At 63.6% G+C, this 57671-nt stretch carries 49 protein-coding genes, 1 tRNA gene and 2 pseudogenes (2 of these 52 running past the window's edge); 25 read left to right on the top strand and 27 right to left on the bottom strand.

Translation table 11 applies throughout. The annotated features are described in order from the left end of the window. The 3 genes in view from KF941_RS03320 to mcrC are tightly spaced (at most 14 nt apart) and all read left to right on the top strand, a layout consistent with a single transcriptional unit that may run on beyond the window. A protein-coding gene (locus KF941_RS03320) for a DEAD/DEAH box helicase (protein ID WP_214272536.1) crosses the window boundary here: on the top strand, positions 1–1018 show its end. 2237 nt of this gene lie to the left of the window's left edge; 1018 of the gene's 3255 nt are visible here — the last part of the coding sequence; its start codon lies off the left edge, out of view; it ends in the stop codon at positions 1016–1018. A 14-nt stretch (positions 1019–1032) separates the two neighbouring features. Beyond that, on the top strand, positions 1033–3237 hold the full coding sequence (locus KF941_RS03315) for an AAA family ATPase (RefSeq protein WP_214272535.1): 2205 nt from the start codon (positions 1033–1035) through the stop codon (positions 3235–3237). After that, positions 3231–4379 carry a 5-methylcytosine-specific restriction endonuclease system specificity protein McrC gene (gene mcrC, locus KF941_RS03310; protein WP_214272534.1) on the top strand — a complete coding sequence of 383 codons (1149 nt, stop codon included), beginning with the start codon at positions 3231–3233 and terminating at the stop codon, positions 4377–4379. The genes KF941_RS03315 and mcrC overlap by 7 nt, the downstream gene beginning before the upstream one ends. A 102-nt stretch (positions 4380–4481) precedes the next feature. On the opposite strand, the gene KF941_RS03305 is transcribed toward mcrC, so the two are convergent. The 9 genes from KF941_RS03305 to phaC form a co-directional block, all read right to left on the bottom strand. Next, positions 4482–4733 (bottom strand): hypothetical protein, encoded by a 252-nt coding sequence (locus tag KF941_RS03305; protein ID WP_214272533.1) that lies wholly within the window; start codon positions 4731–4733, stop codon positions 4482–4484. Between the two features lie 16 nt (positions 4734–4749). Continuing rightward, positions 4750–5046, bottom strand: coding sequence for a hypothetical protein (locus KF941_RS03300; RefSeq protein ID WP_214272532.1), 297 nt, complete (start codon positions 5044–5046; stop codon positions 4750–4752). Continuing rightward, entirely contained in the window at positions 5046–6674 is a 1629-nt protein-coding gene (locus KF941_RS03295; protein ID WP_214273635.1) for an IS66 family transposase, read from the bottom strand. The genes KF941_RS03300 and KF941_RS03295 overlap by 1 nt, the downstream gene beginning before the upstream one ends. A 62-nt stretch (positions 6675–6736) precedes the next feature. Further along, on the bottom strand, positions 6737–7084 hold the full coding sequence (tnpB, locus tag KF941_RS03290; RefSeq protein ID WP_214272531.1) for an IS66 family insertion sequence element accessory protein TnpB: 348 nt from the start codon (positions 7082–7084) through the stop codon (positions 6737–6739). Further along, positions 7081–7509 (bottom strand): transposase, encoded by a 429-nt coding sequence (locus KF941_RS03285; RefSeq protein WP_214272530.1) that lies wholly within the window; start codon positions 7507–7509, stop codon positions 7081–7083. The genes tnpB and KF941_RS03285 overlap by 4 nt, the downstream gene beginning before the upstream one ends. Before the next feature lie 454 nt (positions 7510–7963). Next, a tRNA-Ser gene (locus KF941_RS03280) sits at positions 7964–8053 on the bottom strand. A gap of 50 nt (positions 8054–8103) precedes the next feature. Next, the gene (gene phaR / locus KF941_RS03275; protein WP_072461976.1) at positions 8104–8691 is read right to left on the bottom strand and encodes a polyhydroxyalkanoate synthesis repressor PhaR; all 588 of its coding nucleotides are present in this window, start codon (positions 8689–8691) and stop codon (positions 8104–8106) included. 202 nt (positions 8692–8893) lie between these two features. Further along, positions 8894–9367 (bottom strand): phasin, encoded by a 474-nt coding sequence (locus tag KF941_RS03270; protein ID WP_036751216.1) that lies wholly within the window; start codon positions 9365–9367, stop codon positions 8894–8896. Between the two features lie 113 nt (positions 9368–9480). Then, positions 9481–11811, bottom strand: coding sequence for a class I poly(R)-hydroxyalkanoic acid synthase (gene phaC, locus KF941_RS03265; protein ID WP_214272529.1), 2331 nt, complete (start codon positions 11809–11811; stop codon positions 9481–9483). Between the two features lie 130 nt (positions 11812–11941). Here phaC and phaZ point away from each other — a divergent pair, with 130 nt between their 5' ends. Beyond that, a complete protein-coding gene (gene phaZ, locus KF941_RS03260; RefSeq protein WP_052096230.1) occupies positions 11942–13267 on the top strand; it encodes a polyhydroxyalkanoate depolymerase in 1326 nt (441 codons plus the stop codon). Between the two features lie 42 nt (positions 13268–13309). Here phaZ and KF941_RS03255 read toward each other — a convergent pair whose 3' ends face one another. Beyond that, positions 13310–14056, bottom strand: coding sequence for an alpha/beta hydrolase (locus KF941_RS03255; RefSeq protein WP_214272528.1), 747 nt, complete (start codon positions 14054–14056; stop codon positions 13310–13312). Positions 14057–14220: 164 nt separating this feature from the next. On the opposite strand from KF941_RS03255, the gene thrS reads away from it, so the two are divergent. The 12 genes from thrS (at position 14221) to KF941_RS03195 (ending at position 26691) form a co-directional block, all read left to right on the top strand. Continuing rightward, on the top strand, positions 14221–16167 hold the full coding sequence (gene thrS / locus KF941_RS03250; RefSeq protein ID WP_214272527.1) for a threonine--tRNA ligase: 1947 nt from the start codon (positions 14221–14223) through the stop codon (positions 16165–16167). A 227-nt stretch (positions 16168–16394) separates the two neighbouring features. Then, a complete protein-coding gene (locus KF941_RS03245; RefSeq protein ID WP_011747293.1) occupies positions 16395–16601 on the top strand; it encodes a cold-shock protein in 207 nt (68 codons plus the stop codon). Between the two features lie 211 nt (positions 16602–16812). Further along, complete coding sequence (locus KF941_RS03240) at positions 16813–18417, top strand: class I adenylate-forming enzyme family protein (RefSeq protein ID WP_214272526.1); 1605 nt, start codon at positions 16813–16815, stop codon at positions 18415–18417. Further along, positions 18414–19061 (top strand): DsbA family oxidoreductase, encoded by a 648-nt coding sequence (locus tag KF941_RS03235; protein WP_214272525.1) that lies wholly within the window; start codon positions 18414–18416, stop codon positions 19059–19061. The genes KF941_RS03240 and KF941_RS03235 overlap by 4 nt, the downstream gene beginning before the upstream one ends. A gap of 155 nt (positions 19062–19216) precedes the next feature. Beyond that, complete coding sequence (locus KF941_RS03230; RefSeq protein ID WP_036759779.1) at positions 19217–21481, top strand: adenosylcobalamin-dependent ribonucleoside-diphosphate reductase; 2265 nt, start codon at positions 19217–19219, stop codon at positions 21479–21481. Positions 21482–22051: 570 nt separating this feature from the next. Beyond that, the gene (locus tag KF941_RS03225; protein ID WP_116222283.1) at positions 22052–23146 is read left to right on the top strand and encodes an AAA family ATPase; all 1095 of its coding nucleotides are present in this window, start codon (positions 22052–22054) and stop codon (positions 23144–23146) included. A 102-nt stretch (positions 23147–23248) separates the two neighbouring features. After that, positions 23249–23722 carry a DUF6634 family protein gene (locus KF941_RS03220; RefSeq protein WP_214272524.1) on the top strand — a complete coding sequence of 158 codons (474 nt, stop codon included), beginning with the start codon at positions 23249–23251 and terminating at the stop codon, positions 23720–23722. A 1-nt stretch (position 23723) separates the two neighbouring features. Beyond that, positions 23724–24542, top strand: coding sequence for a metallophosphoesterase (locus KF941_RS03215; RefSeq protein WP_116222281.1), 819 nt, complete (start codon positions 23724–23726; stop codon positions 24540–24542). A 1-nt stretch (position 24543) separates the two neighbouring features. Continuing rightward, complete coding sequence (locus KF941_RS03210; RefSeq protein WP_116222280.1) at positions 24544–24951, top strand: hypothetical protein; 408 nt, start codon at positions 24544–24546, stop codon at positions 24949–24951. Further along, a complete protein-coding gene (locus KF941_RS03205; protein ID WP_116222279.1) occupies positions 24944–25147 on the top strand; it encodes a hypothetical protein in 204 nt (67 codons plus the stop codon). Before KF941_RS03210 ends, KF941_RS03205 begins: the two co-directional genes overlap by 8 nt. Then, the gene (locus KF941_RS03200) at positions 25144–26061 is read left to right on the top strand and encodes a hypothetical protein (RefSeq protein ID WP_116222278.1); all 918 of its coding nucleotides are present in this window, start codon (positions 25144–25146) and stop codon (positions 26059–26061) included. Before KF941_RS03205 ends, KF941_RS03200 begins: the two co-directional genes overlap by 4 nt. 321 nt (positions 26062–26382) lie before the next feature. Continuing rightward, entirely contained in the window at positions 26383–26691 is a 309-nt protein-coding gene (locus KF941_RS03195; RefSeq protein ID WP_116222277.1) for a hypothetical protein, read from the top strand. 415 nt (positions 26692–27106) lie between these two features. Here the strand turns inward: KF941_RS03195 and KF941_RS03190 are convergent, their stop codons facing one another. Next, positions 27107–27661: a prepilin-type N-terminal cleavage/methylation domain-containing protein gene (locus KF941_RS03190; RefSeq protein ID WP_116222276.1), complete on the bottom strand. Its 555-nt coding sequence runs from the start codon at positions 27659–27661 to the stop codon at positions 27107–27109. 447 nt (positions 27662–28108) lie between these two features. On the opposite strand from KF941_RS03190, the gene KF941_RS03185 reads away from it, so the two are divergent. Beyond that, positions 28109–28510: an ATP-binding cassette domain-containing protein gene (locus tag KF941_RS03185; RefSeq protein WP_240540203.1), complete on the top strand. Its 402-nt coding sequence runs from the start codon at positions 28109–28111 to the stop codon at positions 28508–28510. Continuing rightward, positions 28507–28665: a hypothetical protein gene (locus KF941_RS03180; protein ID WP_166435546.1), complete on the top strand. Its 159-nt coding sequence runs from the start codon at positions 28507–28509 to the stop codon at positions 28663–28665. The genes KF941_RS03185 and KF941_RS03180 overlap by 4 nt, the downstream gene beginning before the upstream one ends. Before the next feature lie 67 nt (positions 28666–28732). On the opposite strand, the gene KF941_RS03175 is transcribed toward KF941_RS03180, so the two are convergent. Continuing rightward, a complete protein-coding gene (locus tag KF941_RS03175; RefSeq protein WP_116222274.1) occupies positions 28733–29476 on the bottom strand; it encodes an MBL fold metallo-hydrolase in 744 nt (247 codons plus the stop codon). A 155-nt stretch (positions 29477–29631) separates the two neighbouring features. Beyond that, complete coding sequence (locus KF941_RS03170; protein WP_116222460.1) at positions 29632–30174, bottom strand: cysteine hydrolase family protein; 543 nt, start codon at positions 30172–30174, stop codon at positions 29632–29634. Between the two features lie 94 nt (positions 30175–30268). Here KF941_RS03170 and KF941_RS03165 point away from each other — a divergent pair, with 94 nt between their 5' ends. Continuing rightward, a complete protein-coding gene (locus KF941_RS03165; protein WP_116222273.1) occupies positions 30269–31231 on the top strand; it encodes a GlxA family transcriptional regulator in 963 nt (320 codons plus the stop codon). Positions 31232–31250: 19 nt separating this feature from the next. After that, positions 31251–31649 carry an Ivy family c-type lysozyme inhibitor gene (locus tag KF941_RS03160; RefSeq protein ID WP_116222272.1) on the top strand — a complete coding sequence of 133 codons (399 nt, stop codon included), beginning with the start codon at positions 31251–31253 and terminating at the stop codon, positions 31647–31649. 454 nt (positions 31650–32103) lie between these two features. On the opposite strand, the gene gabD is transcribed toward KF941_RS03160, so the two are convergent. The 7 genes and pseudogenes from gabD to KF941_RS03125 form a co-directional block, all read right to left on the bottom strand. After that, the gene (gene gabD / locus KF941_RS03155; RefSeq protein ID WP_116222271.1) at positions 32104–33552 is read right to left on the bottom strand and encodes an NADP-dependent succinate-semialdehyde dehydrogenase; all 1449 of its coding nucleotides are present in this window, start codon (positions 33550–33552) and stop codon (positions 32104–32106) included. Positions 33553–33556: 4 nt separating this feature from the next. After that, the gene (locus KF941_RS03150; protein WP_116222270.1) at positions 33557–35098 is read right to left on the bottom strand and encodes a PucR family transcriptional regulator; all 1542 of its coding nucleotides are present in this window, start codon (positions 35096–35098) and stop codon (positions 33557–33559) included. 73 nt (positions 35099–35171) lie between these two features. Beyond that, complete coding sequence (locus KF941_RS03145; RefSeq protein ID WP_116222459.1) at positions 35172–35510, bottom strand: cupin domain-containing protein; 339 nt, start codon at positions 35508–35510, stop codon at positions 35172–35174. Positions 35511–35522: 12 nt separating this feature from the next. Next, positions 35523–36926: an FAD-binding oxidoreductase gene (locus tag KF941_RS03140; RefSeq protein WP_214272523.1), complete on the bottom strand. Its 1404-nt coding sequence runs from the start codon at positions 36924–36926 to the stop codon at positions 35523–35525. A 93-nt stretch (positions 36927–37019) separates the two neighbouring features. Next, positions 37020–38783, bottom strand: a complete 1764-nt coding sequence (locus KF941_RS03135; RefSeq protein WP_140848491.1) for a hydantoinase B/oxoprolinase family protein — start codon at positions 38781–38783, stop codon at positions 37020–37022. A 13-nt stretch (positions 38784–38796) separates the two neighbouring features. Then, positions 38797–40827 (bottom strand): hydantoinase/oxoprolinase family protein, encoded by a 2031-nt coding sequence (locus KF941_RS03130; RefSeq protein ID WP_214272522.1) that lies wholly within the window; start codon positions 40825–40827, stop codon positions 38797–38799. A gap of 432 nt (positions 40828–41259) precedes the next feature. Beyond that, positions 41260–41364: pseudogene (locus KF941_RS03125) on the bottom strand (transposase); the annotation flags it as partial. A gap of 37 nt (positions 41365–41401) precedes the next feature. On the opposite strand from KF941_RS03125, the gene KF941_RS03120 reads away from it, so the two are divergent. The 4 genes from KF941_RS03120 (at position 41402) to KF941_RS03105 (ending at position 45598) form a co-directional block, all read left to right on the top strand. Next, a complete protein-coding gene (locus KF941_RS03120) occupies positions 41402–41683 on the top strand; it encodes a hypothetical protein (RefSeq protein ID WP_140848494.1) in 282 nt (93 codons plus the stop codon). 255 nt (positions 41684–41938) lie between these two features. Continuing rightward, positions 41939–42814, top strand: coding sequence for a carbon-nitrogen hydrolase family protein (locus KF941_RS03115; protein ID WP_140848495.1), 876 nt, complete (start codon positions 41939–41941; stop codon positions 42812–42814). 44 nt (positions 42815–42858) lie between these two features. Then, on the top strand, positions 42859–43779 hold the full coding sequence (locus tag KF941_RS03110) for a polysaccharide deacetylase (protein ID WP_140848496.1): 921 nt from the start codon (positions 42859–42861) through the stop codon (positions 43777–43779). A gap of 103 nt (positions 43780–43882) precedes the next feature. Next, positions 43883–45598: an ABC transporter substrate-binding protein gene (locus KF941_RS03105; protein WP_181180899.1), complete on the top strand. Its 1716-nt coding sequence runs from the start codon at positions 43883–43885 to the stop codon at positions 45596–45598. 729 nt (positions 45599–46327) lie between these two features. On the opposite strand, the gene KF941_RS03100 is transcribed toward KF941_RS03105, so the two are convergent. The 7 genes and pseudogenes from KF941_RS03100 to KF941_RS03070 form a co-directional block, all read right to left on the bottom strand. Beyond that, positions 46328–46843, bottom strand: a complete 516-nt coding sequence (locus KF941_RS03100; protein ID WP_214272521.1) for a hypothetical protein — start codon at positions 46841–46843, stop codon at positions 46328–46330. Further along, a complete protein-coding gene (locus tag KF941_RS03095) occupies positions 46836–47216 on the bottom strand; it encodes a hypothetical protein (RefSeq protein WP_214272520.1) in 381 nt (126 codons plus the stop codon). The genes KF941_RS03100 and KF941_RS03095 overlap by 8 nt, the downstream gene beginning before the upstream one ends. Positions 47217–47484: 268 nt before the next feature. Then, a pseudogene (locus KF941_RS03090) lies at positions 47485–47892 on the bottom strand (hypothetical protein); the annotation flags it as partial. Between the two features lie 70 nt (positions 47893–47962). Further along, the gene (locus KF941_RS03085) at positions 47963–48913 is read right to left on the bottom strand and encodes a 5'-nucleotidase (protein WP_214272519.1); all 951 of its coding nucleotides are present in this window, start codon (positions 48911–48913) and stop codon (positions 47963–47965) included. A gap of 25 nt (positions 48914–48938) precedes the next feature. Continuing rightward, positions 48939–51722, bottom strand: a complete 2784-nt coding sequence (locus tag KF941_RS03080; protein WP_214272518.1) for a DEAD/DEAH box helicase family protein — start codon at positions 51720–51722, stop codon at positions 48939–48941. A 2-nt stretch (positions 51723–51724) separates the two neighbouring features. Continuing rightward, a complete protein-coding gene (locus KF941_RS03075; protein WP_240540201.1) occupies positions 51725–53383 on the bottom strand; it encodes a site-specific DNA-methyltransferase in 1659 nt (552 codons plus the stop codon). Further along, positions 53383–56388 (bottom strand): SNF2-related protein, encoded by a 3006-nt coding sequence (locus KF941_RS03070; RefSeq protein ID WP_214272516.1) that lies wholly within the window; start codon positions 56386–56388, stop codon positions 53383–53385. Before KF941_RS03070 ends, KF941_RS03075 begins: the two co-directional genes overlap by 1 nt. A 108-nt stretch (positions 56389–56496) precedes the next feature. Between KF941_RS03070 and KF941_RS03065 the strand changes: the two genes are divergently transcribed. Next, positions 56497–57671: the 5' portion of a DNA repair exonuclease gene (locus tag KF941_RS03065; protein WP_214272515.1), read on the top strand. 88 nt of this gene lie beyond the right edge of the window; 1175 of the gene's 1263 nt are visible here — the first part of the coding sequence; the start codon lies at positions 56497–56499; its stop codon lies off the right edge, out of view.

Genomic DNA, 57671 nt, shown 5'->3' with positions numbered 1-57671 from the left:
GGGCACCAGGCTTGGAAGCAAAGAAGAGACCGTCTTCGCTGAAGGCCATATGGCCTTTTTAGATTACGATGATCTGTTCTTCCGGCTTGAAAAGTTCAAGCGGGAACGCACCTGGCATAACCTCAACATCTCCAAGCCCATGATCAAAGTGCTCCTTGAGGATCGGACCTGGTACAAGGTCGTCGTGCCCTCGGGGAAGATGGAGTTCTCGGATTTCGGGAACGTAGCGCTGTGGCAAGAGATGGCGGCGGAGCTCCTGCAGAAATTTTCGGAGGAATTCTACAACTACTGCAAGGCCGCGTTCATCGAACCGCGGCTCGAGCTCCGGGAGATTGAAGCAGGCGATGGAAGCCTACCAGAAGCCGGCGAGTACCAACTGATCGTCGATGCCAGCGAAGCGGCTCTCATCAACGACATTCAAAGCCTCACCAAGCAGATCGCCGCCGGAAAGAGCGGAGTTCTCCGTGCCGGCGATTTGAAGGCCTGCCTGTTCGGGAGCCATCTTTACGAGCCAGTGCTTCACGTCATCAAGGGCAGCAAGATCCAGATTGCACCGGTATCGCTGAACGAGAGCGAATTCCAATTCCTCGATGACCTGCGCCTCTATATCGAACAAGATCAAGCCAGACTGGTATCAGAAGGGATTGAACTATTCTTGCTCCGCAACGAGAGCCGTGGGCGCGGGGTGGGCTTCTTCGAGGCGGGGAATTTTTATCCCGACTTCCTCCTTTGGCTCGTCAAGGACGGCAAGCAACACCTGGCCTTCGTGGAACCTCACGGTCTTCAGCATGAAGGCCCTGGTCACAAAAAGATCGAGTTCCACCTAGTCATCAAGGACATCCAGACGAGGCTCGCCAGTGACAATGTTGTCCTGAACAGTTTCATCGTCACACCGACACGGTTCGGTAAGCTGAATTGGGGCAAGACGATCCAGGAGTTGGAGGACATGCATGTGCTATTTATGGAGGATCAACGGGACACCTATGTCGCCTCTATCATTCAGCGAATGGCGGCATAAGCGGAGTTTGTTTGATGTCGGGAGTTTCAGGCGAGAGGCCTAGCTGGTTTGTCGGCGCTGCGTACAACCGCACCGAGGACCAGACGCCACGATTTCTAGCCGAGGGTATCTGGGAAAACGGCTACGAGGATGGGAAGTACGGAGATCTCGTGCGCTCGATGCGGCCGGGGGACAGGATCGCGATCAAATCGTCCTATACGCGCAAGCACGATCTTCCGTTCGACAATCGCGGTGCCACCGTCTCGGTGATGGCGATCAAGGCGGTTGGCACGATCACCGCGAATCTCGATGACGGCAAGCATGTGCGAGTCGACTGGTCGCCGGTTTCGTCGCCCCGCGAATGGTATTTCTACACCAATCGCGCGACTGTCTGGCGCGTCGCACCGGGCGGCTGGATGGAGGATGGACTGCTGGCCTTCGCCTTCGACGGTCAGACCCAGGACCTTGACCGTTTCCGCAACGAGCCGTTCTGGCGCGAACGATTCGGCGACGCGGGCGGCGAGCAGCGGTTTCGCTGGACCACGTTCTACAGCGCCGTTGCGGCGAAGCTTCTCGACTATCGGGCGGACCGGCGGCCGTTGATCGAAGGCATCCATGCCATCGCACAAGACATAGCTGGGCTCGGCTATCTCCAGGACCGCTATCCCGAAGGCGGAACCGGCCCACTGCGCGACATATGCCCCTTCACGACAATGGGCACGTTCAACCGCTCGATGACGGACGCCAATCGCCGTGCGATTGCAGGGGCGCTGGCAAGGCTGATCGGCGTGGAGGAGGAGCCACCGGCTTCCTTCGAGGGCATTCCAGTGCTGAACAACCAGCGGTCGTGGTTCTTCAGTTACGGCGACAAACGCGGCGAAAGCGACATCGACAAGCTGTGGGATGTGTTCGCTGCCGCGGCAGCGCTCGTGGAGGCCGATCAGCCAGAGCAGCGGGAGACGTTCATCACCGCCTACGACGCAGCGGTCGACGTCTGGGGTGCCTCATGGAATCTTTCGACCGGGCTCTACTGGTCGCATCCCTGGGAGTTCCCGACCCTAGACAGTAACTCGCGCGCGTTCCTGACGGGACGGCTCCAGATGCGGATCCCGACGATTGGACCGCAGAGACCCTGCAACGGCGCAACCTATCTCAAGCTTGTTGACGACCTGAATGCGCGATTCGGGGAGGACAGCTATCCGGTGCACAACTTCCCCGAGCTGTCGCTCGCTTCCTGGCGATACAAGGCGCCCGAGGGGTTGCAGACAGAGCGCGGCCCCGCCGACCCGGCCTCAACTGAGGATGAGGAGGAGTCCGCTGCCGCCGATCCTGTCCAGGCGCCTGCGCCTGCGGAACGTTACGATATCGACGACATCCTGCGCGACGGCTGCTTCCTTGAACGTGGCGAGATCGAGCGTCTGATAGAGCGCCTGCGCACCCGCAAGAACCTTATTCTTCAGGGGCCGCCGGGTACGGGAAAGACGTGGATCGCCAGGCGCCTCGCCTTCGCGCTGATGGGCGAGCGCGACGAGGCACGCGTCCGAGCCGTCCAGTTCCACCCGAACCTCTCGTACGAGGATTTCGTGCGCGGATGGCGGCCGAGCGGAGACGGAAAACTGACGCTCGCTGATGGCGTCTTCATGGAGGCAATCCGAGCGGCACTGAGCCAACCAGAGGCCCGTTTCGTCGTGATCATCGAGGAAATCAACCGCGGGAACCCGGCGCAGATCTTCGGCGAACTCCTGACTCTTCTTGAAGCGGGTAAGCGCACGCCGCGTGAGGCGCTGGAGCTCTGCTATCCCGATGCCGACGGCGTCCGCCGCCCGGTGCATGTGCCCGAGAACCTGTTTGTTATCGGCACCATGAACATCGCCGACCGCTCGCTCGCGCTTGTCGATCTCGCATTTCGCAGGCGCTTCGCTTTTGTCGGGCTCGAGCCGAGGCTTGGGCCAGCCTGGCGACGCTGGGTCACCGCAAACGGCGGCCTCGATCCCACCCTCGCCGAAGACATTGAGCGGCGCCTCCTCGCCCTGAACGCGCAGATCGCCGAGGCGTTCGGTCGCCAGTTTGAGATCGGACACAGCTACGTCACCCCGACGGCGAAGCTCGAACCGGGCGCCACGCGCGAATGGTTCTGCCAGGTGGCCGAGACGGAGATCGGCCCGCTGCTCGACGAATACTGGTTCGACGCGCCGAAATCGGCGCGCGAGGCCCTCGATCGACTGCTACAGGGATGGTGAGCGCCGACGCCGGGGTGAGCGAGACCGCCGCGGCGGGCTTCATCGGTCGCATCCCGGTGCGCAACATCTGGCTTCTGATGCTTTACGCCTCGGACCTGTTCCGGACGGCGGGCCGCACACTCGTCGACGTCGAGCACAACCCGGACGAGATTGCCGATCTCGTTGCCGAACTACTGGCGCAGGCGGTAGAGAAACGCCAGCGACGACAGATGAGCCTCGGCTACTGTCCGCGCAGCGCCGACCTGTCGCGGGTCCGGGGTCGGATCGACGTCCTGCGAACGGAGCGCCGACAGTTGCTCGCACGCGGCGCCGTGGCTTGCCGCTTCGTCGAGCTCAGCGTCGACACGCCGCGCAACCGCTTCGTCCGCGGCGCGCTCGAGGCAGTAGCGCGGCTGGTCGCGCGCCCTGAGCTTCGCCATCGTTGCCGCCGGTTGGCTGCGGATATGCAGGCCCTCGGTGTCGCCGGCGCCATGCCATCGCGAGCCGAGCTCAGCGCCGACCGTATTGGCCGTCACGACACGGCGGATCGCGAGATGCTCGCAGCGGCGATGCTTGCGATGGACCTCGTTCTGCCCACCGAGCGGGCTGGCCCGCGACCATTACCGATGCCGGATAGAGAGGAGCAGTGGGCCCGGCGGTTGTTCGAACGCGCCGTCGGCGGCTTCTACAAAATCTTCCTGCCACCGGAGCGCTGGCGCGTACGCACAGGCGGTGCGCTCGACTGGCCGATCGACTGGTGGACCGAGGGTGCGCGAGAGATATTGCCGGGGATGCAGACTGATGTCATGCTCGACGATGCGCTGGTGGACCGCCGTATCGTGATCGATACCAAGTTCACTGGCATGGTGACGGCGGGCTGGCGCCGCGAGGCAACGTTGCGTAGCGCGTACCTTTACCAAATCTACGCGTATATACGTTCACAGGCAGGACGTGGCGATCCACTGGCTGACAAGGCCGAGGGCTTGTTGCTGCACCCGGTCATCGGTGAAACCATCGACGAAGCCATCTCGGTGCACGGTCATCTCATTCGGTTCGCCACAGTAGATCTCGCGGCCGACAGCGGAACTATCCGTCGGCAACTTCTGAAGCTCAGCTTGCAGTTCAGAAACGAGACTTCTGCGGATGGACCTTCATACGCGTGATCGCTTGCGGTTGCCCACAGAAACAGGCTGCCTGTATTCACCCGACCTTCGCTCCCCAGAAGGACGTGTGATCGGCGGCGAAATACCGTAACCGCCCGATTGTTACCGCGGCGACAGTGCCTTGATGCGGGCGACGAGTTCCGCGTCATCGACAAAGTCGTCGAGGAACGCGTGCCAGGTTTCGGTGGTGATGCGCGCGTCCCTGAGCATGTCTTTCAGTTCATCGATACCGTCATCGGTCAGGGCGGTGACGGTGTCATCCGGGCCGGTATAGACGCTGATGATCGAGCCATAGGTCAGGTTGTCGTCGTTGTAGACGATGGCTTTGAGAAGCTCGGGGTCTTCGCCCAGCATCGTAACCGCCCGATTGTTACCGCGGCGACAGTGCCTTGATGCGGGCGACGAGTTCCGCGTCATCGACAAAGTCGTCGAGGAACGCGTGCCAGGTTTCGGTGGTGATGCGCGCGTCCCTGAGCATGTCTTTCAGTTCATCGATACCGTCATCGGTCAGGGCGGTGACGGTGTCATCCGGGCCGGTATAGACGCTGATGATCGAGCCATAGGTCAGGTTGTCGTCGTTGTAGACGATGGCTTTGAGAAGCTCGGGGTCTTCGCCCAGCATCTTTGCGACGTAGTCGAGGGTGCAGACGTGGGTGACGGTTGCCATCAGGCGGCCTCGTGCAGGGCGGAGGGCAGCGGCGACCAGTTCCAGGGCAACAGATCGTCGAGCCGATTGATCTTGTGATCGTGGATGCGGGCCAGGATGTCGGCCAGATAGGCTTGGGGATCCAGGCCGTTCATCTTGGCAGTTTCAATGAGCGTCATGGCGCGGGCCAGCGTTTCGGCTCCGGTATCCGCACCGGCGAAGAGCCAGTTGCGGCGCCCGACACCGATCGGGCGCAGCGCGCGCTCGGCAGGATTGTTGTCGATCGCCACCCGGCCGTCCTCAAAAAACAGGCTGAAGGCGTCCCGACGGCTCAGCCCATAGCGGAAGGCCTTGGCCAGATCCCCCTTGCCGCGGATCCGCGGGAGCTGCTGCTCCGACCAGGCGAAGAAGGCCTCGACCTTCGGGGCACTGTGTTTCCGGCGCGCGGCAAGGCGGATATCAGCGGGATGGCCGGTGATCTCTCGCTCGATGTCGTAGAGTGCGCCGATGCGGTCGAGCGCCTCGCGGGCGATCGCGGATTTGGTCTTGTCCCATTCGTCATGGAAGTCCCGCCGCAGGTGGGCCCAACATGCGGCCTCCCGCAGGCGCGGCGTCCCGTCTGGGTCCGGGTCGTAGAGCTTGGCATAGCCCTTGTAGCCATCGGCCTGGAGAATGCCGCGGGTCCGGGCCAGATGGCGATGAACGTGCTCTTCCTTCCAGTCGGGCGCGAAGGCATAGACCGCGCCGGGCGGTGAGGCGCCTGCCCAAGGGCGCTGATCGCGGACATAGGCCCAGATCCGGCCCTTCTTCACCCCCTTGCCCAACCCCTTGTCGCGGCCCGCGCGATCCAGCACCCGGATCGGTGTGTCATCGGCATGCAGCAGGTCGCTGGCCATCACATCCACCTCGATCCGTTCGATCAATGGGGCCAGCACCCTCATTGCCCGACCGCACCAGTCGACCAGTGTGCTGTCGGGGATGTCGGCGCCCATCCGGGTGAAGATCTCATGCTGGCGATAAAGCGGAAGGTGGTCGTCGAACTTGGAGACGAGGATATGCGCCAGCAGGCCCGGGCCTGCCATGCTGCCGGGGATCGGGCGGCTGGGGGCCGGAACCTGCACCATGCGCTCACAGCGGCGGCAGGATTTCTTGAGCCGGGCGATCTGCACGACCTGCAACTGCGCCGCGATCAGATCCAGCATCTCGCTGACATCCTCGCCCACCAGGCGCAGATCACCACCGCAATCGGGGCAGCAACTGCCGGGATCCAGCTCTTGCCGCTCGCGCGGCGTGCTGTCCGAGACTCGGGGGCGTCGGCGGGATGGGCGGTCACCGCCTTCATCGGTGGCTGACGTTTCCAGCACATCATCGCCCTGACTGTCATCCGGAACTGAGGTCTCACTTTCGGCCGTTGCGATCAGCAGATCCTCCAGCGCCAGTTCCAGTTGCTCGATCTCGCGTTCGATCTTTTCCGAGGACTGGCCGAAGACCTGCTTCTTCAGCTTGGCGATGCGCAGTCGCAGGGTCTGGATCAACTGGTCATGGGCGCGCAGCGTGGCCGAGATCTTCGCGTTTTCCGCCTGCAACGCCACGATCAGCGCCTTCAGAAGCGCCGGGTCATCGGGAAGGGTCTGGGCCGCATTCGACATGCGTCCGACTACCACAGGGCAGCGATCCTGACCATAAAAACGAGGTGTTTCAGCAGGATAAATCAGCCCACCCGGGCCGGCGGCGCGCCCCAATCCGGCCTACGCCAATCAATGCCCTCCCACAGCATCGCCAACTGCGCCGAGGTCAGGCGAACCGCACCATCACCACGTGTAGGCCAGGGAAAGCGGCCCTTTTCCAGCACCTTGTAATACAGGCAGAAGCCTTGCCCGTCCCAATGAAGCAATTTCAACCTGTCGCCGCGACGCCCACGGAATGCAAAGACCGCACCGCCGGTCGGCTTCTGGCGCAGAACATCCTGGGCAAGTGCAGCCAGCCCGGTGATCCCCTTCCTCATATCTGTCACGCCGCAGGCCAGATAGACACGAACGCCGGTTCCCGGCCCGATCATGCCCCTTCCACCGCACGGATCACATGTGTCAGCGTCACGGTATCCAGAGCCGGATCGAAGCGCAGGCAGCGACCATTCGCCAACTGCAACTCGATCTGGGCAGGCCGAGGCGTTCCTGCGCAGATGGCCGCTGACTGCATCACCAATTCCGTGGGCCGGTCCAGTTCAACCGGCAGAAACAGCGCCTCCGGAGACGCCGAAACCACGCCCTTCTTCTTCAGTTGGTGCCGCCAGGCATAGATTTGCTGCCGTGTTACATCGTGCCGCTGTGCAACCTGCGTCACTGTCGCCCCGTCCACGCCGACCGACAAAACGATCTCGAGCTTCTCCTCGTCGCTCCACCGCCGCCGCCGCTCCAGTCCAAGAATATCGCCCCGCATCCCCACACCCGCATAAGACACGTCATTAACGACGTCACTATGCATGTGCCTTAATCCATCAGCCCAAACTCAGGCAGGCGGTAACAATCGGGCCGTTACAAACGATCCGGGGCAGTCGTCGCTCTTTTGAAAAGCAGCGACCTTGTATTCTGGTGCAAGAACCGCTCAAGGATTGCGGGCTCCCTCGCACGAAAGTGCGGTCGCGTCCATTCGTACGAGCTGACTCGCACCTAAATTTAACGCTGGTCGCGCGTCCCCTGCATTCAGATTTCCCAACCGCCAGACTGACAATATGGGTAAAACTCCTGCAACATCAGAACGTTGCGGGACTATACCGTGAAGCATCCGGTTAACAGGTCCGGAGAATATTGGCCCCGAGAGAACGCTTTCAGGCTACCCGGCGCAGAGGCCGGGTGAATAGCCCGCGCCGCATAACCCTCGAAAACAACGGAAAAATTCGGCCGGAGCCGGACGCGGAGAACGCTTTCGCGAGGGCAAGTGGCGGACGGTGAGGGATTCGAACCCTCGAGACGGTTCCCCGCCTACACACTTTCCAGGCGTGCGCCTTCGACCACTCGGCCAACCGTCCGTGGCGGTTCGTCTAGCGCGACGGGCGGCGGGGTGCAAGTCGCAGTTCTCTCAAAGCTTCGAAATCCGCTTCTGCAATTCGGCAAGCTGGCGGCGGATCTCGGCCATGTCCTCGGGCGCGGAAGCCTTCTTGCCGCTGCGACGGGTCTCATCCGTCTCGGTCTCCTCCATCTCGGGGCCGCTGCTGCCCGCGCCCCAGCCCGCCGCCATCGCCTTCAGGAACAGCTGCTGCTGGCGCTGGAGCGCCTCGAAACCCGGCATCGAGGACATCGGGTTGGGGAAGGTCGACAGATTCTCCATCATCTTCGACTGACCCTCGCGCAGCATCTCGAAACTGGCGGCCAGGAATTGCGGCACCACCGATTGCGCCTGGGTCGTGTAGCTGCGCACCAGGTCGATCAGCACGTCGATGGGCAAGACGTTCTCGCCCCGGCCCTCGTGCTCGGCGATGATCTGCAACAGATATTGCCGGGTCAGGTCGTCGCCGGTCTTGAGATCGACGATGCGCACCTGCCGCCCGGCACGGATGAAGCCCGCAATATCCTCAAGCGTGACGTAATCGCTGGTCTCGGTGTTGTAGAGGCGGCGGCTCGCATAGCGCTTGATCAGAAGCGGGGTCGTGTTCTCGGGCTCAGCCATGGCTCCTCCGGCAGTGCATTTGCAGCATGATGGGAAATGGCCCGGAAAAATGCAAAGAAAATCGCCATGCTGCGCCGGAAGCAGGGGACGAGCCCCGGATCGGGCCCAGATCGGGGGCCCGGCCGGATACGAACCGGGCCCGGCCATGGAAAAAGGGGGCAGCGAACTGCCCCCCTTCGTCTGGAACCGCAAGGGCCTGCGATCAGGCCTTGGTCACGGTGCTGGCCGAGGTCGCGGCGGCAGCGGCTTTCTTGACCGCGGCCTGGGTTTCGCGGCTGGCCTTTTCGGCGGCCTTCTGCGCGTCGGCGGCCAGGTCCTTGCCGGCGGTCAGCATCAGGTCGACGGTGTCCATCTGGACCTTCTTCGCCACTTCGGCAAAGGCGGCCATGTGCTCGGCAGCCATTTCGGCGGCGGCGGTGGCGAAATCGCTCAGCGCCTTGGCGTATTCGGCCGGCTCTTCCTTGGACGAGGTCAGCTCACCCATGCGGGCGATGGTGTCCTTGGCCCACTGGGCCGAGATCTCGGTCGAACGCTCGGCAGCGGCCAGCGCGACGCGGGCCATCTTCTCGCCCAGCGCGGTCTGCGACTTGAAGGCGTCCTGGAACGACGAGGTGTCGACCGGGAATTTCGCCATCACTTCTTGCAGGGTCTTGGTGAAGTCAGGGGTCTTGGCCATTTGCTCTCTCCTAGATCGGCGCGAAGCTTCGGCACCGGTTGAACTGTTCTGACCAACATATACTTTCTGCACCGCAGCATTGCAAGGTTTTCTTGCTGCGGTGCAGAAAAATTTTACGCCCGCTCGTGGACGTAAAGGCCGGGCGCGGGGCCGAAACCCTCGCCCGGATCGCGGGCCTCGACCATGTCCCCCGCCCGCCGGGCCAGCCATTCGCCCCAGCGGCCCCACCAACTGCCCTCGTGGTGCTGCGCCTTGTCCAGCCAGTGCTGCTCGCCCTGCTGGAAGCCGGCATCCGAGGTGTAGTGGCCATATTTCTTCTTGCTGGGCGGGTTGACGATGCCGGCGATATGGCCCGATTCGGACAGGATGAAGGTCTTGTCCCTGGAGCCCATCTGCGCGATGCCGCGCCAGCTGTCCTTCCAGGGCGCGATATGGTCGGTCTCGCAGGCGATGGCGCAAAGCGGCACGGTCACGTCGCCGACATGCAGCCGGTGGCCCATCAGCTCGAACCCTTCCTTGACGAAGCGGTTCTGCTGGCACAGCCCGCGCAGGTATTCCACCGCCATGCGCCCCGGCAGGTTGGTGCCGTCGCCGTTCCAGAAGAGCAGGTCGAAGGCCGGCGGCGTCTCGCCCAGCATGTAGCTGCGAATCGCCGGCCCCCAGACCAGGTCGTTGGCGCGCAGGAAGCTGAAGGTGCGCGTCATCAGCTGCGCCCCCAGGATGCCGGTGCGCGCCGCCTCCTCCTCGATGCCCGAGACGAAATCGTCTTGCAGATAGGCGGTGAATTCGCCCTGGTCGGCGAAGTCGGTCAGCGCGGTGAAGAAGGTGGCGGCGTTCACCCGGTCGTCGCCGCGCTGCTTGAGAAGCGACAGGGTCAGCGCCAGCGTGGTGCCGGCGATGCAATAGCCGACCGCATTCAGCTTTTTCTGGTCGGTCAGGTCCAGCACCCGGTCCATCACCTCCAGATAGGCACTGACATAATCGTCCATGCCGGTGTCGCCATAGCTGGGATCGGGGTTCTTCCAGGCCACCACGAACAGCGTATGGCCCTGGTCCACGATCCATTTGATCAGGCTGTTCTGCGGCTTGAGGTCGAGGATGTAGAACTTGTTGATCCAGGGCGGAAAGATCACCAGCGGGATCTCATGCACCTGCGCGGTGGTGGGCTTGTACTGGATCAGCTCGTAAAGCTTGGTGCGCGCGACCACCGTGCCCTCGGTGGTGCCGATGTTCTCGCCCACGCGGAAGGCGTCGCGGTCGGCCAGCGACACGATCAGCTCGCCGCTGTTCTGCTCGACGTCGCGCACCAGGTTCTCGAGGCCCCTGACCAGGCTTTCGCCCTCGGTCTCCACCGCCTTTTCCAGCGCGTCGGGATTGGTCGCCAGGAAGTTCGTCGGCGCCATCATGTCGATCATCTGGCGGGTGAACCATTCGATCCGGCGCCGGTCGGTCATCTCGGGCAGGTCCAGCGCGCTTGCCGCCTCCTGCAGGGCCTGGGCGTTGATCTGGTATTGCCGCTTGATGAAGTTGAAGAAGGGATGCGCCTCCCACAGCGGGTTGGCAAAGCGCCGGTCCCGCGGCCCCTCGCTGGGCGGCGGCGTCAGCGTGCCGCGGGCGAAGGCGGCCTGGGCCTCGGCGAAATGGCGCAGCGTCTCGCCCCAATAGCTGACCTGCTGGCCGATCACCCGCTCGGGCTGCTCGGCCAGAAGCTTGATCCAGGCCGAGGTCGCGGTGGCGAAAAGGTCGGGACCCGGCATCTCGACGCCGGGATTGGAGGGGCGGCGCTGCGCCAGCGCGCTGATCAGGCGCTGGGTCAGCGATTCGATGCGCTCGATGTTCTGGGCCAGCTGCTCGGGCAGGCGGCTGCCGGCGCCGAAGGCCGCCTCGACGAAGGCGGCGGTGGCCGGGCTCGGATGCGGCTCGGCGGCGGGAACGGGGGGCTGGTCGGCCCCGGCAGGGGCGGCTGCAGGGGCGCGGGGCGCGGCCATCGGCGGCACCGTGCCCGGCCCGACGGCGCCAAGCGGGCGCAGCGCCTCGTCGGCCATGCTGATCGAGGCGGCCTCGGCCTGCGCCTTCGCCGCCGCCTTGCCCGTGGGCTTGCGGCGCGGACCGGGGCGCGGATCGCTGCGCCCGGCCGCCCGCCCGCGCGAGGCGGGCTTGCGCGTGCCGGACTTGGCGGCGGGCTTGGCCGCATCGGCCGCCGCGGCCGGCTTGGACTTGGCGGCCGGCTTGGACTTGGCGGGCGGCGCCGGCGCCGGCTCGGCCTTTGCCGCAGCCTTCCCGCGACGCGCCCGCGCCGGCTTTTCCGAATCGGCAGGCTTGGGCTCGGGTTGCGCGGCCTCGGCCCCGGCGCGGGCCTTGGCCCCTGCCCCGCGGCCCCTGCGTGGTTTGCCCCCGGCTTCGGCCGCGTCCGCAGCTTCCGGTTTTTCGTCCTTGCCCGCCATAATTGACAATCCTCCCTGAACCGTAAAATCATTATGCCCAGCACAATACGCAGGTAAAGCCGTGTCCTTGCCGGCAAGGCCGAATCCGGCGGGTCCATGGGAGAAGGTGGCAATGACGACGTACAAGGGTTTGAGAGGGATCATCTCCTATGATGCGATGGAGACGATCCGCAACACCAACGAATGGATGGGCGCCAGCGCGCGGGCCCTGGCCTCCTATCCGGCCTTCGCGCTGCTGCCCAATCCGATGTTCAAGCTGATGTCGGCCTGGGGCCGGGTGACCGAGCGCAGCTTCGCGCGCATGGTCATCAAGCCGGACTGGGAAATCCCCCCCGTCGTGTCCGAGGACGGCCAGGACCATGTCGTCTATATCGAGCCGGTGATCGAGCGCCCCTTCGGCGACCTGGTGCATTTCCGCGTCGCCCGCCGCGCGCCGCTTGCGCGCAAGGTCCTGCTGGTCGCGCCAATGTCCGGTCACTATGCCACCCTCCTTCGCACCACGGTCACATCCTTGCTGCCCGATTGCGAAGTCTATGTGACGGACTGGCACAATGCCCGCGACATCCCGGTCAGCTGCGGCAAGTTCGACATCGACGACTACACCCAGTATCTGGTCGACTTCATCCGCCATCTCGGCCCCGACACCAATGTGATCGCCGTCTGCCAGCCGGCGCCGCTCGCGCTGGCCGCGACCGCGCTTCTGGCCGAGGAAGACCCCAAGGCCCAGCCGCGCTCGCTGATCCTGATCGGCGGCCCGATCGACCCCGACGCGGCGGCGACCGAAGTCACCGATTTCGGCAACCGCATCACCATGGGCGAGCTGGACTACCTGATGATCCAGCAGGTCGGCTTCAAGTATCGCGGCGCCGGGCGCATGGTCTATCCCGGCCTCGCCCAGCTTTCCTCCTTCATCGCCATGAATGCCGAGACCCACGCCAAGGCCTTCCTCGACAAGATCTTCGCCGAGGCCCGCGGCCAGGGCTCCGAGGGCGACAAGCACAACACCTTCTACGACGAATATCTCGCCGTCATGGACATGACCGCCGAATTCTACCTCTCGACGGTCGAGCGCATCTTCAAGGAACGCGAGATCGCGCAGAACCGCTTCAGCGTGAACGGCAAGCCGGTCGACCTGGGCAAGATCACCGATGTCGCGGTGATGACGGTCGAGGGCGCCAACGACGACATCTCGGCGCCGGGCCAATGCGTCGCCGCGCTGGCGCTCTGCACCGGCGTGCCCGAAAGCCGCAAGACCCAGCACCTGGAACCCGGCGCCGGCCATTACGGCATCTTCGCCGGGAAAAGCTGGCGCCTGAACATCCGCCCGCTGGTGCTGGATTTCATCGACGAGCAGGTCCAGCCCGCCGGCCAGCGCAAGCGCCGCCGCAGCGGCCCGGTCCCGGTCGATTGCGGCGTCAGCAACCTCACCGAACACGACTCCAAGATCGCGGTCTGACCGCCCGCGGCAACGGGGCGCGGCCGGCGGGCCGCGCCCGCCTCAGGTTGCCCGCGCCAGCACCTCCTCCAGCGCCGCGCCGATCAGCGCCAGGCAATCGGGGGTCGAAAAGCGGTGATCGGCGCCCTTGACCAGCACCAGCCGCATATCCTCGCCCGAGGCATGGGCCAGCAGGTCCAGCGCCCAGGACATCGGCACCTCGGCATCCCCGGTGCCTTGCAGGAAACGCACCGGGAAAGGCAGCGGCAAGGGCTGGTCCAGCACCAGGTGGTCGCGCCCGTCCTCGATCAACCGGCGGGTGATGACATAGGGATCGCCATAGCCGCTGGGCTGCTCGACTTGGCCGCGCTCCGCCAGGGCCGCGCGCTCGGCCGTGGAAAACCCGGCCCAATAGCCGCGCTCGGTGAAATCCGGCGCCGCCGCCACCGTGACCAGCCCGGCCAGCCGCTCGGGCATGGTCCGCGCCAGCAGCAGGCTGATCCAGCCGCCCATGGACGAGCCGACCAGCACCTGCCGCCCCTCGGTCAGCCCACGGATCGCGGCCATGGCATCGGCCAGCCAGTCGCCGATCGCGCCCTCCTCGAAGGCGCCCGAGGATTCGCCATGCCCCGAATAGTCCAGGCGCAGGAAGGCCCGGCCGCGCTCGCGCGCCCAATCCTCCAGCCACAGCGCCTTGGTGCCCTGCATGTCCGAGCGGAACCCGCCCAGGAACACCACGCCGGGCCCCTGCCCCTCGATCCGGTTATAGGCGATGCGCCGCCCCTGCGGCCCTTCCAGAAACTGCGTCATTCTTTCGTGTCCAAATATCCTGCGGGGGAGTCGCGGAACGCGACGGGGGCGCAAAGCCCCCCTGCACACCTAGCCGCATTGACAACGCCGGGCAATCGCGCCACACCCGCGCGACATACCCGCAACCGGGCGTTCCGTGGGCGCCAAACCGACGAGGAGGACTCATGTCCCAGATCTCCCTGACCTTTCCCGATGGCAATGCGCGCGACTACCCCGCCGGCATCACCGCCGCCGAGGTCGCGGCCTCCATCGCCCCCAGCCTGGCGAAAAACGCCATCTCTGCCAGCCTCGACGGCCGGCACATCGACCTGCAATGGCCGATCACCACCGGGGGCAGCATCGCCATCAACACCATGAAGGACAGCGAGCCGGCGCTGGAGCTGATCCGCCACGACCTCGCCCATATCATGGCCCGCGCCGTGCAGGAGCTGTGGCCCGACGTCAAGGTCACCATCGGCCCGGTCCGCGACCAGGGCTGGTTCTACGACTTCGACCGCGCCGAGCCCTTCACCCCCGAGGACCTCGGCGCCATCGAGGCGCGGATGAAGCAGATCATCGCCGCCCGCGACCCGGTCCGCACCGAGGTCTGGGACCGCGACCGTGCGCGCGCCCATTACGAGGCGCAGGGCGAGCCCTTCAAGATCGAACTCCTCGACCGCATCCCGGAAGGCGAGCCGATCCGCATGTATTGGCACGGCGACTGGCAGGATCTCTGCCGCGGCCCGCATCTGCAGCATACCGGCCAGGTGCCGGCCGACGCCTTCAAGCTGACGCATGTCGCGGGGGCCTATTGGCTGGGCGACGCCTCGCGGCCGATGCTGCAGCGCATCTACGGCGTGGCCTTCAGGAACCGCGACGACCTCAAGGCGCACCTGACCATGCTGGAAGAGGCCGCCAAGCGCGACCACCGCAAGCTCGGCCGGGAAATGGAGCTCTTCCACTTCCAGGAAGAAGCGCCGGGCATGGTGTTCTGGCACCCGAACGGCTGGTCGATCTATCGCGAGCTGGAAGCCTATATGCGCCGCCGGCTGATCCGCGCCGATTACAAGGAAATCAAGACGCCCCAGGTGGTCGACCGCATCCTGTGGGAAAAATCCGGCCATTGGGAAGCCTATCGCGAGAACATGTTCATCGTCGAGGTGGACGAGGAAGGCGCCAAGGAAAAGCGCATCAATGCGCTCAAGCCGATGAACTGCCCCTGCCATGTCCAGGTCTACAACCAGGGCCTGAAGAGCTATCGCGACCTGCCGCTGCGCCTGGCTGAATTCGGCTCCTGCCACCGCTACGAGCCCTCGGGCTCGATGCACGGGCTGATGCGGGTGCGCGGCTTCGTCCAGGACGATGCGCATATCTTCTGCACCGAGGACCAGATCGAGGCGGAATGCGCCGGCTTCATCGAACTGCTGTCCTCGGTCTACAAGGATCTCGGCTTCGAGAAATTCGACATCAAGCTCTCGACCCGCCCCGATGTCCGCGTCGGCTCCGACGAGATCTGGGACAAGGCCGAGGCGGCGCTGAAAGGCGCCATCGAGCATCTCGGCCTGCCCTATGAGGTCAACCCCGGCGACGGCGCCTTCTACGGGCCGAAACTGGACTTCAAGCTGACCGACGCCATCGGCCGCGAATGGCAATGCGGCACCTTCCAATGCGACTTCAACCTGCCGCAGCGGCTCGAGGCGGAATATGTCGGCGAGGACGGCGCCAAGCACATGCCGGTCATGCTGCACCGCGCCGTGCTGGGCAGCTTCGAGCGCTTCATCGGCATCCTGATCGAGAACTACTCGGGCAAGCTGCCGCTCTGGCTCGCGCCGCGCCAGGTGGTGGTCGCCTCGATCGTCTCGGGCGCCGACGATTACGTCCACGAGGTCGTGGCCGCCCTGCGCGCCGCCGGGCTGCGGGCCGAGGCCGACACCCGCAACGAAAAGATCAACTACAAGGTGCGCGAGCATTCGGTCGGCAAGGTGCCGGTCATCATGGCCGTGGGCCTGAAGGAGGTCGAGGAGCGCAGCGTCTCGATCCGACGCCTCGACCGCCAGGGCAGCGAAAGCCACGGGCTCGAATCGGCCGTGGCCACGTTGCGGGCCGAGGCCAGCCCGCCGGACCTGCGCTGAGCGCCCCGGCTTGGCGACAATTTGCCGATGCGAACGCGCAAGATGACCCTACGTCACCTTGCGCGGCGCATTCGTGCTTGCGTTTTTCGGCGAATCGTTCATCCTCTCGTCCGCGTGAGCACGACTTTCTACCGCCTCCCTTCACGGGGCAGCCGGACTTGACGGGAAAGGGCTGCACGGCCTGGGCGCAATCTCGCCCCAGGATGACTTGAAGGAGAGACGGTATAATGGCTACCGGCACCGTAAAATGGTTCAACGCCACCAAAGGCTATGGCTTCATCGCGCCCGATGACGGCGGCAAGGACGTCTTCGTCCATATCTCGGCGGTCGAGCGCGCCGGCCTGACCGGGCTGAACGACAACCAGAAGATCGCCTACGAACTGCAATCGGGCCGCGACGGCCGCAGCTCGGCCTCGGATCTGAAGCTGCTCTGATTCGTCAGCACCCGGAATTTCGGAAACGGCCGGCCCGCATGGCGCCGGCCGTTTCCTTTTGCCCCCTTCCGGCTTCTTCCGTGTCGAAATATCCTGGGGGAGCGCCTCGCCTGCCCCATCGAGGGGCAGGCGAGGCGCGGGGGCAAAGCCCCCTTCCCATGCGCACCGACAGCCTCTATCCCCAAGCCCGGAACAGAAACGGGGCGATGGGATGAACCTGGCCGAACATGTGCTCAGCGCGGGGCTTGCGACGCCGGACAGGCTGGCCATGTCGGTGCTGGGGCTGGGCCGCGCCGACCGCTGGTCGCATGCCCGCCTGCGCCAGGCGGTGCTGGGCACCGCCACCGGCCTGCTGCAATCCGGCCTCGCCCCCGGCGACCGGCTGCTGATGCGGCTGGGAAACAATCCCGGCTTTCCCGTGGCCTATCTCGGCGCCATCGCCGCCGGCATCGTCCCGGTCCCGACCTCTCCCATGCTGACCACGCCCGAGATCACCCGCATCGCCGCCGCGATCCGGCCGGCCATGGTGATCGCCGACCCGGACATCGCCCTGCCCGACCAGCCGGCGCCGGTGCTGCCTGCCGCCCGCCTCGGCGAATTCGCCCTGCTGCCGCCGGCCGGGTTCGCACAACACGATCCGGACGACCTGGCCTATATCGTCTTCACCTCGGGCACGTCAGGCCAGCCGCGCGCCGTCTGCCACGCGCATCGCGCCATCCTCGCCCGCCGGATGATGTTCGACGGCTGGTACGGGCTGACGCCGCAGGACCGGCTGCTGCATGCCGGCGCCTTCAACTGGACCTTCACCCTGGGCACCGGCCTCATGGACCCCTGGACGCTGGGCGCCACCGCGCTGATCCCCGCCCCCGGCATCGCGCCCGAACAGATCCCGCTGATCGCCGGCCGCCATGGCGCCACCATCCTGGCCGCGGCACCCGGCGTCTTTCGCCGCATGCTGCGCGCCGACTGGCGGCCCTGGCCGGGCCTGCGCCATGGCCTGACCGCCGGCGAAAGGCTCGATCCCGGCCTGCGCCGCGCCTGGCAGGCGCGCACCGGCACCGACCTGCACGAGGCCATGGGCATGTCGGAATGCTCGACCTTCCTGTCCGGCAGCCCCGCGCGCCCCGCGCCCGAAGGCACGGCCGGCTTTCCCCAGCCCGGCCGCCGCATCGCCATCCTCGACGACAGCGGCGCCCCGACCCAGGGCCCCGGCATCCTGGCCGTCCACCGCGCGGACCCCGGCCTGTTCCTGGGCTATCTCGACCAGCCCGAGGAAACCGCCGCCCGCTTCCGCGGCGACTGGTTCCTGACCGGCGACCTGGCCGAGACCACGCCCGAGGGCGCGATCCGCCTGCTGGGGCGCGACGACGACATGATGAACGCCGGCGGCTTCCGCGTCTCGCCGGGCGAGGTCGAGGACGCGCTGGCGCAGATCCCCGAAATCGGCGAGATCGCCGCGACCGAATTGCCGGTCGGGCCGGGGTCGAGCATCATCGCCGCCTTCTGGACCGGCAGCGCCGACGAGGCGCGGCTGCGCGCGGCCGCCGAACGCGGGCTTGCGCGTTACAAGCAGCCGCGCGAATACATCCACCTGCCCGCCCTGCCCCGCACGCCCACGGGCAAGATCAACCGCCGCGCCCTGCGCGATGTCCATTCGCGTGCAAAGCACGACCCCCATCCGCCCACACAGCACGACCCCCATCCGCCCACACAGCACGACACCCCGTCGCCCACACAGCACGACAGCCCGTCGCGCGCACAGCACGACACCTCTTCCCGCGCACAGCACGACACCCATCGCAAGGACCGGACATGAACCAGCAGATCCGCCTCGACATCTTCGCCGATCCCGTCTGCCCCTGGTGCCTGATCGGCAAGGCCGAGCTGGACCGGGCGCTGGAAAGCCGCCCCGACCATCCCTTTGCCATCACCTGGCAGCCCTTCCGCCTGGACCCGCAGATGCCGCGGGCGGGGATGGACTATGTCGCCTACATGAAGATGAAGTTCACCGACGAGAAAGGCATCATCGCCGCCATGAAGCCGGTGATGGAGGCCAGCGAGCGGCTGGGCCTGTGGATCAACCCCTCGCTGATCGAACGGATGCCGAACACGCTCGACGCGCACCGCCTGCTGCATTGGGCGGGACTCGAGGGCGCGCAGACCCCGGTCATGGCGGCGCTGATGCGGGCGCACTGGCGCGAGGGCCGCAACATCTCGAACCCCGACGTGCTGGTCGAGATCGGCGAGGGCGCGGGCATGGACGGGGCGGTGATCCGCCGGCTGCTGGCCTCGGACGCGGACCGCGACACGGTGCAGGCGCGCGAGATGCACGCAAGGCAGCGCGGCGTGAACTCGGTCCCGACCTTCGTCGTCGCCGATGCCCATGTGGTGACGGGGGCCCAGCCCGCCGCGCTGTGGCTGCAGGTGATCGACGAACTGGCGGGCAAGCAGCACCAATAGGTTGCGCAAGCCCCAGGCAGCTGCCGCAATATCTGGAAATTGGCGCCGGTTTCGCCTATATTCCTGAGTCCTCACCTTTCCGACTTTAACCGGGCGCGCGCGGCTGTATAAGACCCGCTCGCCCCGTTTCCGACCCCAAGCCAAGGACACCCGCCATGAGCCGATTCTCAGCCCCTATCGCCGAACAGATCTGGGACATGAAATACCGGCTCAAGGACGGCGGCGGCCAGCCCATCGACCTGTCGGTCGAGGACAGCTGGCGCCGCGTCGCCCGCGACCTCGCCCGCGTCGAGAAGGATCCGGCGCTGTGGGAGGACCGCTTCTATGCCGCGCTCGAGGATTTCAAGTTCCTGCCCGCCGGCCGCATCCTGGCCGGCGCCGGCACCGGGCGCGAGGTGACGCTGTTCAACTGCTTCGTCATGGGCACCATCCCCGACAGCATGGCCGGCATCTTCGACATGCTGAAAGAGGCCGCGCTGACCATGCAGCAGGGCGGCGGCATCGGCTATGACTTCAGCACCATCCGCCCGCGCGGGGCCGAGGTAAAGGGCGTGGCCGCCGACGCCTCGGGCCCGCTGTCCTTCATGGATGTCTGGGACGCCATGTGCCGCACCATCATGTCCGCAGGCTCGCGCCGCGGCGCGATGATGGCGACCATGCGCTGCGACCATCCCGATATCGAGGCCTTCATCGAGGCCAAGCAGGACAGCGCCCGGCTGCGCATGTTCAACCTGTCGGTGCTGGTCACGGATGCCTTCATGCAGGCGGTCAAGGCCGACGGCCCCTGGGATCTGCAATTCGACGGCAAGATCTATCACACCGTGCGGGCGCGCGACCTGTGGAACCGGATCATGCGCGCGACCTATGACTATGCCGAGCCGGGCGTGATCTTCATCGACCGCATCAACCAGCAGAACAACCTGGCCTATGCCGAGACGATCGCCGCGACCAATCCCTGCGGCGAACAGCCCCTGCCGCCCTATGGCGCCTGCCTTCTGGGCTCGGTCAACCTGGCCCGGCTGGTCGAGGCGCCCTTCACGCCCCAGGCCCGGCTGAACCCCGAGGCGCTGGACGAGCTGGTCCGCACCGCGGTGCGGATGATGGACAACGTGGTCGACGCCTCGAAATTCCCCCTGCCGCAGCAGGCGGCCGAGGCGCAGGCCAAGCGCCGCATCGGGCTGGGCGTCACCGGGCTGGCCGATGCCCTGCTGATGCTGGGCCTGCGCTATGGCGCCGCCGACGCGGTCGAGCAGACTCGCGTCTGGATGAAGGCTATCGCGCGCTCGGCCTATCTGGCCTCGGTCGACCTGGCCAAGGAAAAGGGTGCCTTCCCGCTGTTCGACGCGCAGAAATACCTGGCCTCGGGCTTCATGCAGCGCATGGATGCGGATCTGCGCGAGGCGGTGGCGCAGCACGGCATCCGCAACGCGCTGCTGACCTCGATCGCGCCGACCGGGACGATCAGCCTTTACGCCGGCAATGTCAGCTCGGGGATCGAGCCGGTCTTTGCCTATGCCTATACCCGCAAGGTGCTGCAAAAGGACGGCTCGCGCACCGAGGAAGAGGTCGTGGACTATGCCGTGCAGATGTGGCGCGACCTGAAAGGGGACGCCCCCCTGCCCGAGTATTTCGTCAACGCCCAGACCCTGGCGCCGCTGGACCATGTCGCCATGCAGGCGGCGGCGCAGGAATGGGTGGACAGCTCGATCTCCAAGACCATCAACTGCCCCGAGGACATCTCCTTCGAGGATTTCAAGGACGTCTACCTGGCCGCCTGGGACAAGGGCTGCAAGGGCTGCACCACCTATCGCCCGAACGACGTCACCGGCTCGGTCCTGTCGGTCAGCGAAAAGGCCGAGGAGGCGCCGCAGGCCGACAAGGGCGCCGACGTGGTCTACCTGACCGAGCCGCTGGACCGCCCGGCGGCGCTGGAGGGCGCGACCTACAAGCTGAAGTTCCCCGGCAGCGAGCATGCGATCTACATCACCATCAACGACATCGTGCAGGCCGGCCACCGTCGGCCGTTCGAGGTGTTCATCAACTCGAAGAACATGGAGCATTTCGCCTGGACGGTGGCGCTGACGCGGATGATCTCGGCCGTGTTCCGGCGCGGCGGCGACGTGAGTTTCGTGGTCGAGGAGCTGAAGGCGGTGTTCGACCCGCGCGGCGGCGCCTGGATCGAGGGGCGCTACGTGCCCTCGATCCTCGCCGCCATCGGCGGGGTGATCGAGCGCCACATGGTCGCCACCGGCTTCCTGGCCGGCGAGGGCATGGGGCTGAAATCCGATCCCAAGGCCGAGGTCATGGCCGTGGGCGAGCGCCCGCGCGGTCCCGCCTGCCCGGCCTGCGGCCAATACGGCATGCGGATGATCGAGGGCTGCATGACCTGCCCGTCCTGCGGCCATTCGAAATGCGGCTGACCGACGGCTGATAGGTGTGTGCGGCCAAGCATAAAATGAGCCTTACCCGGACTCTTTGAGCCTTTTTGCAAGCATAAAGTGAGCCCTGGATTTTCCAGTGCTTATTTTTATTATATTTATCAATACCCTGATGGATTTTGTTCTTTCAGGCTTAGCGACCACTCCAGGTCGGCTTGATGAGGGCGTGGACCTGTTGACGAACCGGGTATGAGCCCGCATCGTCCAGACACCCGCTCCGGGATCAGCAGCCGGTCACACCGCCCTACCGCCCCCGAAGCCTCACGTATTGTCACCATTACCACCGGAAAAGCGCCCGCTTTTCCGACCAGCCCAGTCTTGCCTCTGAAAGGAGGTCCGCTCATGTCCCCGATCCGCGCCATTCCTGGCCCTCCTGACCAATCAGATCACCCTTCATCTTTCGATCCGTGATCTATGCAGGCGGCCGTAGGCAACCGGAGGGCTTCAGCGCCCCGCCTGATCCTCTCTGCCGTCTGACAATCATCATCGCCACCATTTCCTACGACCGGTCTTTCCGGCCACCGGTCCCGCTTTGCCAAAAGGAATCCCCCCATGTCCCGTATCCCATTCGCCGAAGCCAGGTTTTTCAACCTCAATGACACCCGCAGCGCCCTGGAAACCCGGTTCGAGACCTATCTGCGACGATTGCGCGGCCGGCGATCAGGCCTGCCGCCGGAAGATCTCGGAAACGAATGCGATGCGCTCCCTGACCCGTTCTGGAAGGTTAATCTCTCGGGTCCGGAACAGGACCGGATCCGTCGCCGGGCCCGCCGAATCTTTGAACGTCGCAAGGCCGCAAGTGGCCTCGAGCATCTGAAGAAAGATGATCGTGAGCGGCTGGAGGTGCTGAAAGATGGCGCGCGGCTGATCAGTATCCCCAGTGAACATCGTGCCGATGAGATTGCCGCCGCCATTCACGAAGCTATGCCTTGGATGGCGCCGGCCACCGAGGTCATCTGGCACGGGATGCGCCGATCCATGCGCGAGGGCTTGCCGGGGCTCAAGGTGGAGTCGCTTAATCTCACCGGCCCGTCGGGCATCGGCAAAAGCTATTTGGGCCGGATTCTTGGGAAGCTGCTGGCCGCGCCCACCACCGTGATCGAGGCGACCGGCGAGAACGCCAGTTTTGGCGTGGTCGGTTCTCAGCGTGGTTGGGGCGGTTCCCACCCGGGCCGCCTGATCGAAACCGTGCTGCAAAGCGGCGTTGCCAATCCGATCATGGTGATCGACGAAATCGAAAAGGCCGGTTCCCCGGAGTCGATGAAGGGTCAGACCTTCGGCCTGGCTGAAGCATTGTTGCCCTTGCTGGAACCGATGACCGCGAAGCGCTGGAGCTGCCCCTATTACCAGGTCAAATTTGACATGTCTTGGGTCATCTGGATCCTGACCTCCAACGACTACCGGCGGCTGCCGGAACCGCTGCTCAACCGCTGCCCGCCGATCCGGCTGCGCCATCTGACCGTGGCGGAACTGTCCGGCTTTGTGCGCCGCGAGGGCAAGAAGCGGGCCCTGTCCGAGACATCGATCGAGACGATCTGCGAGGTTCTCGCTCACCCGTCCCTGCAGCAGCATCGTCCCAGCCTTCGGGTTGCGTCCCGCATGTTGCAAAACGCCGCTGATCTCGAACAGAGGCCGCCGCTCCACTGAGCGTGGCACCTACGCCCTTTCCTTATTTCCCTGAATCCAACGCGCCTGCGGCATCGCCGCAGACGCCCCCTCCCTTCATGCCATCGAAACGGAGACATCATCATGAAACTCTCGCCCAGCGACCGTGAATGGTTCGACAAGGTGCTGCGCGCCATCGCCGCCGTCGAGGCCGGGCCTACCGAAGAAGATCTCGCGGATGCGCCGATCCTGTCCGACTGGAAGGCGGCGATTTCGCCCGGCGGGCATGTGATGTTGTGGGGCGAGGTGACCGATCACCCGCTCCTCGGCAATGCAAGCATCCACACCTCGCAGCTGATCGCGATCGATCCCGAGGCCGGCTGGGCCCGGACCGCATCGCGCTGGTATCGGCTCGGCCAATCCATCGACGCCCTCGAGGCGGAACTGGCTGAATCCATGAACGGAAAGGCGAAGCTCGCGGGCTCCTTCCAGTTCGCCCTGCCGGGATTCGCTAACATCAACGATCCGGAGCTGCTTCAGAAGCTTCTGACCGCATATATCGCGCAGGTGCGCGGGATCGACGCGGCGGACCGTTCCGCCTCCGGGGAGGAGGAGTGACATGCACTGGTTCACCGCCGATCCGCATTACAGCCATGACCGGATCATCGGCTTCTGCGACCGTCCGTTCCCGGACGTGGCCGCGATGAATGCCCACCTGCTGGCCGAGTGCCGGGCACGGGTCGGGCCGGATGACGATCTGTGGATTCTGGGAGATTTCACCGCGGGAAGATCAACCGATGCGCAACGGCGTGAGGTGCGCACCATTTATCATGCCCTGCCGGGCCGCAAACACCTGATCCGGGGCAATCATGACCAGGACTGGGTCTGCAACCTGCCCTGGGACAGCGTCGCCGAGACCGCCGACATCGTCGTCGACAAGCGGCGGCTGTTTCTCTGCCACTATCCGATGATCACCTGGCCCGGCGCGCGGCATCAAGGTCTGCAGCTGTTCGGCCATGTCCATCAGAACTGGTCAGGCTCCCGCAACAGCGTCAACGTAGGCGTTGATGTCTGGAACTTCAGACCGGTCACGCTGCCGGAAATCTTGCGCCGCGCTGCCAAACTTCCGGTCAATCCTCTTTGGGACCAGGTCGAACCCGGCCGCGCCTGGCCCACGGTGCTGTGCGCGGGCTGCGGCCGGATCCTCGACCCGTCGCTGGTCTCCGGACATGCCGTGGTGCGCAACAGGCGGATCATCGTCGCGGATACGAACGAGACGATTGTTCTCATGGGGGAGGCCATCCGCAGATGGTTGCCGGAGGGCCGACATATCTGCCCGGAATGCATCGGCGGCTATCTTTCCGTCAGCGAGGTCACGCTGCCGGCCGGATTCAGCTTCGACGAGATGCGGAACCGGGCAGTGCCCAAGGGGAAATAGGATGCCCCAAGACAATTCCACCGACAAAGCCAGCGTCGAGGACCGCCTCCTTGCCAGCATCGAGTTGATCGATGCGGCGCAGGCCTGCGCGCTGTTGCGCATCGAAACGGAGGAACCGGAAGACGTCCTGCAGGCCATGGTCCGCGAGGGCGCCGTCATCACCCTGGTTCAGAACGGCAGGACCATGTTGCCGCGATTCCAGTTCGATGTTGCGAACGGCCGGATTTTCGATGTGGTCGGCGCCATCCTGAAGCTCAGACCGGCTTGCATCAGCAATCTGAGAGTGGCCTACTGGCTGACCCGCGCCCATGTCGATTTCGGCTGCGCGCCGGCGCAACGGTTTGGCCATGATGACGCGGCAGTCGTCGTCGCATTCAGGCGATATATCGAGCCGGTTCGGCATGGTTGACTTTGACGAGGCCGGGAAGCCCCGCATCCCGATGCGCGGGATGATCGATCCGAATGGCCTGCCGGACGCCGACAGGGCCAGGGCCGCGCTGGCGACGATGCGCCGCCGCGCCCAAAGGGGCGATCCCGAGGCCGCCCTTCATATCCTGAACCATATCGTTCCGGACATCCCGCCGGACGAGGAGGCCCGGTCATGAGCAATGATCGAAACCCGCCGGTCTGGACCGGCCCGGTGATCCGCTTCATCGAAGCCAGCCTTCCCATCCTTGATCGCAAGGGCGGGGAATGGGACCATATGTTCACCACCGCTTATCAGTTCGGCTGTGACGCTCTGATCGCCCTCGGCCGGGCGGAGGAGACCGGGCGCGGCGCAAGACCGTTGGCCCGCCGCCGGTTGCCGGAGGTGCTGCCCAGATGGGACGATATCTGCGTCACCGTGCTCAGCCTCGCGAGTCAATGCGGGCTGCTGTCATACAGGCTGCCGGACGGGCGCGAATCCCCCGAGGCCGCCGAGTGGTGGGGTCGGCGCGAGGACGAGATCGTGCCACCGCCGAACATCATGGCCGCGCATGGGCTCGGCCCGGCCTGGGCCGCCCCGGAGGTGCTGCTGGTGCTGCGCGCGCTTGGCCTGGTCGGTTCCGGCCAATGGACCGCAGCCGCAGAGCCGGTGCTGTGGCGCGAGGATCCGCAGGAATGGCGCCTCGACATCGCCGCCGATCCGCGCTTCCGGCTGGCGCTGGATCGGGCCATCGATGAAATGCCTGCGGATATCCGCCGCGAGTTGGACCGGCTGGTGACCATCTCCGAGGCGGACGTGACGGAGGGGCTGATCCGGCGCGAGGCCCATCAGGAGGGGCTGCGCGCGGAACTCGGCGCCGACCTGGTGATCTGCCTGCCACTTACCCGCGAATCGGTGAAACAGGTGCTGGTTTTCGTGCGGAATCGTGAACTGGACTGGCTGTTCTTCTCGAACTGGCGGCTGCCGGATGGCTGGCTCTCGCCGCCCGCGCGGAGGCGGGCGATGGAGATCTTTCACGACAGCCTCGCTATCCGCATGCGCAGGGCCGTCGTCACCCGGCTATACCCGGACCGACCGGAGTTTTCGGAATGAGGTCTGGAGGCCGGTCATACGCGTCGAAGACCATCACATCAGCGCGTAGTTGAGGGCGGAAGCCGCCGCAAAAAGCGGCACCGTCAGCGCTGGATCGGAGAACGGCGGCGGCTGGGACCGACTCTGATCAAAATAGCTGTTTGCCACCATCAGCGGTGTGAGAAATAAAATCGACCGACATGCCGATCATAACAAAATGATGGTCGCAAAACAATTTATCATATCACGGAATCATCAAGCTTAAGAACGTCTCATTTAAGCGCCGCTTTGTCTTTTCGTTTGAGCATGGGATAAATACTGATCATCAGAGGACACCGCCCCATGCGCACCCGGATAGAAAAGCTCAGCGACCAGCTTCACCAGGAACTCGAACGCATCCGTGACTATTGCTCACCCGCGGACAATCAGGGGGCGTTGAGGATCGCCTGGGAGGCGGCGCCGGATGCGGATGTCCGGATAGCCACCGCGATTACAAGGCTTAGCCTGGAGGAAATCCTTTACCTGGTCTGCGATCAGCGGAAGGAGGAGATGTTCATGGAAATGGTCCGGGAATGTGTCGACGATCACATCTGGACGAAAGAAGTATCTGACCGTCTGGGACCGGTCCATGATCTCTCACCCTCATTGTAAACCCTGAAACGCCTCGTTTCATCCGTCGCCAGTCGTTAGCATCCCACGGCAGGGATTGCCGATCGCCACCCGCAAAAGTGCTTCGGGAGCGACCCAATGGAAGGAGAGCACATCCTGCGTGCCCACGATGATGCCACCGCACCCTTTTTATCATGAACCGTCGCTCAACCCCTGACGCCTGACAGCGGTTCATCGAGATTATCATACCCATTCCGCATCATGGAAATTGTGGGTTGATTGCTATAACAAAGATCGCTCGAGTTCCATCCGATGGAGAAAGGCGCCATTTGACCAGCCTGGATCTGGTCAAGCAATCCCCCGCACTGATCCTTGTTATTGAAAATAATGGTGTATCCGGGCCTGGTTTTGGTGACGTTGAAGGATATTCAATTGAACCAGGTGCCGGGGATCACCATCAGCCTCCCTGCCCTACCTCCCTGCTTCCGTAGGACACATAGAACATGCCCTTCCCATCGGTGATGGCGCATCCCCGGAACCGGAAGTTGCCGAGACGGGAGGTGTTTCCGGCAAGCATCCGGCACAGCTGCGGCTCGAGATCGGTCAGCTCGATGCGGTATAGCTCAATGATGTCGCCCGAGCGGAGTCGCATTCCTCGGAAAGCGGAGGCCGGCAGCCCGGACCTGCCGGCGAATACGGATGTTTCCAGCGGGCTGGCCGCGTCCGTATTCAAGATCAGCCAGTTTCTCCTGGCCGTCCCCGCATATTGCGCGGCAACCTCCGCCCGGATCATGCCGATCCTGGTGAGGGCGTCGCGCATCTCGTTGTCGCGGGAGAGCTTCTGAAAATACAGGAGCCCTCCCACGATCAGGCCGAGCCCGATCGCGATGACCAGTGTGATCTCGATCAGCGTGAATCCTTTGGTCCGCCGCTTGAGAACGCCTTTACGCGCTCTGGCCCCCCGCATCCGGATAACCGGTGTCGTCAGTGGTTGCCCTGCTCCATCGCTCATGTCGACCTCTTTGTCGAAGACAGCCCCGAGAATTTTTGCGTCATCGCTTCATGCTGAGGCATGTTATAGTAAATACGCTTGTTGGCTTTCATGTTTCCGCCTCGGAGGAGGGTTTAGTCCTCCGTGATTATATAGAGAGGCGATGGAAATCCCTACCGGCGATCGCGCAGTGCAATCCTGAAAATGTGGATAACCTGCCGCCACGACACATACCCGACACTCTTCCTCTCGACTGTCACCCTCGTCGTAACCGTCTTGTTCTGGCTGGGAGGCGAAGTCCTGACGCCAAGCCGGTCCGGCCTCTGAAGTGCCCATCCGACCAGAGGCTGGATTCCTTCTGATCCGGCGCGCCGCGTCATAAGCCTGACATGAATTCGCTTTACGAGGCGCTGGACAGACCCAAGGGATCGCGCGCTTCTGTGACTGTTTCTCATTCTTCCTCGGCCATTGCGGCCGTCCTATGGCAAGGCGCAGATCCTGCGCGGGATCGACCTTTCGCTGGACGCAGGCCAAACGCTGGCGCTACTGGGGCCGTCGGGTTGTGGCAAGACCACACTTCTGCGGCTGGTGGCCGGGCTTGTGGCCTCCACGGCAGGCGAGGTTGCGATTGACGGTCGCCCGGTCGCCGGGCCGGGCCTGTTCCTGCCCCCGGAAAAGCGCGGCCTTGGCATGGTGTTTCAGGATTACGCATTGTGGCCGCATCTGACGGTGGCGGGCAATGTCGCCTTTCCGCTGGAAATGGCCGGGGTCGCCCAGCCCGACCGCGACCGCCGCACCCTGGCAGCGCTGGAACGTGTGGGGCTGGCGGGCGAGGTCACCGCGATCCATTACCGCGACACCGCCTATTGATTCCGGCGACCGCCTTTACCATCGCGCTGATCGGCGGACAGATCCCCAGCCCGTGGGAGGTGGCGGGCGTGGCGCTGGTAATCGCGGCCCTTCTGCTCAACAGCTTCGGCGGTGTCCGCACGGTTCCTGCCGCGCCGGGTCGTGCCGCCGGCTGAGACCCGTGTCCGGGCTCTGCAATGGATCGCTTCGCCTACGGGGATCCGACCCGCGGGCGAAACGGGCTTACAGGGTGACGGTTTCCCCATCGCCCGGCGTCAGCAGCCGGTCCAGGAAGCCGTTCTCCTGCGCAAAGGCGCGCAGATCGGCGCGGCTGACGGTGCAGTGGTTCACCGCCTCCATATGGCTGGCGATCAAAAGGGCTTCGGAAGCGGCCTGATGGACGGAGAGCACATCCTGCGTTCCCATGATGATGCCGCCGTCGATGCCGGTGATCATGGCATAGCCGGTGTTCAGGATCGCCACGTCCGGCCGATGGGTGTCCAGGGCGGCCGCCACATCGTCCTGCCAGATCGTGTCGCCGGCGAGGTAGATGGTCTTCTGGCCTTCCTGCCTGAACACGACACCGCAGGCCTCGCCGAGAAGATCGCCGATTACCACATAATGCGCCTCGGTTCCGTGGCGGCCGCCGGTCTTGATGAGCTGAACGCCGTTGAAGCTGGAACTGTCCGACAGCACCCGCACATCGGTGAAACCCTGGCCGCGGATGGTTTCCGCATCCGCCTCGTTCTGCGCAAACAGGGGGATCGCTTTCGGCACCAGGTTGCGGGCGGCCTCGTCCCAGTGGTCTTCGTGCAGATGGGTCACGATCACCGCGTCCACGTCGAGGATCTCGTCCATCGTCAGCGGCAGATGCACCAGCGGGTTGCGCTCCTCGCTGTTCACCGATCCTTCAAAGCCCGGCCAGGCATGGCGGTCCGACAGCATCGGATCGACCAGGAAGCGGGTGCCGGCATAGTCGACATGCAGCGTGGCGTTGCGATCTGGGTGGTCCTCGCCCCCGGCCGGGAGGCGCCGGCCTCTTGCGCATGGCCGGCCAGGGCGGTTGCGGCCAAGGCCGCGCCGGACAGGGCGAAAAGCTGCCTGCGTGTGGTCATGATGGAACTCCTTTCCTCGATGCCGGTTCAGCGGGCGATGAACGCGTCGGTGCCGGTGACCTCGCCATAAAGGAAAGCCAGCGCGGCCATATAGGCGGCATGGACCTGTGCGGCGGGGGTGGTTACGCCGTCGAACTCCAGGTCGCGGGTGGCGCAGGCGTCGTGGATGGTGGTGGTCTGATAGCCCAGGTCATTGGCCGCCCGCACCGTCGCATCCACGCACATGTGGCTCATGGCGCCAATCACCACGACCTCCTCGATGCCCTTGTCCTTCAGCATTTCGTCCAGCCCGGTCTCGCGGAACGAGTTCGGGAAATTCTTGGTGACGACCGGTTCATCGCCCTGTGGCAGGACGGCATCGTTGATCTGCGCGCCGTCGCTGCCGGGCACGAAGATCGGCCCGCCGGGCATCTCGTGACGGATGTTCACCACCAGATCGCCCTTGTCGCGGGCATGGGCGACGACGCGGGCGGCGTTGGCGGTGGCGGCCTCGATCCCCACAAGGGGGAAATTGCCCTGCGGCCAGTATTCGTTCTGAAGATCGACGACGAGAATGGCGCGTTTCGACATGTTCTGTCCTTTCGGTGCGGATTGATGCTTGTCCCGGATATGGTCCTCGGCGACAGTTGCGGCCATTGGCGCAACCGACAGAAACAGGGGCGATATGGACAATCCAGAGGCCAGGATCGGAATCCTGCTCTATCCCGGCGCGCAGCTCTCGGCCGTCGTGGGATTGACTGATCTGTTTCGCATTGCGGCCAGGATCTCTCGGGAGGAGCGCCGGTTGCGGGTCTTCCACCTTCGCGTGGAAGACGGCGCATCGGCGCAGGTCGTATTCGACAGCGATCCGCAGGCGCCCGCGCGCAAGGCCGCCCCCTGCGACGTCCTGATCCTGCCGCCCTCGCTGGAGCCGCCGATCAGCGCCGAGGCCGCCGCCCCGCTCGCCCGCTGGCTATGCGACCGCCATGCCGAGGGGGCGATGCTCGCCTCGGTCTGCGCCGGCGCCTTTCTGCTGGGGGAAACCGGGCTTCTGGCCGGGCGCGCCGTGACCACGCATTGGACCTATGCGCAGGCCCTGCAGGACCGTTTTCCCGACGCGCGGGTGGATACGGACCGGCTGATGATCGACGGCGGCGACATCATCTCGGCCGGTGGGCTGATGTCGTGGACGGACCTGGGGCTGATGCTGGTGGCCCGCTTCCTCGGTCCCGTGGTCATGGCGGAAACCGCCCGGATGCTGCTGGTCGATCCGCCGGGGCGCGAGCAGCGCTATTACAGCGGCTTCGTGCCCCGGCTGACCCACGGCGACGCGGCGATACTGAAAGCGCAGCACACCTTGCAGGCCAGCGAGGGCAAGGAGGCCCGCCTTGCCGTCCTGGCCACCGAGGCCGGGCTGGAGCCCCGCACCTTCCTGCGGCGCTTCCAGAAAGCGACCGGGCTGACCGCGACCGATTACGCGCAACGCCTGCGGGTGGCCAAGGCGCAGGAACTGCTGCAATTCGGCCAGCAACCCATCGAGCGCATCGCCTGGGAGGTCGGCTATTCCGACCCCGGCGCCTTTCGCAAGGTCTTCCTGCGCATCGTCGGCCTGCCGCCGGGCGAGTATCGGCAAAGGTTCCACGCCTGAACCGATGCGCTCAGTGGCTATGGCCGATATGGCCGGACGGCGCAGCCGGGATGAGGCCGAAGCTGTAGCGAAGCAGCTCGACGCCGCCGGTATCTGCTATCCGGCCGAACAGAACCCGTATTACTGCAACGGTGCCCCGGGCGGCACGACGGACATCGGAAGATTCCATGACGTCACAAACTCTGCCGGTATCCGGCCTCAAATTGACCGGCTGATCGCGGGACAAGACAAATGGGTCGACTTCGTCGTCACGAAGAGCGGGGTCGAGGGGCCCGGTTTCATCCGGGAGATCGCCGGACAGCCTTGGCAGCTTTATTCGACCTGCCGCGCACATACCTGTTCGGATCAGGCCATCACCGTTCTGGGCCAGATACCTGAGGCAGCAAGATCGGTCCTGATCGACGCCCATCGCCAGTGATCTCCATCGCCGCCCTCGCATAGAGCGAGGGCGGCGATACAGGGGAATCTCGTAAGCTGGAAACCGGGTTGGGTCCGCAAGCCAAACCCGGCCTGCCCCCAGACGGCCCGCATTCCCATAATCGGGCAATTGTCCGGCCTTCCCATAGTCCGGCGTCAGCAGCCGGTCTAGGATAGCCGTTCTCTTACGCAAAGGCGCGCAGGCCGGCAGGGCTGACGGTGCAGTGGTTCTCCGCGAACCGACCGCTCCAGCACCGCGTAGCCACAGGACCATGCAATCCGTTGCGGGCACCCCTACCTTGTGGAAGAAAATACGCTGCCGCCGACCTTTTGGACGCAGGCCAAGGTAATTCCATTTCTGGACGATGAGGGCCGAAAGCTTTGAACGGTCACGCCAGTATGGCTTGTGACAGGAATGGTCTCGTATTCTTACGCCGAAATCGGAGGATCACGGCTTATCCCAGTCCCCCAAGGTTGAGATACTTTATCTCCAGATAATCCTCGATCCCATATTTTGACCCTTCCCGCCCGAGGCCTGACGCCTTGACGCCTCCGAACGGCGCCACTTCGTTCGAGATGGCGCCGGAATTTATTCCGACCATGCCGTATTCCAAGGCTTCGGAAACGCGGAAGATGCGCGCCAGATCGCGCGTGTAGAAATAGGCCGCCAGCCCGAATTCCGTATCGTTGGCGCAGGTCACGACCTCGGCTTCGTCACGGAACCGGAACAACGGGGCGAGCGGGCCGAAAGTCTCCTCGCGTGCAACGACGGCATCGCGCGGCACGTTGGTCAGGATGGTCGGCTCAAAGAAGGTGCCGCCAAGCGCGTGCGGCTGTCCCCCGGTCAGAACCGAGGCACCGCGCGACACGGCATCGTCTATATGCGAGCGTATCTTGGCCAGTGCGGCGGCGTCGATCAGCGGGCCCATGGTGACACCCTCCTCCAAGCCGTTTCCGACGCGGAATGTCTTGACGGCCTCGGCCAGCCTTTCGGCGAAGGCATCGTAAATACCGTCCTGCACATAGATGCGATTGGCGCAGACGCAGGTTTGCCCGTTGTTCCGGTATTTCGAGATCATCGCCCCGGCCACTGCGGCATCCAGATCGGCATCGTCAAAGACGATGAACGGCGCGTTGCCGCCCAGTTCCAGCGACAGCTTTTTCACGTCATGCGCACATTGCGCCATCAGCATCCGGCCGACGCCGGTCGAGCCTGTGAAGGACAGCTTGCGCACGATCGGGTTGCTGGTCAATTCGCCCCCGATGGCGACCGCATCGCCTGTCACCACGTTGAAAACGCCCGCAGGGATTCCCGCCTGATGCGCCAGTTCCGCCAGCGCCAGCGCCGAGAACGGTGTCTGCGGCGCGGGTTTCAGGACCATCGTGCAGCCTGCGGCTAATGCCGGCGCCGCCTTGCGCGTCACCATGGCCGATGGGAAATTCCAGGGCGTGATCGCCGCCGTGACGCCGATGGGTTGCTTCAGCACCAGGATGCGCTTGTCGGCCTGTGGCGAAGGGATGATATCGCCATAAGTCCGCTTGGCCTCTTCAGCGAACCATTCGATGAAGGAGGCGGCATACTGGATTTCGCCCCGCGCCTCTGCCAGCGGCTTGCCCTGCTCGGCCACCATCAGCAGCGCCAGATCTTCCTGATGTGCCAGCACCAGTTCGAACCAGCGCCGCAGAAATGCCGCACGATCCTTTGCCGTCAGCGCACGCCACGCAGACAAGGCGCGCTCTGCCGCGGCAATCGCGGCGCGGGTTTCATCGGCGCCGAGCACGGGGACCCGGCCCACCACCTCATCTGTCGCCGGGTTGCGGATCAGGTCCGTCCGGCCATCGGGAGCGTCAACCCATTGGCCATCGACATAGGCTTTCTGGCGAAGAAGCAAGGGGTGAGTCATCGGTTCAATCCTTATCATGCTGCGATCGGGCGCCCGGCCCGTGGCCCTCACCATCGGAGGGGTCGGGCAGCCCGAGGATGTCGGCCGCCTGCAGCGCCAGCCACAGCGCGGCCACGTCCGCCGTGCTGCTGAGCGAGCGCCCGGTCAGTTCCTCGACCCGGCGGATGCGATAGGTCAGGCTGGTCTTGTGGATATGCAGAACGTTCGCTGCCGCCTGCCAAGAACGGTTATGTTCCAGAAACACACGCAATGTATGCAGCAAGCGGGCGTTCGATTGCTCATCATGGGCTGCGACCGGCCCCAGAATACGGCGAAAGGTATCCCGTGCCTCTTCGATGGACTGGGGCAGCCAGGGCAGGCGGTCGGCGATCTGCGCATGATGGACGACCAGTCGCTCGGGTGTGCCGTGGGCAGACGCCAGGCGCGCCTCGCGCAGAGCCTCGGTCATGCGGTCCGCGCTGTCGACAGAATCGCTGAGCCCCAGCGGCACGCCAAGGATGGCCTGCACGGCCCCCGCATCCTCGGACGAGAGCAGAACCAGAACCTCCTGCCCGCGTGGCAACAGCAGAAGGGGCGTTTCCAGCCGCTCGAACCGCCGCGCCCATTCCGTCAGCGGCAGCGGGTCGGCGCGTGCGACGCCCAGGATCGCCGCGTCCAGCGACAGGCCGCAGGCGTTCAGACGCCGGGTCAGCGTTCCGGCCTTGACCTTTTGGCCCACGATCTCCTTCAGCAATTCGGCGTTCTGGCGAAAGCTCCGCTCGTGTTCGACATGGCGATGTTCCAGCGCGATCCCCAAAACCGAAGCCAGATGGCTCATCAGGCTGTAGTCGAGCAAGTCGCCGTCCGAGCGCCTTGCCAGAAGGACGTGATCCTTCCGGGATGGAATCGAGATCGCCAGCACTTCTCCCTCGTCCAGGGGAAAGCGGCGGATGGCGGCCTGCGCCGTGCCGCGCTCAAGGGGTTTGTTCAGTATTTGGCGCAGGCCCGCAGGCAGTTCAGCACCCCGCGGCAGCCACAGCGCCGCCGCCTGACCGTCCCACAGCATCAGGTCCGCCTGAACATCCTGCGCCAGCCGGCCCAGAAGCGCAGCCAGATCATGGCCTTCTATCGCCATGCGGGCACTGACGTGCAGACGCGCAAATGCCGCCCGGCGGTCGTTTTCGCGCGACCGCCAGGCGTCGGCGACCGCTCGGGTCACGCTGGCGAAGGGGACGCCATATTCGGTCAGCAGCACCGGAAAGCCCAAACGGTCGGCGCTTGCCTGCAGCGCGGTCATATCCTTGGGACCCCGCATGTTTTCACCGATCATCATTCCCGCAAGGCCCGCATCGGACAGCCGCTGAACATAGGCGGCCTGACCGGCCCGGCCTTTCGGCACGCCCATGCCGGTCGTCATCAGCAGGTCGCCCTTGCCCAGCCATTCGGTCGGATCCGCCAATTCGCAGACATGCGCCCATTGCACCTGCCGTTCCTGGCCGGTCTCGCCACCGATAAAACGTGTGCGCAGTTCCGGCATGTTGACGATATCCACGATGCGAAGCGACATGATTGAGACCCGATTGCTGTGGCTGATCCTGAACGCAGTCTATCGCCATCTGCACGACAAGGCAGACCGGATATCAGCCGATAATCAGATAGGCCTTGCGGACGGTTTCGCGGATGTCCCATTCGCCTTGCGTGTCGGGCGCGAACCAGATCGAGTCTCCGGCGCGGAAATCGACCGGCTCGCCGCCATCGGGGATGAAACTGCCGCTGCCCGCGATGAAATAGCTGTATTCGGCCTGCGGCACCTGACGTCGGAACCGGCCGGGCGAACATTCCCATATCCCGGCATTGCCCGAAGGCGTCGCGGTATTGCCGGCTGTCCGCGTCACCGCGATCTGCGGGCCGGTCGGCGCGCCGACGGGAGTGGGAGTCGTGAAATCGGCATCCGTCGCGCGGATCAGGATCGGGTTCATGGTCATGCTCCTTCAGCTCTTGTCCTCAAGGCCCGCCGGCGCGAGGCTGGCCAATAGTCTGTCCCACGACCGTGGTTTGCGGCCCTGCATCTCGGCGATTTCCTTTCGCCGCACGGCGTTGCGCACCATGCTGCCCCCGACATAGCGGAACGGTTCGGGCGGAAATGTCTTTGCCCTGCGCCCGATAAGGGAACTGCGCGACCATTCGTCATCGCGGCGCAGGGCCATGCTGGCCAGGATGTATCCGCCCAGACGGCTGGGGGCGACACCATTGCCGCTCCATCCGATGCCATAGGAGATGTTTGGCTGGTCGCGCAGGTGGCCAAAGACCGGCACACTGTCGAAGGTCCGGTCGATCGGGCCGGACCAGGCGCCATCGAGGCAGGTCCGGTCCAGCATCGGGAAGGTGGTGAACAGATCGTCGCGGGTCTGCGCGGCTGTGGCGGCATCTTCGCTGAACATCGCGCCGATGGCGCCGCCAAAGCTCATGGCGCCCGTGCCCTTGCCGAAGGCGATCCGGCCGTCGCGGGTGGTGCGGTAGTAATCCACCATCAGTTGGGAATCGGTGATCGATTCCCCGCCGGTCCAGCCGATTTCCCTGAGCGTGTCGCCCAAGGGGCGCGTGATGACGACGGAACTGTTCACCGGCACGATCAGCCGCGCCAGTTCGGGGATCGCCGCCGACCAGGCGTTGGTGGCCAGCACGACCCGGTCCGCAGACAGCGTGCCCCCATCGGTGATCAGGCGCACGGGCGCACCGGGTTCGATCCGGTGGATGGGGCTGTTTTCGAAGATGGTCACGCCAGCATCCAGCGCCACGCGGCACATCCCCTGCACCAGGGCATAGGGCTGGACGGTGGCATTCGAGGCCTCGAACACGCCGGCCAAATGGGTGGGTGAACCGGTGCGGCGGCGAACCTCGTCCCCCGAGAGGCGCTGGAAAGGCTCTGCGCCAAGTGCCGCACAGACGGCCAGCGTGCCATCCCAGGTATCGACATGCGCCGGACTGGTCGCTGTCCAGAGCCAGCCGTTTTGCGTGAAATGCGCGTCGATATCGTGGCGCGCGCAGAATTCGCCCAGATCAAGGATGGCCTTTTCGGATTGCTGGCCCAGAAACCGCGCCTCGTCATCGCCGCACAGCGCGCGCAGGGTTCCGATCTTGGGCCACCAGGACATGGCAAAGCCACCATTGCGCCCCGAAGCACCGCTGCCGCATAAATGCTGTTCGACGATGGCGACGCGGCAATCGGGTTCAAGCTCACGAATCGTCAGGGCCGTCCACAGCCCGACAAATCCGCCGCCGATGATCGCGACATCAGCGTGATGTTCGCCTAGCAGCGTCGGGCACGGAGCCGAGGCCGGCACGGACGTCTGCCAATGGCTCGGCTTAAGAGGCGGGGAGACACGGAACTTCATGGGTCAATCCTTGTCAGACCGATGCGGCCCGATGATGCGGGCGGTCGGAACAAGGCGGCTCGCCGCCTTGTTCTTGTTGCATGGTTGTGCGGATCAGCCGCGCAGGCTGCTGGTGGCCGCCTGATCGACGATCATCGTCGCCGGGTCGATCACGACGCCATAGATGTCGCGCGCTGCGTCGATGCTGATGTATTCGTCCAGCACGTCCTCGACCACATCCTCGACAGCGCGGGCCTTGGGATTGCCCCAACCGCCGCCCCCGGTGCTTTCGAACATGAAGGTCTCCTCGGGGCCGAACTTGTGCGAGGCCAGCAGCGGGTTGTGCCAGTTGCCATCATCGTCGATGCCGCCGATCACCCGGCGCGCACCATCGGCGCCGATATGGATCGACCGCTGGACCGCGCTTTCCTGCCCACCGGCCACGCCGGGGCTGCCGGCCCGCGTCCGCGAGGTCTCCATGCCCAGTTCGCCACCGCCGAAGAAGCGGACCTTGAACACCGAGCCGAGGCCGCCGCGATATTTCCCGGCACCGGCCGAATCCTTGCGCAGCTCGAACGCCTCATAGGCAATGGGGAAGAACAGCTCGGCCGTCTCGGCCGCCATGTTCATGCAGTTCCCCAAGGGATCCATGGTCACGTTCATGCCGTCCGAATATGGCGTTCCGCCCCAGCCGCCCGCCGGGAGGTCCGAGAACACGTCGGTCTTGCCGTCCTTGTCCACGCAGCTTGCCACGAACCAGTTGGCATCGGCGCAGGTCGAGCCGGTCACCCGTTCGGGGATCGCCTTGGCCAGCGCCTGCCAGATCGCCGAGGTGATCTTGGATGCTGTCAGCGTGGTGCAGCCGATCGTCGGCGCGGGCCAGGTGGCGTTCAGCCAGCAACCCTCGGGCAGGATCACTTCGATCGGGTTGAACAGACCCTGGTTCTGCGGGGCCTCGGGCGCCAGGAAGAACTGCAACGAATACAGCGCCGCCGACATCGTATTGGCCTTGGGCGAGTTGATCGCGCCCTGGCACATCGGATCGGTGCCGGTGAAGTCCACCGTGATCTGGTCGTCCTTGACGGTCAGCGCGACCTTGACCCGCACTTTCTCATGCGTGATCCCGTCGGTATCGGCATAATCCTCGGCCTCGTAGACACCGTCGGGAATGCCGCGGATGCTTTCGCGCACCATCTTTTCGGTATAGGCTTGGATCTTCTTCATCGCGGCGCGGACCGTATCGACGCCGTAGCGTTCGCAGGCGCGCTGCATTTCCTGTTCCGCGGCCAGCAGCGCGCCCAGATGCGCCTGCGTGTCGCCCTTGATGAAATGCGGCGTGCGGGTGTTGTTGAGGATGATCGCCATCAGATCCTCGTTCAGCTTGCCCCCGCTGAAGATCTTCAGCGGCGGAAGGCGCAGGCCCTCGGCGGCGATATGGGTGCTGAAGGCCTGACCGCCGGCGCCGCCGCCGCCCAGATCCATCCAGTGCCCGCGGCTGACCGCATAGCCGATCAGTTCCTTTTTGTAATAGATCGGCTTAGTGAAGGTGATGTCGTTGATATGCGTCCCGCCCCGATAGGGGTCGTTCAGCACCAGCACGTCGCCTTCGCGGATGTTCGCGGCGCCGATGCCCTTCACGGCTTCCTCGGCCGAGAATTTCATTGCGGCAAGGTGGACCGGGCAGTTCGCCGCCTGGCTCAGCAGGTGCAGATCCGCGTCATAGATGGCGTTGGAAAAATCCAGCATGTCCGCGAGGATCGGCGAGAACGACGACCTTTGCATCACCGTCGCCATCCGGTCGGAAGCGAATTCGAAGATGCTGCGCATCACCTCGAAGGTGATCGGGTCGATGTCGATTTCGGTCTTGTTATGATCCATTGGCCTCCCCTCCTCAGATCTCGATGTCGATGATCAGCGCGCCCATCGCGTTCACATGGGCGAGCGTGCGCGGCGGCAGCACGGTGCAGGCGTGGTCGTATTCGACGATCGCCGGTCCGCTGATGCGATGATGCGTCGTCAGGGCTTCGCCGTCATAGACCTCGCAGTCATGCCATTCGCCGTCAAAATAGACCGTGCGACGGCCTTTCAGGGCAACGCTGTCATCGGTCGAATAGTGCAGCTCGACCGGGGGCGGATCATCCATCCCGCCGATTGCGGTTACGCTGAAGGACACGAAGGCGGGCGCGAAATCGTCCGAGCTGACGCCAAATTCCTGCAGGTGGACGCCGTGGAACGCGTCCTCGATGCCCGGCAGATGCTCGGCGGTCAGCCGGCCGTTCGGCAGCGGCGTATCCACCTCGTAGGACTGTCCGACATAGCGCATCTGCGCGCTGCGGCTGATCTGTATCTCGGCCTCGTTGCTGAAGCCCTGCGCCATCAGTTCCTTCTTCGCCCGGGCCTCAAGGTCGTCCAGGATCGCATTCACGCGGTCCAGGTCGGCCTCTTTCACCGGCGAGTAATAGAACTGTTCTATGTCCTGCCGCAGATCCATGACCGTGGCGCCAAAGGCCGAGGCGACGCCGGCATGGGGCGGCACGATGACCTTGGGAATGTTCATCGACCGGGCCACGAAACAGGCCGCCAGCGCGCCGGCGCCGCCGAAGCTGGCATAGACGAAGTCGCGCGGGTCGCGGCCGCGGGCGATCAGCACCTTCTTCACCGCCTGCGCCATGTATTCGCAGCCGATGCGGATCATGCCTTCGGCGGTTTCCAGCATCGGCAGGCCGATCTGATCGGCCAGCTTCTGCATGGCGGCCTTGGCGCCTTCGAGGTCCAGGTCCAGCTTGCCGTTCAGGGTCGGGTCAAGCCGGCCGAGGATCAGGTTGGCGTCGGTGATCGTCGGCTGCATGCCGCCGCGGCGATAGCAGACCGGACCGGGTTCGGAACCGGCGCTCTTCGGGCCGACACGAAGGCTGCCGCCGGCATCGACCCAGCCGATGGAGCCGCCGCCCGAACCGACGCTGTGGATGTCCAGCATCGGCACCACGATCGGGACTTCCCATTCCAACTCGTGATCGCGGGTGATCAGACCCTTGCCGTCTTCCACGATGGAAACGTCGAAACTGGTGCCGCCGACATCGGTGTGCAGGATGCGGTGGAATCCGCTCTGCTCGGTCAGATAGCTGCCATAGGCCACGCCGCCGGCCGGGCCGGATTCCAGCATGTCCTCGGGGTGGTTCCGCGCGGCTTCCGCCGACATGACCCCGCCGCTGCTTTTCAGGATCAGCAGCTTTCCGGTGAACCCGCTGGCCGCAAGGCGGTTTTCCAGGTCATCCATGTATTTGACCATGACCGGCATGCAGGCTGCACGCACTGCGGTCGTCACGAAGCGGCCGTGTTCCCGGAAGATCGGGCGCGTTTCCGACGACAGGACGATATGCACGTCGGGGCATTCCTGGCGCAGGATGTCGCGCATCTGCGCCTCGTGCGCGCCGCTGGCGTAAGAGTTGATGAAACCGATGGCGACCGACTGGATGCCGGCGTCGCGGATCTTGCGTGCCACATCGCGCGCGGCGTTCACATCCAGCGGGCGTTCGGTCTGGCCGTGAACATTGGTGCGCTCGGGCACGGTATAGCGGTAGCGACGCTTGATGACCGGCTTCGGCTTGGTCTGGTAGGGATCATAAAGATTCTGGCGGTGCTGACGCCCGATCTCGATTGTATCACGGAAACCCTCGGTGGTAATGAGGGCCGCGTCCGGGTAGCTGCGTTCGATCAGCGCATTCGTCGCCGTTGTCGTGCCGTGCATCAGATACGAGATATCCGAAATCTCGATCCCGGCCTTCTCGATGGACTCAAGAACGGCGATGGACCGATCCTGTTTCGTCGTAAGAACCTTGGCGGTAACTTGCTTGCCGGTGTTTTCCTCCCAGGCAAACAGGTCTGTGAACGTGCCGCCCACGTCGATCCCGACCCTCCACATTGCGTCTCCTCCTTCACTCGTGGATATCTGATTGTGGCATTCCTGCAGATGCGGATGGCAGCAAGCAATCAGTCGAAAGCAGGATTCTTGTGATAGAGTTTGTGTGATCGACTTATGAAATGTGCGCTCGAACGCTGGCTTCGGTTGAAACCAGTCTCCCATCATGCCCGTCGAAGCCGCAGACAAAGGCGACGACTTTGACCCGTGACCTTACTCATGATCGCGGTTCGATGAATGAGTGGCCGCTCTTGCGTCTTTTCTGCGGTTGCAGTGATCCGTCACAGCTGGCGACTTGTCCGCCCATCACGACCACTGCGCCGCATCTGGGAACGGTGTTGTTGCAAAAATGCGCTCTGAGGGGTGCGTTGCCCTTTCCTCTGCAGGGTTATCGTAGGCGCCATCTGCGGTCACGGTGCCGATGTCTTCGTCTTCAGGGATCTGGACCTTCAGGGCCTTCTGCCTGCGGCACAGCATGGAATAGTCCCGAACAGGTCAGTCCAGCCCAGCCAGCCGAAATAGGCTGACGACCACCCCCGCAGCAAGGATCGCCGCACACAACAATGTGGCCTAGACAATGGATGGCAGCGACACCACGGAGTTCGAAAACGGCGTAATGCGCACCCGCCGCAGGCTGACCGCAGACGGGGTTCGACATACCGCCTATGTCGATGCCGTTCCCGGCTATCGGGGCGTGCATGTCACCTATTTCGACGGCTCCGGCTCGACCGCATTCGCACTTGCAGACAATGCGGCCGCGCCTGGCACCGCCTCGGTCGAGGATCTGTTAATCTTCACCAAATCACAGCGCAAATCATTGGATAAAGCGGAGATTAAGATCCCACATAAACCCATATGAGCCACCAAGGAGGAGCGGTGTCCCGTCGAGCTGGCAAACGAGCAGAACGCAGCCGTCAAATCCTTTGGGAATCCCCATAACGTCTCCCGAAAGCCGTCCGGCAGGAAAGGCGCGGTTCTTCCGAATTCGCTTCACCGGCCAAAGCGGCGGCTCTGGCCAACTGCCGGGGCAATACGCAAAATAGCGTATCGCCCGCGGCGCTGCATTCGGTGAGCTTCCTTCTGACAAGAGATCGAGCTTGAGGGGAGGAAGACCATGCCGCGTGAGGCAACTATATCGGCGTGCCAGTATCTGGTGCGCGAAATCAACAGCTTCGAAGACATGGCGGCGCGGGTGCGCGCGCTTCTCGACAAGGCCGAGGGCTCGGACATCGCGATCTTCCCCGAGCTTTTCACCATCGAACTGTTCACCACCTTGCCGAACTGGCGCGAACGCCCTATCGCCGAGCTGGTGAAGATCGCCGAGCATACCGAAGCCTATCGCGATCTTTTCCGGTCCGAGGCAAAGCGGCGCGGCCTGTTCATCGCCGCCGGCTCGCATCTCGAGGAAGTCTCGCCGGGCCGGTATGAGAACATCGCCCATCTGTTCGGCCCGGATGGCGAGCATTTTATGCATACGAAGACCCATATCTTCCCGGCCGAGGCGGCCTGGTCCACCTCGGAGGGCGACAAGATGGAAGCCTTCCAGCTGCCTTTCGCCAAGGTCGGCTTCAATGTCTGCTACGAGACCGAAATCCCGGAATGCTCGGCCGCGCTGGCCGAGCAGGGGGTCGAACTGATCCTGACACCTTCGGCGACCTTCACCGAACAGGGTTTCTGGCGCGTGCGCCACTGCGCACAGGCCCGCTGCATCGAGAACCAGGTCTATCTGGTGCATTGCTGCCTGGGCGGCCAGCCCGGCGCGCCGCTGCCGAACGGCTGGGCGCGCAGCTCGGTCCTTGGACCCTGCGACATGGCCTGGGCCAACCCCGCCGGGATCATTGCCGAGGCCGAAGCCAATGTCGAGATGACCGTGACCGGCACGGTGAACCTCGACCTGCTGCACGAGAACCGCGCAAGCGGCGCGGCCCCGACCTTTCGGGATCGTCGCCGCCAGGCCGGGCTCTATCGCAGCTGGCCGTCGCATCTGTGAACGCCGCCAACCAAACCGCAGTTCGTCTCAACAAGGAGGAGTGAATGGGACATCTGAAACTGCCCGAGGGCAAGAAGATCGCCGTCAACCTGGGCGTGGATTTCGACGCGCAGTCGCTTTGGCTCGGCGGCTTCAACCGGCCCTCGCCGTCGTTCATGTCGCGCGGCGAATTCGGCGCCGAGGTCGGCACGCCGCGACTGCTTGCGCTGTTCCGCAAGCATGACATCAGGACGACCTTCTTCACCCCGGGCCATACCGTCGACACCTTCCCTGCGATCAACAGGAAGGTCTTTGATGCCGGGCACGAGATCGCCCATCACGGCTATTATCACGAGAACCCGACCCTGATCGGGCGCGATACCGAGCGGCGGCTGATGGACCTGGCCTTCGCCACCTATCAGAAGCATTTCGGCATCCGCCCGACCGGCTACCGTTCGCCCTACTGGGATTACAGCGAGAACACGCTGGACCTGATAGAGGAGGCGGGGTTCCTTTACGACAGCAGCCTGATGGCGCGCGATCTGGTGCCCTATCGCCCGCAACGCTGGCAGGTGCGCTGGGAACAGGGCAATGTCGCCGGCCCGGCCAGCAAGGTGCTGGAGATCCCGGTCAGCTGGTATCTCGATGATTTTCCAGCGTTGGCCTATACCGGCAACCAAGAAGGCATGTCGGATACCGATGCGGTGCTGCGCCGCTGGAAGGACATCTTCGACTACGCCTATGCCAATCAGGAAAATGGCGTCTATGCCATGGCCCTGCATCCGCAGATCATCGGCCAGGCCCATCACATGATCATGCTGGAGCGCCTGATCGAGCATATCAAGGGCCATGACGGCATCTGGTTCGCGACCTGCGACGAGATCGCCCGCGCCTGGGTCGATGACGACGGCGACCGCGAGAAGATGGCCCTGCCGGATGCGCGCGGTGTCGAGCCGATGCCGGCGGATTACGGCTGGCCTGCATGAGAGTGCCTGCGCCCGGCCGGTCCGGGCGCAAGTTTCATCTGTTCCGGGCGCGGAAAGCCTCTATCATCCCAGCTTCCATATGAGGGGATATGGGAGGGCGAGCGTGCAGGGTTGCTGGTCATGCCTCGTCACGAAGGACGGGCTGGAGGAACTGGAAGACCGGCAAGGCCGCTTGGTCGTGGCCCGGCTGCCGCATGTTGTCGCGCTGGCGCGATCCTTCCTCGACAGTGGTCTGGAACTGGCCGACTTCATCCATATCGACGGGGGCGACTGGTATCTTGCCCGGTTGCGGCCGGTCCCTGCCGCCGTCCATCCGGCCGCCGCTAGCGTTCATCTGGAACGGATCGAGCCGCCCGAAGGGATGACGGCGCGGGAACTGGATGTCCTGACTCTTGTCGCGGCCGGCTGTTCCAACGACAATATCGCTGCCCGCCTTGTGGTCAGCCCACGCACCGTCGCCAAGCATGTCGAGCATCTTTCGGCCAAGCTGCGGGTCTGGAGCCGCAGCCTGCTGGCCGGAATCGCCCTTGAGCGCGGGCTTTTGCACCTGCCCGTGCCGGGGGGTGCCGACGGGCTGACGCTTGCCTTGTTCCGGCTCGATGCAGGCACCGGACCTCCGCCTCGGCCGATGACCCGATCCCGGCGGCCACCGAAGCTGCGTCCGATCCATATCGGCCTGCCTTATCCCGCTTCGGGGCGGGGTTCGTCGGATGCCGCCGAGATGGTGAACGGCGCTGCCCTTGCCGTGGCCGAGGCCAATTCCCGGGGCGGCATCCACGGCCGCGAGGTGCGCTTGGTGCCGAAACCGTTCCACAACGGCGATGACAATGCCGCGCTTGCCGCCTATCGCGAGCTGATCGAGCAGGAGGTCGAGGCAGTCACGGCCGGATATGCCTGCTATTCGCCGCAAGTCCACGACCTGATCGGCGATGCGCGCCTGCCCTATCTGCATGCCGCCACGATGAACCACGCGGTCGAGCGGGTTCGCGACAGCCGCCTTCGGTTGGGCAATATCTTCCAGTCCTGCGCCAGCGACATCAACTATGCCCAGGGTCTGGTGCGCTTCGTGGCCGGGCTGGGTCCGCAGACGGCGCTGGGGCGGCGGCTGGCCGTAGTGGTGCCGAAAACGAAGGCCATGGATATGGGCATGGCGGCGCTGGCCGAGGGGCTGGACCGGCAGGGATGGCAGCTTCACCCGATCCCGGTCGACACGGCTGATCCGGATTGCTGGCAGCGGGTCGTCACCGGTTTGCACCGGCTGGAACCGGGAGTGGTGACTCTGGCTTCGTTCTTCGTCGAGGACGCGATCCCCTTCCAGCGGGCGTTCCTGGATAATCCGGTCAGGGCGCTGGTCTATCTGATCTACAGCCCCTCGGCGCCCTGCTATCGGCAAGAGCTCGGCCCGCTCAGCGAGGGGGTGATCTGGGCCACCACCAGCGGCCTTTACACCGACATGATCGGAGCGACCTTCCGGCAGAGATATTTCGCGCGCTACGGCAGCCATCCGGGCAATTCGCAGGCCGGGCTGGCCTATGACCGGGTCGGCCTGTTGCTGGGGGCCTGGCAGCGCACCGGCCATCCCCGCGCCTTCGACAAGGTGATCGCGGATCTGCGGACCTCGATCAACCGCGGCGTCAACGGTTCCTATTATTTCGGCAATGAAGGCCAGGTGGGGCTGGCCTATCCCGACGACACGCTGGATCTGTCGATCAGCCAAGCCCATCTGATCCACCAGTTGCAGCAGGGGCGCAATGTGGTGCTTGCACCCGCGCCCTATGCCTCGGGCAGCCTGGTCGCCCCGCCCTGGTTCGGTAGGTAGCTGCGGCTTGCCCCTCTGCGGCGGGAAAGGACAGGCCCGATCTTGCAAGGCGAGGCTGATATTCGATCTCCAGATACTCTTCGAGCCCTCGCGCCCCAGCCCCGAGGCGTTCACGCCGCCGAAGGGCGCAACGTCGTTCGAGAACGCCGCCAGTTTCAGGAAAGCCCTGAAGCGCTGGACCGGCAAGGGACCAGGGCAACTTCGGAGGACATCTGGGTGAGCCGGCGACCATTGCCAGCAGAATGCTGACGTGTCCGATCGTTCAGGTCATAGTCTGGCGAGCCGGGGAAAACGCTGAACTCGCCTGGAGAGGACTTGGTAACAAGCCTGGCTGGCTCGCCGAGGCGTTGGCCGCCGGAAAACCCCTCGAACAGTTTGCCATCTGATCGGAAGAGAGGTCGCGGCCGCGTATGTAAGCAGCGGGTAAACTATGGTTAATACGGCCTTTCTCGCCTACTTATATCTTTGCACCTGCCAAATTGTTCCGAGGATAAGGTTGTGGCGAGAAATCAGAAGGCCGAGTTTCTCCGTGGGGTCAGGCCTTAAAACACAACCATGATCGGCGCGCCGGGGCATGCGTTCTCCGCCGGGCGACCGCAGAAGAATTTTTCGCGTCACATGGCGTTCCGGACATCCCCGCAGACGAGGAGGACCAGTCATAAGCAATGATTGGAACCCGCGGGTCTGGACCGGCCCGGTGATCCGCTTCATCGAGGCAATCTTCCCCGATCAGCAGCTCTTGAGCATCCACATCACATCCACGGACGGATTGTCCCCGTTCCCCTCGATGAAGGGGACCGCACACTGCGTCTCGGCGGCCGTCTGGCACGTCATCGAATCAAAATATTCGAAAAGCGTGCCGTTCGCCTCCCGTGATATCGTCGCATTCGCGGTATTGCCGAACACCGCCTGGTAAACATGCGTGCCATAATGCGACATCCCGCCGCCATGCGTGGGCCGAAGGTGGGCCTGGATCCCGTCGAGCCAGCCCCGCCCCTGGCCGGAGAAGTCCATGAGCACATCGGACTGGACACCCTTGATGGCGTGGCGGTAGGTCGTCGGGTTCCAGACTGCTCCGCTCGGCGGGACGCAGGTCTTCACGCCGGCCCCGGCAATCGCGCTCATGTTCGCGTTCATCGTGTTTCGGATCGCGGCCTTGTTGCTGGCGTTCTTGATATCTCTGCAGGTGGTAGGGATGACCGGGGAATCGTATTCCGCCTGTTCGAAGACCTTCCAGCTACGCATTCCCCCCGGTCTCGAAGTTCACCCCGAAGTTGCGGATCTGGATAGTGGACCCATTGTAAGGATCAAGGACGGAGCAGTCCACCAATTTGAGCGGGATGTCGCACGAGTCCACGGTCACACCCGGGATGTTGGCGATGTTGGTCAGAAACGCGCTTTTCCCGGTGCTCCATTGTTGAGCCGTCCCGGCCGGCACCATGATCGGATTTGCCCCGGCATTCTTGATCACCTTGCAGACCCCGAAACGGTCGATCTTCTGGCTTGCACCTTTCGCCACTTTGAAGATTCCGGTCTGCACTTCCTGGGCGTTTACCTGGCTTGCCCCGACGGAGATGGCGACAGCCGAAATTGCAGTAAGGAGCTTGCTGGTTTTCATGTTTCCACCTCGGAGGAGCGTTTGATCTTCCGGGATTATATGTGGCGGTGGTGAAAATCCCTATCGTCGATCTGGCCGTTTAATTCTAAGAATGTGGATAACCTGTGCGTGGCGACATTGAAGATCATAATACTCGAAATACTTTATCGATAATACTCTGGAAAGGTGGCGCGAACACGAATCAAATGGCTACGCTGGCGATCTCCTCCTGTTCCATGGGTTCTGTGAGCGCTCAGGTGTCCCAGTTTCCCGGCGCCTCCTCGCCGGTCCGGGAATAAGCGGCATGGTCCATCGCCAGCAGGAAGGACGGCACCAGCTTGTCGAAGAGCGCGCCGGACTGTCCGGCATACATCCTGCCGTCATTCGTCGCACGGAACGTGCCCTTGTAATGGCGTCCGAGGCGCAACCGGATCAGCAGGAAATGCAGGAGTTCGAGAGGCAGAAAGTCGGCCTCATTCACAACCTTGTTGTATCGCAACATTTCCTCGGCAGTTTTGCCGGGCCACCGGAAGCGTTCCACCGCCCAATGCACGAAGTCTCGCTTGAATGCCTTGGTGGCGGTCAGGCCGATACTGCCCTGCTCCAGGGCGTAGCCAAGGGTCAGCGAGGCGGCGCGGAACATCGGCGACAGGGTCAGGTCGGGATGGTCGTCAGGCAGAGGGCGGAATTCGATCATGGAAGAGTTTCAGCTTCTCAGGCGTTGTCCAGGTTCGACGGAAGCTATTGCGGCAATGCCATGCCAATTTCTATCCTGCCGGGATCACCGGCTCGTCGGCTGTATGAGGCCCCGGAACATGTCCAGCAGGCACGAACCCAGCCGCGCCCAGAACATGTTTCTCCTGATCGTCGAAGAAGATGTGGGCCCCCATGGCCTGAAGGATCGGCGCTTTGCTGTTCGGACCAACGAAATGTGCCTCATCCGCCGGAGTGCCCCAAGCCCGAAACGTATGGACGACGCGGGCGTGGGCAGGTGCATTTCGCGCAGTAACGATACAGATGCGGACTTTGCTCACACCCTCGTCGTTGAGATGGATCGTTCGCAGTTTGCTCAGCTTCTTGAGAAAGTCTCCGAAAGGCCCCGCATCCATAGGCTTCATTGCATTTTCGACCTCGTGCCGCAGGAAGCCAACGAGGCCCTGGATCTTGTAGACAAGGTCAGATTCAGCGCTGAACAGCACAGCATCGCCATCGAATGCTATTCGGACTTCGCCATCCTTTGCCGCATCGCGCAAATCCGCGGGAGGGCTGCCAAGCTTGGCGGCCGCTGTTCCTGCCATTGCTGCCGCCTGAACATCGGAGACATCATTCGAAAGAAACAGATCGATGTTCCAGGCCGGAATATAGGGGGCAAGTGAGCGTCCGCTTGTGAAGCTGCCGAGTTTAACATTCAGCCCATAGGCTTCTATCGAACTGAAGGCCCGGAGGGACAGGTCAGGAGAATTTCTCGACATCAGCACCACCTCCACATAGGGATGACGCGGATCTTCGTTCAATGCCAGGATCCGCTCTACGACATGGAAGGCGGTGCCTTTGGAAAGCACCTCATCTTCGTGCTCGCGCTGCCACGCAGCGTAGGCAGCGACGCCCTCCCTCTCGAAAATCCTGTGCTCCTGATCCAGATCGAACAAAGCCCGTGTCGATATACCAATACGAAGCGGGTTTTGCGACAGGCTTTGCCGCGCCGTTTCCTTATCCATATGGTTACCGATGGTTCCTGAAGGACTACTCAATGTCATACCGCGCACGAAGGTTCATATCGGCTTCCCGCATATGGGCGGCCACCAGACCATTGAGGGTTGCGTTTTCCAGCACCGCGGTCTCGGGCACCAGCAGGTAGGACCAGGATTTATCCCCCGATTTCCGGGCGTGGAACTCCGTAGCAATGAAAGCCCAGAGCGCCGCAGCATCCGCCTTGCGCAACACCACCGGATCGGTCATGTCGCTGGCCCGCTTGGTTTCGACGATCAGCTTTTCCGTGTCGGTTTCTACCACAAAGTCCGGCTGATAGGTATTTCCGTCGGCGTCGAATATCCGAAATTGATTGGGTCCGGGCTTCATCCACAGGCGCACGGACGGATCGCGCTCCAAGATCACCGCCATTTTCCGCTCGGTATCGGAATCGAACTTCACCATCTGGTAGCAGCCCTTGCGAAATCCGGTGAAGATGAACCGCCGGATGTCGCTCAATCTTTCCGGCGCTTCTGTAAACTTCCGCATTGTTTCAGGGCCGGAACCGTCGAAGGTCTGCGGACGAAGCTGGTCGAAGGCCGCATTGACAGTGACACGATAGCTGGTCTGGCCGCGCCACATGTGCTGTTTCATCTGGGCAAAGACCGCCTCGGCCATCGGCCGGGCATGGCCCCGTAGCACTTCGCTCAGCTTTTCCTCATCGGGATACTTTGCGCGGAAGTGCGCCACGACCTGCCCAGCGAGATCATAGAGGATCGCGGCGTGACTATCGTAATCCACCTCGGGATAATCCATCAGTTTCGCGACCAAGTAGTCCTCGGGGCGCTGCGCTTCGCCTCCAGCTTCGCCGGAGATCATCTGGCGCTCCTCGGTCCGGAGGACCTGAATCATCAACTCCTTCGACAAGGGCTGATAGTTCCAGCTTTTCAGGTCCAGGTCGAAGCGGTTGAACCCGAAGGATACTTGTTCCTTTGGTGTGATGGTCAAGGTCGGAATTGCGATGGTCTGTTCGAAGAACCGCTTGCAGACCTCTTCGACCACCGCCGCCGCCTCTTCCTCCGTCACCGATGGGAACAGTCCATCCTGCAGCTTCTGTGCGGCCAGCGCGGTCTGGGTGATACGTTGCACCACCTCCGGGTCGGCAAGGTCGCGGATTGATGAAACCTGGCGGCTCATCTCCGGCATGACCACGCTCAGCACGGTCCGGGCCAACTTCACCTCCTCGGGCTTCTGGAAGCGGAACGGTGGGGCGGGTTCGGCGAGTTCGCCGACAGGCGGTTCCTGCGCCTGTCCATAGGTCGAGGATACCTGCGCTTCGGCCTGCAACACCATCTGTTCGATGACCGAAGGCGCCGTCACCAACACCGGTTTCGACGCCGGAACATCGCCGCCTTCGCCGATCGTCACGCGCTTCAGCTTGCGGGTGACGCCATTGCCTTCGCGCGCCAGTTCAATCAGCGCGTTGAACCGGTCATGGGCAATCACCGTCAACTGGTCCACCACCGCAACTCCGGTGCGCTTGCCATAGGGCAGACGCAACCCGCGCCCCAGCGTCTGCTCTGTCAGGATATCCGAGGCCGAGGCGCGCAGCGGAACGATGGTGAACAGGTTGGAAACGTCCCAGCCTTCCTTCAGCTTGTTCACATGGATGACGATGTCGGTATCGCCACCCTTCTCGATGTTCAGCAGGCGCTGCGCGTTCTCGTCGCTTTCCTCGCCGGTCAGTTTCGAGTGGATCTCGATTACCCGGCCCTTGTAGCGCCCATCGAAAAAGGCCTCCGATTCGATGAAATCCCGAACCTCGCGGGCATGGGTGGTGTCCTGCGTCACCACCAGCATGAAGGGCCGCACCACATGAACGCCATGTTGTCTGGCGTAGGTTTCCAGCGCGACCTTTACATGTTCATGATAATTGATGCCGTCTTCCAGCTTGATATGCTCAAGCGTGGCTTCATCCACCGATTTCGGATCGAAATTCGCCCGCGTTCCGACGGCGGGCTCCTTGACGTAGCCGTCCTCCATCGCGTCGGGCAGATCATAGCGATATACGACATTGCGGAAAGCCTGTGACTTTGAGCCGACTGTCTTTGGGGTCGCGGTTACTTCCAACCCCAGGATCGGTTTCAACTCGGCAATCGCGCGCGCCCCGGCGGAACCGCGATAACGGTGCGCCTCGTCCATCAGCAGCACGAGATCGTCCAGTTCCGACAGGTAGGAGAAATAGCTGTCGCCGATGTATTCCTGCAACCGTTTGATCCGGGGGGCATTGCCGCCGCGCACCTCGGAATTGATCTTCGAGATGTTGAAGATGTTGATGATCGCGCCCTCGCGCCCGAACAGGTCGGTGCCACGGACACCACGCCCTTCCTCGTAGTTCTCGGCATTGACGATGAGGGGCGCGTTATGGGCAAAAGCCTCGATCCCGCGAAAGACGTATTTCGGGCTGTTCGGCTGGAAATCTGACAGCAGCTTTTCATAGATCGTCAGGTTTGGCGCCAGAACGAAGAAGTTCCGGCTTTTGCCGATCATGTAGAGGTAGCTGATGAATGCGCCCATCAGCCGCGTCTTGCCGACGCCCGTGGCCAGCGCGAAACAGACCGAGGGGAAATCGCGCTCGAACTCCTCGAAGGCCGCGTCGGGCAGGTCGCCATAGACCTGCCGCACTGCCTGCCGCGCGCCTTCGACATCGGTTTCCTTGGAGGGGGCGATCAGGGTGACGATATCGTCCAGCCGCCGCAGTGCCTCGGCCTGCGGCTTGCGTAGGGAAAGACGTTGCGAGATTTGCGTGACGGCGCGTTTCGGGTCCACCGTCTGCATCCTCATGCCTCCCCGCCGTTGCGGTCATCAACCTGGTCGAACAGGTCGGGCGTGCCGTTGTCGTCCTCATCCGCCATCATCGGCAGCGCCTCGATCTTCAGGGAATAGTCGTCCTTGCCCCATTCGCAGGCCGCCAGAACCGCCTGCGGAATCTTCCGCACGGTCAGGTTGTCCAGCCGCTCGGCCCCGGATTCGTAAGCCGTGCAACAGATCAGCAGGCTGCGGTTTTCGCCCACCTCATCCGAAATGGCGCGAAGCTGGTCGAAGGTCAGGCTGTTCGTCGTCACCCAGATGAAGGCGTTTTCCGAGGAATGGCCGTGCATCCAGTAATGTTCGGTCGAAGGGGCGTAGGTGAAATTGAAATGCTTGCACATCGCCTCGGCCAGCATTTCGGCGTTGTATTCCCTGCGGATCACCCAGTTGCCCCATTGGTCCTTTTCCAGCAGCGAGGGGGCCAGGCGGAAGAAACGATAGCCGCCGCCGCCCTTCCAGTTCGTGGCCTCGGTCACGCCGCCCTTGTCCTGCCCGTCGATGACCTTCTTCATCCGGGGCGCGATATGGGTTTTGGCATGGTCGCCCAATTCCACCATGATCCAGCGGCGGCCCATCTTATGGGCAACGGCGCCGGTAGTGCCGGAGCCGGCGAAGGAGTCGAGCACGAGGTCGCCGGGGCTGGTCGCTAAACTCATTACCCGCTGCAAAAGTCGCTCAGGCTTTGGTGTATCAAATACATCATCTGGACCATATAGCCCAATCATTTCTTTTTTGGCCTCATCCGTATGGCCAACCTCCGAATGAGGCCACCAATTATGTGGCGTCATCCCGTCGCGCACCTCAGAAAGGAATAGTTTCAATGCGGGAACGCTATTCTCACCATTGATCCCCCACCAGAGACGCTTTTCTAGAACATGAATCTCATGGGTCTGCTTTTCATATTTCCAAGCCTTGATACGATTGTATACATCTTCCCCTGTGAATGGATTTCTAATCGGATAAACTAAGTTTGGGCGTTGCTTCACGGAAGCTTGGTTCAAATAATCCACTGCCTTCCAGGGGCCGCGAGGATCATTGTCAGGGTTCGAGTAACGTGCAGATGCGTCCCCGGAACGAGGCAAAAGGTTATTCTGGAAGTCACTCGTTTTCCTATAGACTAAAATGTGATCAACAATCGACGCAATGCCCTTAAAATTATTGCTGACACTATACTTCTTTTGCCATGCGATATGTCGAACAAAATTGCCCCTTCCAAAGACTTCGTCGCACAACACTTTCATATAGTGAGCTTCATTATCGTCCAATGTAATCCAAATTGATCCATCATTTGACATGATTTCTCGAAGAATATCCAATCTATCCCTCATCATGCCGAGCCAGAGTGAGTGTTCCAGTCCGTCATCGTAATGAGTAAACGCCGATCCCGTATTATAGGGCGGGTCGATGAACACGCATTTCACCTTGCCCCGCACACTCGGGTCCGTCTCCAGCGCCTTCAGTGCCAGCAGGTTGTCGCCATGGATCAGCACATTGTCGAAAATATCGCCCTCGCGCCGCGCCTCGGCGTGATAGGAAAACTCCGGCTCTTCGATCAGGATGCGCGGTTCCAGCCGGGGGCGGATGTCCTTGCCGATCCAGGTCAGTTCCAGCTTGGTCTTTCCGGCCATCAGGTCAGGCTCCATCGTATCGTGAACAGGTCAAGGACCTGCGGTGTCAGGTTCAGTTGCGCGGCGATAGCGTCCAGCATCCGCTCGCGCTCCTCGTCGATCTCGCGCAGGCGGGTATAAAGCTGGTGTTGCAGATCGTCGACCTGCCGCTTCAACGCCTTGGCCTCGCGCTGCAATTCGATCTTGGCCGGCAGGTCGGTGGTGGCGCGGGCCAGCTTGTTCTTTTCGCTGGACTCCTTGTTCAGCGCCTTGATCCGCTGGTCATAGGCCACGGCGGCATCGTTGCGCCATGCATCCAGCCGGTCCTCCTCCTCATTCAGGAACTCGCCCAGCCGGGTTTGCGCAAGGCCGACAAGGTCGGTCTGCCGGGCTGAAACCGTGGCCGCCAGCGCGGCCTCCGGCAGTCCCCCAGGCGCGTCCCCCTCCTGCCGGGCGGGCAGCTTCAACATGCGCTCCGCCGTGGCGGGATTCAGCGCCGCGCCATCATCGGTGACGGCAGCGACGATGATTTCGTCCCATACTCGCGCCGGGGTTTGCAGTTGCAACCGCGCCAGCCGCATCCAGCCCGACCGCCCGCGCAGCCGCGCCACATCGCCCAGATTGCCGCCATCATAGGCATCGTAATCGAAACACAAGACAGCGGGTGGCAGGTCGCGTCCCTTCGCCCGCGCGACCAGGCTGTCTGCCAGGCCGCCACCTTGCGCTTCGCCGTCACCCAGCCGGAAGAACTGCCAGCCGCGCTCATCCGCCTCGGGCCATTCGGTGGACCATGTGCGCCCGTCGAAATCGAAGCGCTCAGCATGGTCGGGATGGAACTGCGCCTCGGGCAGTTCGGCGCGGGCAAGATTCAGCAGCGCCTGCTTGAAATCCCCCAGCGTGGCGTTCAGCCCCTGCCGCCGGTCCAGCAGGCGCTGCACGACCTTTTCGTCCATCTCAGCCAGCAGTTTGTTGCGGGCATTCTGCTTTGCCTCGTCAATCTCGGCGCTGAATTCCTCCTGCAGCTTGTCAAAGGCGGCGTTGATTTCGGCATCCGTGCGGCTTTGCTGGACGATTTCAAGGATACGGCGTTCGATGTCCACGCCGGATTCGATGGTGCCCAGCACCTCGTCCGACGAGCCGAAGACGCCGTCGAACAGCTTGAACTTTTCTTGCAGAAGCTGGTGGATGCGCTCCTCGGCCTGGTTCTTGCGGTTCAGGAAATTGATGACGGTCACGTCGATCTGCTGCCCGTAGCGATGGCAACGGCCGATGCGCTGTTCAACCCGCTGCGGGTTCCAGGGCAGGTCGTAATTGATGAGCAACGAGCAGAATTGCAGGTTGATCCCCTCGGCCCCGGATTCGGTGGCGATGAGGATCGAGCGATCCCCCCGGAAGGCATCGACGATGGCGGCCTTCATATCGGCGGTCTTCGAGCCGGACACGGCGTCGGTGCCGCGGTGCTTTTCCAGCCAGGCCCTGTAAAGCGCAGTGCTGTCCTTGTCGGAATTCGAGCCGTTCAGGATGACGGTCTGGCCCGCAAAACCATTGCTTTCCAGAAGCTCGCGCAAATAAGTCTGTGTGCGCACGGATTCGGTGAAGATCACCGCCTTGCGCTGGCCACCCTTGCCCACGATCTCGTCCATCGCGGCGGCAAGGTTGTTCACCAGCGCGTTGCCCTTGGCGTTGTGGCTGATATTGGCGGCCAGGTCGCGGTAACGGGTCAGTTCGTCGATCTCGGCCTGCAGCTTCTTTGGATCGATACGGTCAATGGCGTCGTCGGAATGATCCTCGACCGCGTCAGCTTCAGCGCCAGCCCCGGCGTCGCGCCATTCTTCGGCTTCCTCCGCAAAGCCGTCGATATCGTCCAGTGTGTCGTCGTCGACGATCAGCTTCGATTGCAGGCGGTTCACCATCTTGTCGAGCGTCTGCGCGATGGCGAAGGATGAAGAGCCGAGGATCTTGCGCAGCATCAGTGTGACAAGATGCCGCCCGTTCTGGCCGAGTGCGATGGTGTCGGGGTTCTGAAGGTAAGCCGAGACCGAGTTGTAGAGGTCGATCTCCAACCGCCCCGGCGTGAAGTCGAAGGTCTTCGGCAGACGGTTGGTGTATTTGATAAGGCCCGCCTTCTGCACCTGACGGCGCAGCGTGCGTTTACAGATCGGCGCTAGTCGTCCGGCCAGAAGCGCACGCGCCGCGACATCCTCGCGCCCACCAAACTCCGCGCGAAAGGCCTGCTCCGAGCCGAAATAGGCATCATCGATCAGGGTGACGAGGCCGTAGAGTTCCATCAGATTATTCTGGAGCGGCGTTGCGGTAAGCAGAAGCTTCTGCCGGTTGGCCAGCGCCGCGCGCAACACGGCGGCGCGGGAATTGTCGGCTGCTTTCCAGACGTTGCGCAGCTTGTGGGCTTCGTCAAAGACGACAAGGTCCCAGGGGATGGCCCGGAGCCGGTCCGCGATCCGCGCGGCGAATTCGTAGGACAGGATGATGATACCTTCGCGGGCACCGACGGGATCGGGCTGCCCGTCTGCGGCAAACTCTTTCAACCGCCTTGTATCGAGGATGAAGGAAGGCAGCGAGAACTTCTCACGCAGCTCGGTTGCCCATTGCTTGCGCAGCGAGGCCGGCACGATCAGCAGCAGATTGCGCCGCCGCTCCCACCATCTCTGGCTGAGGACAAGCGCCGCTTCGATGGTCTTGCCGAGGCCGACTTCGTCCGCCAGCATGACCCCTTTGGATAAGGGGGACCGGAGCGCAAACATGGCTGCGTCCACCTGATGGGGGTTAAGATCGACCCGCGCAGAAGACAGCGACTGGGTCAGTGCCTCATCCTCTGCAATCCCCTCTCTAGTCAGGAAATGTGCAAAGTATTTCGACTGGTAGGGAGTGTAACCGGGCATCGACTCGCGCGTGATCCTCGAGAAAAAGAGACAGTGTTCAATCCCTTCTAGCAGGTGATCCGGGCCGGTCCAGCACTGTTCCTGTTCCTGATCGGTGTGCCGGATATCGAACAGGTTCCTTCCCATCGGCGATTTTTCGCCTCACAAATGCTTGATTGTGGGCCGATATGGGCGAATAGTCGCCTGCGGGGCGGCAGTGGTGCAGTCCTTATTTTATCGAGCTTAGCAACGGCCTTGAGTTTTCGTTTTCTGCATACCGCCGACCTGCACCTTGATTCCCCGCTGGTCGCCTTGGCCCTGCGCGATCCGGCATTGGCCGAAAGCGTCGGCATCGCCACGCGCACCGCACTCACGCGGATCGTGGATCTTTGCCTTGCGGAGAAGGTCGACGCGCTATTGATCGCGGGCGACCTGTGGGACGGCAGCCAGACCTCGGCCAAGACGCCCGGCTTTCTGAAGCAGGAATTGGCCCGACTGGGCGAGGCCGGGGTGCGCAGCTTCGTCATCCGCGGCAATCACGATGCGATGTCGCGCGTCACCCGCGAGCTTGACCCGCCGCCCGGCACCACGATCTTCGACAGCCGCCCCCGGACCGAGCGGTTCGAGGCCGGGGGCCTTGCCGTCGCCATTCATGGCGTCAGCTTTGCCGAACCCTCGGCGCCGGGCAGCCTGCTGCCGCTTTATCCCCCGGCGCAGACGGGGGCGTTCAACATCGGCATGATGCACACCAGCCTGAACGGAAGCGCCGGACACGACATCTATGCGCCTTGCAGCCTGGCCGACCTGGAGGCCCATGGTTACGATTACTGGGCGCTTGGCCATATCCATCGCCGGATGGAACATCGGGGGCGGGCGGCCGTCGTCATGCCTGGTGTGCCGCAAGGGCGCGACATCGGTGAATCCGGTCCCGCTTCGGTCACGCTGGGCGTGGTCGATGAGACCGGGTTGCGGCTGGAACAGCGTAGCGTCGCCTTGCTGCGGTTCGACCGGCTGGCTGTCGATCTCGCGGGCTCCGCAGACTGGGGCGATGCGGTGGCGGCGCTGGATCGGGCCCTGCGGGAGGCCGCGACCCTTCCACGCCCCGAGGAGCATCTTGTCCTGCGCCCCCGGCTGACGGGGAATACACCTTTGGCCTGGCGGATCGCCCGCGACCTGGACCGGCTGACCGACGAGGCGCGTGCCAGCGCCTCGGGCATGGCAGGGCTGTGGATCGACCGGCTGGAGAATGCGACCGCCTTGTCCTCGGGCGCAGAGCGGGACGGGGCGGGGAACCTGCCCGATGACCTGCTGCGTCTCCTGCGCGAGGATCTGGCGGACGATCCGGCCCTGTCGAATGCCGTCGCCGACATGGCGCGGGATCTGTTGCGCGATCTGCCGCCCGAGTTGCGCGGCCTGCTGGGCGACGACGA

Origin of the sequence: Paracoccus sp. pheM1 (assembly GCF_018499825.1) — a bacterium.
GTDB lineage: Bacteria > Pseudomonadota > Alphaproteobacteria > Rhodobacterales > Rhodobacteraceae > Paracoccus > Paracoccus versutus.
This window is presented reverse-complemented; position numbering and strand designations above follow the sequence as displayed.

Coding starts and splice junctions, on each gene's coding strand:
- KF941_RS03315 (WP_214272535.1), top strand. CDS start 1,033: ATGTCGGGAGTTTCAGGCGAGAGGCCTAGCTGGTTTGTCGGCGCTGCG.
- mcrC (WP_214272534.1), top strand. CDS start 3,231: ATGGTGAGCGCCGACGCCGGGGTGAGCGAGACCGCCGCGGCGGGCTTC.
- KF941_RS03305 (WP_214272533.1), bottom strand. CDS start 4,733: ATGCTGGGCGAAGACCCCGAGCTTCTCAAAGCCATCGTCTACAACGAC.
- KF941_RS03300 (WP_214272532.1), bottom strand. CDS start 5,046: ATGGCAACCGTCACCCACGTCTGCACCCTCGACTACGTCGCAAAGATG.
- KF941_RS03295 (WP_214273635.1), bottom strand. CDS start 6,674: ATGTCGAATGCGGCCCAGACCCTTCCCGATGACCCGGCGCTTCTGAAG.
- tnpB (WP_214272531.1), bottom strand. CDS start 7,084: ATGATCGGGCCGGGAACCGGCGTTCGTGTCTATCTGGCCTGCGGCGTG.
- KF941_RS03285 (WP_214272530.1), bottom strand. CDS start 7,509: ATGCATAGTGACGTCGTTAATGACGTGTCTTATGCGGGTGTGGGGATG.
- phaR (WP_072461976.1), bottom strand. CDS start 8,691: ATGGCTGAGCCCGAGAACACGACCCCGCTTCTGATCAAGCGCTATGCG.
- KF941_RS03270 (WP_036751216.1), bottom strand. CDS start 9,367: ATGGCCAAGACCCCTGACTTCACCAAGACCCTGCAAGAAGTGATGGCG.
- phaC (WP_214272529.1), bottom strand. CDS start 11,811: ATGGCGGGCAAGGACGAAAAACCGGAAGCTGCGGACGCGGCCGAAGCC.
- KF941_RS03255 (WP_214272528.1), bottom strand. CDS start 14,056: ATGACGCAGTTTCTGGAAGGGCCGCAGGGGCGGCGCATCGCCTATAAC.
- thrS (WP_214272527.1), top strand. CDS start 14,221: ATGTCCCAGATCTCCCTGACCTTTCCCGATGGCAATGCGCGCGACTAC.
- KF941_RS03245 (WP_011747293.1), top strand. CDS start 16,395: ATGGCTACCGGCACCGTAAAATGGTTCAACGCCACCAAAGGCTATGGC.
- KF941_RS03240 (WP_214272526.1), top strand. CDS start 16,813: ATGAACCTGGCCGAACATGTGCTCAGCGCGGGGCTTGCGACGCCGGAC.
- KF941_RS03235 (WP_214272525.1), top strand. CDS start 18,414: ATGAACCAGCAGATCCGCCTCGACATCTTCGCCGATCCCGTCTGCCCC.
- KF941_RS03230 (WP_036759779.1), top strand. CDS start 19,217: ATGAGCCGATTCTCAGCCCCTATCGCCGAACAGATCTGGGACATGAAA.
- KF941_RS03225 (WP_116222283.1), top strand. CDS start 22,052: ATGTCCCGTATCCCATTCGCCGAAGCCAGGTTTTTCAACCTCAATGAC.
- KF941_RS03220 (WP_214272524.1), top strand. CDS start 23,249: ATGAAACTCTCGCCCAGCGACCGTGAATGGTTCGACAAGGTGCTGCGC.
- KF941_RS03215 (WP_116222281.1), top strand. CDS start 23,724: ATGCACTGGTTCACCGCCGATCCGCATTACAGCCATGACCGGATCATC.
- KF941_RS03210 (WP_116222280.1), top strand. CDS start 24,544: ATGCCCCAAGACAATTCCACCGACAAAGCCAGCGTCGAGGACCGCCTC.
- KF941_RS03205 (WP_116222279.1), top strand. CDS start 24,944: ATGGTTGACTTTGACGAGGCCGGGAAGCCCCGCATCCCGATGCGCGGG.
- KF941_RS03200 (WP_116222278.1), top strand. CDS start 25,144: ATGAGCAATGATCGAAACCCGCCGGTCTGGACCGGCCCGGTGATCCGC.
- KF941_RS03195 (WP_116222277.1), top strand. CDS start 26,383: ATGCGCACCCGGATAGAAAAGCTCAGCGACCAGCTTCACCAGGAACTC.
- KF941_RS03190 (WP_116222276.1), bottom strand. CDS start 27,661: ATGAGCGATGGAGCAGGGCAACCACTGACGACACCGGTTATCCGGATG.
- KF941_RS03170 (WP_116222460.1), bottom strand. CDS start 30,174: ATGTCGAAACGCGCCATTCTCGTCGTCGATCTTCAGAACGAATACTGG.
- KF941_RS03165 (WP_116222273.1), top strand. CDS start 30,269: ATGGACAATCCAGAGGCCAGGATCGGAATCCTGCTCTATCCCGGCGCG.
- KF941_RS03160 (WP_116222272.1), top strand. CDS start 31,251: ATGGCCGATATGGCCGGACGGCGCAGCCGGGATGAGGCCGAAGCTGTA.
- gabD (WP_116222271.1), bottom strand. CDS start 33,552: ATGACTCACCCCTTGCTTCTTCGCCAGAAAGCCTATGTCGATGGCCAA.
- KF941_RS03150 (WP_116222270.1), bottom strand. CDS start 35,098: ATGTCGCTTCGCATCGTGGATATCGTCAACATGCCGGAACTGCGCACA.
- KF941_RS03145 (WP_116222459.1), bottom strand. CDS start 35,510: ATGAACCCGATCCTGATCCGCGCGACGGATGCCGATTTCACGACTCCC.
- KF941_RS03140 (WP_214272523.1), bottom strand. CDS start 36,926: ATGAAGTTCCGTGTCTCCCCGCCTCTTAAGCCGAGCCATTGGCAGACG.
- KF941_RS03135 (WP_140848491.1), bottom strand. CDS start 38,783: ATGGATCATAACAAGACCGAAATCGACATCGACCCGATCACCTTCGAG.
- KF941_RS03130 (WP_214272522.1), bottom strand. CDS start 40,827: ATGTGGAGGGTCGGGATCGACGTGGGCGGCACGTTCACAGACCTGTTT.
- KF941_RS03120 (WP_140848494.1), top strand. CDS start 41,402: ATGGATGGCAGCGACACCACGGAGTTCGAAAACGGCGTAATGCGCACC.
- KF941_RS03115 (WP_140848495.1), top strand. CDS start 41,939: ATGCCGCGTGAGGCAACTATATCGGCGTGCCAGTATCTGGTGCGCGAA.
- KF941_RS03110 (WP_140848496.1), top strand. CDS start 42,859: ATGGGACATCTGAAACTGCCCGAGGGCAAGAAGATCGCCGTCAACCTG.
- KF941_RS03100 (WP_214272521.1), bottom strand. CDS start 46,843: ATGCGTAGCTGGAAGGTCTTCGAACAGGCGGAATACGATTCCCCGGTC.
- KF941_RS03095 (WP_214272520.1), bottom strand. CDS start 47,216: ATGAAAACCAGCAAGCTCCTTACTGCAATTTCGGCTGTCGCCATCTCC.
- KF941_RS03085 (WP_214272519.1), bottom strand. CDS start 48,913: ATGGATAAGGAAACGGCGCGGCAAAGCCTGTCGCAAAACCCGCTTCGT.
- KF941_RS03080 (WP_214272518.1), bottom strand. CDS start 51,722: ATGCAGACGGTGGACCCGAAACGCGCCGTCACGCAAATCTCGCAACGT.
- KF941_RS03075 (WP_240540201.1), bottom strand. CDS start 53,383: ATGGCCGGAAAGACCAAGCTGGAACTGACCTGGATCGGCAAGGACATC.
- KF941_RS03070 (WP_214272516.1), bottom strand. CDS start 56,388: ATGGGAAGGAACCTGTTCGATATCCGGCACACCGATCAGGAACAGGAA.